The sequence below is a fragment of the Clostridium sp. UBA5988 genome (assembly GCF_002435615.1).
Classification (GTDB): domain Bacteria; phylum Bacillota; class Clostridia; order Clostridiales; family Clostridiaceae; genus Clostridium_J; species Clostridium_J sulfidigenes.
In genome coordinates this window covers 1-53148 of the sequence record NZ_DJBA01000021.1, presented here as the reverse complement: position 1 = coordinate 53148, position 53148 = coordinate 1, and the positions used below count along the sequence as shown (strand labels likewise).

Annotated in this window: 44 protein-coding genes, 1 pseudogene, 1 riboswitch and 1 other annotated feature; of the genes and pseudogenes, 17 read left to right on the top strand and 28 right to left on the bottom strand. The window is 28.9% G+C overall.

The genetic code is table 11. The features are described 5' to 3' along the window. The first annotated feature begins 222 nt into the window (after window positions 1–222). Window positions 223–999 carry an SDR family NAD(P)-dependent oxidoreductase gene (locus B3J31_RS04460; RefSeq protein ID WP_346867597.1) on the top strand — a complete coding sequence of 259 codons (777 nt, stop codon included), beginning with the start codon at window positions 223–225 and terminating at the stop codon, window positions 997–999. Window positions 1000–1112: 113 nt separating this feature from the next. Here B3J31_RS04460 and B3J31_RS04455 read toward each other — a convergent pair whose 3' ends face one another. The 5 genes from B3J31_RS04455 to B3J31_RS04435 all read right to left on the bottom strand — a co-directional run bounded on the left by B3J31_RS04455 (window position 1113) and on the right by B3J31_RS04435 (window position 7894). Continuing rightward, on the bottom strand, window positions 1113–2513 hold the full coding sequence (locus B3J31_RS04455) for an MATE family efflux transporter (RefSeq protein ID WP_150843995.1): 1401 nt from the start codon (window positions 2511–2513) through the stop codon (window positions 1113–1115). A gap of 326 nt (window positions 2514–2839) precedes the next feature. Next, the gene (locus tag B3J31_RS04450; protein ID WP_346867598.1) at window positions 2840–6151 is read right to left on the bottom strand and encodes a DEAD/DEAH box helicase; all 3312 of its coding nucleotides are present in this window, start codon (window positions 6149–6151) and stop codon (window positions 2840–2842) included. A gap of 216 nt (window positions 6152–6367) precedes the next feature. Then, window positions 6368–7009: a hypothetical protein gene (locus tag B3J31_RS04445; protein WP_346867599.1), complete on the bottom strand. Its 642-nt coding sequence runs from the start codon at window positions 7007–7009 to the stop codon at window positions 6368–6370. A 368-nt stretch (window positions 7010–7377) separates the two neighbouring features. Continuing rightward, complete coding sequence (locus tag B3J31_RS04440) at window positions 7378–7689, bottom strand: heavy metal-binding domain-containing protein (protein WP_150843998.1); 312 nt, start codon at window positions 7687–7689, stop codon at window positions 7378–7380. Further along, window positions 7670–7894 (bottom strand): hypothetical protein, encoded by a 225-nt coding sequence (locus B3J31_RS04435; RefSeq protein WP_035131633.1) that lies wholly within the window; start codon window positions 7892–7894, stop codon window positions 7670–7672. The genes B3J31_RS04440 and B3J31_RS04435 overlap by 20 nt, the downstream gene beginning before the upstream one ends. A 262-nt stretch (window positions 7895–8156) precedes the next feature. Here B3J31_RS04435 and B3J31_RS04430 point away from each other — a divergent pair, with 262 nt between their 5' ends. From B3J31_RS04430 to B3J31_RS04405, 6 genes and pseudogenes are all read left to right on the top strand, one after another. Next, window positions 8157–8828 carry a DUF969 domain-containing protein gene (locus B3J31_RS04430; RefSeq protein WP_346867609.1) on the top strand — a complete coding sequence of 224 codons (672 nt, stop codon included), beginning with the start codon at window positions 8157–8159 and terminating at the stop codon, window positions 8826–8828. A 14-nt stretch (window positions 8829–8842) separates the two neighbouring features. Then, window positions 8843–9578, top strand: a pseudogene (locus B3J31_RS04425) (5-oxoproline transporter, DUF979 family subunit). Between the two features lie 67 nt (window positions 9579–9645). Next, window positions 9646–10290, top strand: a complete 645-nt coding sequence (pcp, locus tag B3J31_RS04420; protein WP_150844007.1) for a pyroglutamyl-peptidase I — start codon at window positions 9646–9648, stop codon at window positions 10288–10290. Further along, entirely contained in the window at window positions 10290–10727 is a 438-nt protein-coding gene (locus B3J31_RS04415; protein WP_150843999.1) for a gamma-glutamylcyclotransferase, read from the top strand. The genes pcp and B3J31_RS04415 overlap by 1 nt, the downstream gene beginning before the upstream one ends. Window positions 10728–10972: 245 nt before the next feature. Then, complete coding sequence (locus B3J31_RS04410) at window positions 10973–11650, top strand: helix-turn-helix domain-containing protein (RefSeq protein WP_150844000.1); 678 nt, start codon at window positions 10973–10975, stop codon at window positions 11648–11650. Window positions 11651–11871: 221 nt separating this feature from the next. After that, the gene (locus B3J31_RS04405; protein WP_346867600.1) at window positions 11872–13575 is read left to right on the top strand and encodes a tetratricopeptide repeat-containing diguanylate cyclase; all 1704 of its coding nucleotides are present in this window, start codon (window positions 11872–11874) and stop codon (window positions 13573–13575) included. A gap of 151 nt (window positions 13576–13726) precedes the next feature. On the opposite strand, the gene thiC is transcribed toward B3J31_RS04405, so the two are convergent. After that, the gene (gene thiC, locus B3J31_RS04400; RefSeq protein ID WP_150845786.1) at window positions 13727–15040 is read right to left on the bottom strand and encodes a phosphomethylpyrimidine synthase ThiC; all 1314 of its coding nucleotides are present in this window, start codon (window positions 15038–15040) and stop codon (window positions 13727–13729) included. A gap of 198 nt (window positions 15041–15238) precedes the next feature. After that, a riboswitch (TPP riboswitch) is annotated at window positions 15239–15340 on the bottom strand. A gap of 244 nt (window positions 15341–15584) precedes the next feature. Here thiC and B3J31_RS04395 point away from each other — a divergent pair. Continuing rightward, entirely contained in the window at window positions 15585–15992 is a 408-nt protein-coding gene (locus B3J31_RS04395; RefSeq protein WP_150845785.1) for a hypothetical protein, read from the top strand. A 77-nt stretch (window positions 15993–16069) separates the two neighbouring features. On the opposite strand, the gene B3J31_RS04390 is transcribed toward B3J31_RS04395, so the two are convergent. From B3J31_RS04390 to B3J31_RS04375, 4 genes are all read right to left on the bottom strand, one after another. Further along, on the bottom strand, window positions 16070–16549 hold the full coding sequence (locus B3J31_RS04390) for a threonine/serine exporter family protein (RefSeq protein WP_346867610.1): 480 nt from the start codon (window positions 16547–16549) through the stop codon (window positions 16070–16072). Window positions 16550–16554: 5 nt separating this feature from the next. Beyond that, window positions 16555–17316 (bottom strand): threonine/serine exporter family protein, encoded by a 762-nt coding sequence (locus tag B3J31_RS04385; protein ID WP_150845783.1) that lies wholly within the window; start codon window positions 17314–17316, stop codon window positions 16555–16557. Between the two features lie 355 nt (window positions 17317–17671). Then, window positions 17672–19573, bottom strand: coding sequence for an ABC transporter ATP-binding protein (locus B3J31_RS04380; RefSeq protein ID WP_346873686.1), 1902 nt, complete (start codon window positions 19571–19573; stop codon window positions 17672–17674). After that, the gene (locus tag B3J31_RS04375) at window positions 19566–21827 is read right to left on the bottom strand and encodes an ABC transporter ATP-binding protein (RefSeq protein WP_346873685.1); all 2262 of its coding nucleotides are present in this window, start codon (window positions 21825–21827) and stop codon (window positions 19566–19568) included. Before B3J31_RS04375 ends, B3J31_RS04380 begins: the two co-directional genes overlap by 8 nt. Before the next feature lie 343 nt (window positions 21828–22170). Between B3J31_RS04375 and B3J31_RS04370 the strand changes: the two genes are divergently transcribed. Next, on the top strand, window positions 22171–22614 hold the full coding sequence (locus tag B3J31_RS04370) for a MarR family transcriptional regulator (RefSeq protein WP_150845781.1): 444 nt from the start codon (window positions 22171–22173) through the stop codon (window positions 22612–22614). Between the two features lie 57 nt (window positions 22615–22671). Here the strand turns inward: B3J31_RS04370 and B3J31_RS04365 are convergent, their stop codons facing one another. The 7 genes from B3J31_RS04365 to B3J31_RS04335 form a co-directional block, all read right to left on the bottom strand. Then, window positions 22672–23463: a hypothetical protein gene (locus B3J31_RS04365; RefSeq protein ID WP_346873684.1), complete on the bottom strand. Its 792-nt coding sequence runs from the start codon at window positions 23461–23463 to the stop codon at window positions 22672–22674. Between the two features lie 38 nt (window positions 23464–23501). Beyond that, entirely contained in the window at window positions 23502–23744 is a 243-nt protein-coding gene (locus B3J31_RS04360) for an HAD-IA family hydrolase (protein WP_346873688.1), read from the bottom strand. A gap of 26 nt (window positions 23745–23770) precedes the next feature. Continuing rightward, the gene (locus B3J31_RS04355) at window positions 23771–24739 is read right to left on the bottom strand and encodes an NAD-dependent epimerase/dehydratase family protein (RefSeq protein WP_346873683.1); all 969 of its coding nucleotides are present in this window, start codon (window positions 24737–24739) and stop codon (window positions 23771–23773) included. Between the two features lie 245 nt (window positions 24740–24984). Next, window positions 24985–26994 carry an ABC transporter permease gene (locus tag B3J31_RS04350; RefSeq protein WP_346873687.1) on the bottom strand — a complete coding sequence of 670 codons (2010 nt, stop codon included), beginning with the start codon at window positions 26992–26994 and terminating at the stop codon, window positions 24985–24987. Further along, window positions 26984–27751 (bottom strand): ABC transporter ATP-binding protein, encoded by a 768-nt coding sequence (locus B3J31_RS04345; RefSeq protein WP_035135328.1) that lies wholly within the window; start codon window positions 27749–27751, stop codon window positions 26984–26986. Before B3J31_RS04345 ends, B3J31_RS04350 begins: the two co-directional genes overlap by 11 nt. Before the next feature lie 279 nt (window positions 27752–28030). Beyond that, the gene (locus tag B3J31_RS04340; RefSeq protein ID WP_346873682.1) at window positions 28031–29041 is read right to left on the bottom strand and encodes a sensor histidine kinase; all 1011 of its coding nucleotides are present in this window, start codon (window positions 29039–29041) and stop codon (window positions 28031–28033) included. A 131-nt stretch (window positions 29042–29172) separates the two neighbouring features. After that, complete coding sequence (locus tag B3J31_RS04335) at window positions 29173–29847, bottom strand: response regulator transcription factor (protein ID WP_035135324.1); 675 nt, start codon at window positions 29845–29847, stop codon at window positions 29173–29175. Window positions 29848–30093: 246 nt separating this feature from the next. Between B3J31_RS04335 and B3J31_RS04330 the strand changes: the two genes are divergently transcribed. Beyond that, window positions 30094–31566 (top strand): S41 family peptidase, encoded by a 1473-nt coding sequence (locus B3J31_RS04330; RefSeq protein ID WP_346873681.1) that lies wholly within the window; start codon window positions 30094–30096, stop codon window positions 31564–31566. A gap of 47 nt (window positions 31567–31613) precedes the next feature. Here the strand turns inward: B3J31_RS04330 and B3J31_RS04325 are convergent, their stop codons facing one another. Then, complete coding sequence (locus B3J31_RS04325; RefSeq protein ID WP_346873680.1) at window positions 31614–32786, bottom strand: MalY/PatB family protein; 1173 nt, start codon at window positions 32784–32786, stop codon at window positions 31614–31616. Between the two features lie 235 nt (window positions 32787–33021). Between B3J31_RS04325 and B3J31_RS04320 the strand changes: the two genes are divergently transcribed. The 3 genes from B3J31_RS04320 (at window position 33022) to B3J31_RS04310 (ending at window position 38245) form a co-directional block, all read left to right on the top strand. After that, a complete protein-coding gene (locus B3J31_RS04320) occupies window positions 33022–34173 on the top strand; it encodes a double-cubane-cluster-containing anaerobic reductase (protein WP_346873679.1) in 1152 nt (383 codons plus the stop codon). A gap of 180 nt (window positions 34174–34353) precedes the next feature. Beyond that, a complete protein-coding gene (locus B3J31_RS04315; RefSeq protein ID WP_346873678.1) occupies window positions 34354–36522 on the top strand; it encodes a helix-turn-helix domain-containing protein in 2169 nt (722 codons plus the stop codon). A 346-nt stretch (window positions 36523–36868) separates the two neighbouring features. After that, the gene (locus tag B3J31_RS04310; RefSeq protein WP_150845771.1) at window positions 36869–38245 is read left to right on the top strand and encodes an MATE family efflux transporter; all 1377 of its coding nucleotides are present in this window, start codon (window positions 36869–36871) and stop codon (window positions 38243–38245) included. A gap of 99 nt (window positions 38246–38344) precedes the next feature. On the opposite strand, the gene B3J31_RS04305 is transcribed toward B3J31_RS04310, so the two are convergent. From B3J31_RS04305 to B3J31_RS04290, 4 genes are all read right to left on the bottom strand, one after another. Beyond that, complete coding sequence (locus B3J31_RS04305) at window positions 38345–38881, bottom strand: hypothetical protein (protein WP_346868341.1); 537 nt, start codon at window positions 38879–38881, stop codon at window positions 38345–38347. 278 nt (window positions 38882–39159) lie between these two features. Beyond that, on the bottom strand, window positions 39160–39759 hold the full coding sequence (locus B3J31_RS04300) for a hypothetical protein (RefSeq protein ID WP_346868342.1): 600 nt from the start codon (window positions 39757–39759) through the stop codon (window positions 39160–39162). 125 nt (window positions 39760–39884) lie between these two features. Next, a complete protein-coding gene (locus tag B3J31_RS04295; RefSeq protein ID WP_150845768.1) occupies window positions 39885–40511 on the bottom strand; it encodes a response regulator in 627 nt (208 codons plus the stop codon). Next, on the bottom strand, window positions 40508–41581 hold the full coding sequence (locus B3J31_RS04290; RefSeq protein ID WP_346868343.1) for a sensor histidine kinase: 1074 nt from the start codon (window positions 41579–41581) through the stop codon (window positions 40508–40510). The genes B3J31_RS04295 and B3J31_RS04290 overlap by 4 nt, the downstream gene beginning before the upstream one ends. Window positions 41582–41734: 153 nt before the next feature. On the opposite strand from B3J31_RS04290, the gene B3J31_RS04285 reads away from it, so the two are divergent. Genes B3J31_RS04285 through B3J31_RS04275 form a run of 3 tightly spaced genes read left to right on the top strand, consistent with a single transcriptional unit; the run spans window position 41735 to window position 44944 of the window. After that, a complete protein-coding gene (locus tag B3J31_RS04285) occupies window positions 41735–42667 on the top strand; it encodes an ATP-binding cassette domain-containing protein (RefSeq protein WP_207656788.1) in 933 nt (310 codons plus the stop codon). Window positions 42668–42681: 14 nt separating this feature from the next. Beyond that, a complete protein-coding gene (locus B3J31_RS04280) occupies window positions 42682–43797 on the top strand; it encodes an ABC transporter permease (protein WP_346868344.1) in 1116 nt (371 codons plus the stop codon). After that, window positions 43784–44944: an ABC transporter permease gene (locus tag B3J31_RS04275; protein ID WP_346868345.1), complete on the top strand. Its 1161-nt coding sequence runs from the start codon at window positions 43784–43786 to the stop codon at window positions 44942–44944. The genes B3J31_RS04280 and B3J31_RS04275 overlap by 14 nt, the downstream gene beginning before the upstream one ends. Window positions 44945–45052: 108 nt before the next feature. Here the strand turns inward: B3J31_RS04275 and B3J31_RS04270 are convergent, their stop codons facing one another. Further along, window positions 45053–46285: a PucR family transcriptional regulator gene (locus B3J31_RS04270; protein ID WP_346868346.1), complete on the bottom strand. Its 1233-nt coding sequence runs from the start codon at window positions 46283–46285 to the stop codon at window positions 45053–45055. 123 nt (window positions 46286–46408) lie between these two features. On the opposite strand from B3J31_RS04270, the gene B3J31_RS04265 reads away from it, so the two are divergent. Beyond that, window positions 46409–48352, top strand: coding sequence for an NAD(P)/FAD-dependent oxidoreductase (locus tag B3J31_RS04265; protein WP_346868347.1), 1944 nt, complete (start codon window positions 46409–46411; stop codon window positions 48350–48352). A gap of 124 nt (window positions 48353–48476) precedes the next feature. Here the strand turns inward: B3J31_RS04265 and B3J31_RS04260 are convergent, their stop codons facing one another. The 5 genes from B3J31_RS04260 to B3J31_RS04240 form a co-directional block, all read right to left on the bottom strand. Beyond that, window positions 48477–49289, bottom strand: coding sequence for an ABC transporter permease subunit (locus B3J31_RS04260; RefSeq protein ID WP_346868348.1), 813 nt, complete (start codon window positions 49287–49289; stop codon window positions 48477–48479). Between the two features lies 1 nt (window position 49290). Then, complete coding sequence (locus B3J31_RS04255; RefSeq protein WP_346868349.1) at window positions 49291–50178, bottom strand: ABC transporter ATP-binding protein; 888 nt, start codon at window positions 50176–50178, stop codon at window positions 49291–49293. A 10-nt stretch (window positions 50179–50188) separates the two neighbouring features. Continuing rightward, complete coding sequence (locus B3J31_RS04250; RefSeq protein WP_150845763.1) at window positions 50189–50635, bottom strand: DUF3021 family protein; 447 nt, start codon at window positions 50633–50635, stop codon at window positions 50189–50191. A 12-nt stretch (window positions 50636–50647) separates the two neighbouring features. Beyond that, the gene (locus B3J31_RS04245) at window positions 50648–51085 is read right to left on the bottom strand and encodes a LytTR family DNA-binding domain-containing protein (RefSeq protein ID WP_346868350.1); all 438 of its coding nucleotides are present in this window, start codon (window positions 51083–51085) and stop codon (window positions 50648–50650) included. A 268-nt stretch (window positions 51086–51353) separates the two neighbouring features. Then, the gene (locus B3J31_RS04240) at window positions 51354–52643 is read right to left on the bottom strand and encodes a dicarboxylate/amino acid:cation symporter (protein ID WP_346868351.1); all 1290 of its coding nucleotides are present in this window, start codon (window positions 52641–52643) and stop codon (window positions 51354–51356) included. A 174-nt stretch (window positions 52644–52817) separates the two neighbouring features. Then, window positions 52818–53052, bottom strand: a binding site (T-box leader). Between the last annotated feature and the right edge of the window lie 96 nt (window positions 53053–53148).

Genomic DNA, 53148 nt, shown 5'->3' with positions numbered 1-53148 from the left:
TGGACTTACCAGTCCTTTAATTAGCTTGAATAGATTACAATTAAAGTAAAAATAAAAATTTTACTGGAATTTTCATGCTAAAGCTCTGGTTAAATAATTAATTAATTTACAATATGTTGAAGGTATGCTACTATATTATTATAGCAAGTAAATATACATTAATAATATTTGTTTATTGATAATATTTACAATATATTTATATTTTAGAAAGGATTTGATGTTATGAACAATTTATTCAATCTTACTGGTAAAGTTGCTATAGTTACAGGTGCTTCTAGTGGACTAGGAGCTGATGCCGCTAGAGCTTATTCTGAATATGGAGCTAGTGTTGCACTACTTGCAAGAAGAAAAGATAAACTTGATAATGTAGTTAAAGAAATTGAAAATAATGGTGGAAAAGCTCTAGCTGTTCAATGTGATGTTGCTAATGAAGAAAGTGTTAAAGCAGCAATAGACGAAGTTATGAAGCACTTTGGACAAATTGATATCCTTCTTAATAACGCAGGAGTTGCAACTGCCGGTTCTGTTGAAAACATGTCTGTTGAAGCTTGGGATAAAGTTATGGACATTAACGTTAAAGGAATTTTCTTAATGAGTAAATATGTAGTTCCTCATATGAGAGACAGGAAATATGGTAAAATTGTTAACATAGCTTCTATAAATGCGGTTATTGCAGACAAAGATCCTTCTCTCTTCCGTCACTCCTACAATACTTCTAAAGCAGCTGTTAGAGGCTTAACTATGGGTATGGCTGCAAGCTATATGCAAGATAATATTACAGTTAATTCTATAGGTCCTGGCCTTTTTGAATCTGAGATGACAGAAAATACTCTATTTAAACATGAGCCTTTCCTTAGAGCTTACAATGCTATTTCTCCTGCTGGAAGACCAGGTAAAAAAGGTGAACTTAATGGAACAATTATCTATCTTTCATCAGATGCATCTAGCTATGTAACTTCTCAACATATCCTTGTTGAAGGTGGAACTGCTATAGTTTAAAATACATGAGGTGTAATTAAAACATGCTTTACAATATAAAGTCTTCTTAGTATAAAAAAACTGTTAACATACTATTATGATAACAGTTTTTTCATTTATCTAAATTAAGAAACTTAAATTGCCTCTCCCATAACTTCTCCATCTTCTAAGTTAGGATTATCTAACTTCTTTATTTCATGTTTAAAGATAAAGTTAGTGATTATAACAGATATAAAATCACTAGTTGGTCCTGCCAACCATACTCCTGTTAATCCAAGAGTTTCTCCATTAGGAAGTGGTATCAAAGGTAGAATTATAATACATGGTATTAAAAGTATTACTTGTCTTAATAAACTTAAGAACATGGATTTCTTAGCTTTTCCAATACAAGAAAAGTAATTAGTTCTTATAATCTGCGGCCCTACAAAAATAATCATAGAAAGGAAAATTCTCATTCCATACTTTGTTATTGAAAGTAGATGTGGATCTGAGTTAAATGACTTTACTAAAACTCCTGGAATAAGTTCTACCATTAAAAATCCTATGGTAGCAATAATTAAAGCTGCTATTTGAGGATACTTTATAGCCTCCTTAACTCTATCATATTTTTTAGCTCCATAATTATATCCAATAATAGGCTGTACTCCTTGATTTAATCCAAAAATCGGCATAAGAATTATCATAGTTATGCTACTTATTATAGTCATTGCTCCTATGGCTAAATCTCCACCATAACTCCTTAAAGCATTGTTTGATATTACCTGAACTATACTTGCAGCAATTTGCATACTAAATGGCGACATGCCTATAGCAAATATAGCTAGTATCAGCTTTTTTTCTAGCTTAAAGTTTTTAACTTTAACTCTAAGATTAGCATTTCCCCTTAAAAAGAAACTTACTCCCCATATAGCTGAAGCAATTTGGGCTATTACTGTGGCTATAGCTCCTCCTTTAACTCCCATTCCTAGTAAAAATATAAATATTGGGTCAAGAATTATATTTGTAATCGCACCTATGAGCATAGATGCCATAGCTATATTAGGACTACCACTAGCTCTTATGGTATGGTTAAGCCCAAAACTTAACATGTTAAATATAGTACCTATAAATATAATCTGCATGTAATCTTCAGCATATACTAGGGTGTTTGAACTAGCTCCAAACATTCTTAGTATATCCTTTCCCCAGATTAAGCCTATAGCTGTTATAGCTAAACTAATGATTATAATTAAAGTAAAAGCATTTCCTAGAATCTTCTCTGCTTCTTCTTTCTTATTTTGTCCTAATCTTATGGAAATAGTAGTAGCAGTACCTATTCCAACTAACATGCCAAACCCTAATATAATAGTTGATATTGGCATAGTTACTCCAATACCTGTAATTGCTAAATTTCCTACCTCTGGAATGTGTCCTATAAACATTCTATCTATAATATTGTATAATGCGTTAACCAGCATACCAATGATGGCTGGTATAGAAAACTTAAGTAATAATTTTGTGATTTTTTCTTCACCTAGTGCATTTTGTCTACCCATGTAGTATCTCCCTCCTAAATTAAATTGTCTATTTAAGTACTAATGCAAGGTTAGAAAATTCTTAACCTTGCAAAATACTTCTTAATATATTTATTACATAACATATAATTAAGGCTAAGATAATTCTTAACCTTTAAATTCTCCTGTTGTAAGTTTTAAGTACCTTATATCTAAACACTATTGTTCACAATACAATTATACTTCATATCTCTTGTATTTTCAATGACTTATTTCGACAAACTAAAAATTTCATTATCTAAATATAATTAATTGGTAATTAACTCTTATAAATACACTGTAGTAAATACTTTTTAGATAGAGTTTTATTATGAAAATAACTCTTCTAGTTCATTTTCATTCATAGAGGATAAGGCTAATTCCGTATGTTCTTCTCCATCTATTACTTTATCTATGATTTCTTTTTTCTTTTCTTGTATGTTGTAAATTTTTTCTTCGATAGTTCCCTTGGCTATAAGTTTTATTACCTCCACAGTGTTCTTTTGTCCAATTCTATGTGCTCTATCCTCAGCCTGTTCTTCCACTGCTGGATTCCACCAAGGATCAAAATGTATTACCATATCAGCTGATGTAAGATTAAGTCCTGTTCCCCCAGCCTTTAAAGAAATTAAAAATACTGATGGTTCCCCCTCATTAAACTCTTTAACTAAATTCATCCTATCTTTAGATGGAACAGAACCGTCTAAATACATAGTGTTTATTCCCTTTTTATTCAACTTTTCTCTTATACTCCCTAGAATTGTAGTAAACTGAGAAAATAATAGTACCTTATGATTATTCTCTAAAGCTTCTTCTAAAATGTCATAAAGAGCGTGATACTTTCCACTATCGCCTTTATAATTTTCTATAAAGGAAGCTGGATCACAACAAATTTGTCTAAGTCTAGTAATAAGTGATAATATCTTCATCCTACTTTTGTTAAAGCCTTTTTCCTTTATTTCTTGCTCCATCTCATCTTTATAGGCATCTACATAAGAATAGTATAGTTTTTTCTGCTCTGAAGTCATATCCACCACTATTTTATGTTCTATCTTTGGTGGTAGTTCAAGAGCTACATCCCTTTTAAATCTTCTTAAAATAAATGGTTTTATAAGCTTCAATAATTCCTCTAAAGCTTTATCATCCTTTTCTTTTACTATAGGCAATTCAAAGTTTTTATTAAACTTTCCATGGGTTTTTAAATATCCAGGCATTATAAAATCAAATATAGACCAAAGTTCTGTAAGTGAGTTCTCTATTGGGGTTCCTGTCATAGCAAATTTACTCTTAGCTTGAATTGACTTCACAGATTCTGCATTTAAAGAAGTTGGATTCTTAATATATTGTGCTTCATCAATAATACAAATATCAAATTTCATCTTCTCATAATATTCAAAATCCCTTCTTATTAATGCATAAGACGTAATTATTACATCGTACTCCTCAATATTTTCTATTAATATTTCTCGCTCTGCTTTACTTCCACTTACGGCTACAATCCTTAGGTCCTTAGAAAATTTTTCAAATTCCATAACCCAGTTATAAACTAATGAAGTAGGACATACTATTAGCGCCTTATTTTTCAAATTTCCTTCTAGTTTTTCCGAATTTATAAATGTTATAGCTTGAAGGGTTTTACCAAGTCCCATTTCATCTCCTAGAATTCCACCAAATCCGCATTGAGATAAGGTTTTAAACCACTTAAATCCAATTTCTTGATAAGTTCTTAATACTGCACCTTGTTCTCCTGGAACTCTATATTCATTACTTTTTACATCTTTTATATTATCTATAAGATTTTTAAAGCCTTTATTTCTTGTGATAAAATTCAATGCCCCCTTATTAATCTTTTCATCTATATATAAGGATGCATACTTAGGTATTTCTACACTTCCACTAGCTAACTTTGAAATTGATATGTCAAAGTTATCAATAACAGAATAAATATCTTTAAATTCACTGCCCTGAAGTGGAATTATAGAACCATTCTTTAGTTTATAATATTTTTTCTTCTGTTTAATTGAAGTTAAAGTTGCCTTCAATTCTTCTTTAGAAATTCCTTCAATATTGAAATTAAACTCCAAAAGATCTAAATCATTTAATCGAATGCTAGAATTAAAGGATTTAGGCGTTAATATTTTTATATCCTTAAAGCTATCAGAGTAGTAAACCTCTCCTACCTCAGCTAATTCCTCCACACCATAGGTTAAAAACTCTACTAATTCATCCTCATCTTCAATATAAAAACTTTTATCTATATTTTTAAATCCAAGTCCATAAAGCTTCTCTATAGTCTTTCTTTCCTTCACTAGATCTCTAATAACTATATCTTCAGATACTCCCACTTCTTTTTCATTTAATAATTGCTGATTTTCATCTTTGATATTTTTACTTTCATTTTCTAAATTATAATAAAAGCTTTCTTCTCCATAATTAAATTTCACATCACAAGTTACTCTATCTTTATCCTTATCTAAATAAAATTCTGTTACTAAAGGCTCCTCCTTTATAAGTTTCTTTACACTTTCATCTTTAATAACAATGGGGGTAATACTCTTTAATTTAGGTAAAAGAAAATTCGCCACATCATTAATACTATTTTTTTTAAAGGATATAGTATTATTTTTTGATTTTGTAAATGCTCTATGAAGTGGGATAAAATCACTTTTTTCCTTTTCAGACAATAGATATAAAGTATTATTTAAATAATAAAGTCCTGTATTCTCACAAATGGCCTGTGACATTTCACCATTCATATCTATATTTAGATTATCTCCCTTCATAAACATATAAAAACTAGTAGGCATGTTTCCTAATGAAACAGTTATATCTTTATAATGCTCTCCCTTATAATCTAAATTGATAGTCTTCCCATTTTTAATGGCTAGAATATTTTTAAGTTGACCTTCTGAAAGAAATACCCTTTTTCCACTAAAGAATATAGAACGATTAGTATATACCCTATTCATTACTTCTAAATTTAAATCATAAATTTCCTTTATAATATTCATGATTTCTTGATCCTTATCTTTAAACATATATTTAGTGTTGTTATACTGAAGCTCTTTTCCAAAATTAATAGTTCCACCACTTGTATACATGCACTCCATAAGTTCACGAATATTTTTTACCACATATAATCTACTAGTTCCTATCTTTAACTCTAAATAAAAACTTTTTTTCTTACTTCCGTAGTGCTCATCCTCTACCACTAAGGTAATATCCATATTTAGAGATTCCTTCTCAACTCCTCTAATAGCCTTGTCAAAGGTGCTTTTATAGGTTTCAAGAAGCTCTTCTTCTCCAGACTTAGGAATATTTATACCCCTGCCTCTTACACCTTCCTTATTTAACTTTATAAGTACAGCTCCTACATGCTTACACATATGATATTGTGTAAAAGCTTCACAACTACAGTTGGGATATAATTTAAAATTTCTATTATTTATAAGTACACTAGTTTTATAATTATTTACATCATAGGCTGACTGTACTATGGCTGTAACTGATAATATATTTATAGAGTTTTCATTGATCCTTATACTTCTAACTTTATTTCTAAGGTACATATCCATGGCTCTATTAAAAATAACATTTCCACATATATCCTTTATCTCTCTCAACTCTAAATCAAACTTCATTCTCACAATTCTCCTAATTAAAATTTCTTCCTTTTTCAATAAATTTACTCTACCTTTTATTATATACCTTTTTCCATCTTTATAGCGCATTTATTTTAAAGTAATTCACCTTTTCTATAATTTTCAACTATAAAAGAAATATTAACTATAAATAATTACATGAAAATAGTGAGCATGAATATTAATATAATTACATACTCACCATAAATTTAAAAACTATTTTAGACCTTTAATCAAACCAAGATTCACTATATCATTTTCATCTACATCTTCAGTATTTAACTCAATATATATATTCCATTCTGCCATGTCTGCAGTTCCAATTCCAGGAACCATTCTCTCAATTGCTATAGAAATTTCATTGCCCTCTTTAATTACCTTTTTTACTTTATGTCTCACAGATCCACTTGATTCATCTAGTGTTACAATAATTAAAGCTTTTTTAGAAAAAAACTCATCATCATATTTGCTTGCATCTACTTCACGGTTTTCATTTACACATGACAGCATACTTACAGTAAGTCCTTTTACTTTACCTTCATGCTCCTTTAAACATTCTTTTGATTTGCAAATAGTGCTAATAGGGTATTTTTTACTTGAATTATAATATGGAGATCTTTCATAACTATCCTTAAACTCAAGCTCCCTCGCAGAATCACTAGGTTTTTTAATAATCTCCCCTTTATCTTCTGTGCTTGCTGAAATTTCATCATTATCTTGATTTTCTGTATTTCCTACTTCAACAGTTTCCTCCTCTTTTTCACTTTCACCTGCATTTATATTATTACACCCTGAAAAAAGTACCACCGTAATTAAAACTAAAGTACCACATAACAATTTTAATTTATTCATTTTCATATATATACCTCCATATTTCATATAAATAGAGTTCTTTGCTTCAGATGGAGTTTTCTCCCACTGAAGATTACTAAGAAGTCGTTGTCCTTTAGGGAAGATTGTTATCTAAGAACGTAGTAACTCTCTACTCATACTTTAAATCTTAATATCTATATCTTAAGAAATATCCTTTATTTATATACGCTTATTTATACAAAAAGATATAAACTTTTTATTTCTAGGCTCTATTTAAAATTACATTAATATAATATACAAGCTATAGGAATATTAGTAGTCCTGCTTTAAAGGTGGTATTAAAACATTATTTTTACAATAAATAAAGACTGAGTCAAAACCTTTTATTTGACTCAGTCTATCTCAGATAAATTTTATTTAAATTTTACTGCGGTTCCATAACAAATAACTTCAGATGTACCATTCATTATTGAACTTGTTGCATACCTTATATTTACTATAGCATCAGCACCCATAGTTTCTGCTTCGTCAGCCATACGCTTTGTAGCTATTCCTCTAGCTTCATTCATCATTTCTGTATAGCCTTTTATCTCTCCGCCTACAACAGTTTTAAGCCCACTAAGAATGTCCTTACCAATATTTTTAGACCACACCACTGAGCCTTTAACCATCCCTAACATTTCTAATTCTTTTCCTGCAATGTAATTAGTATTTACTAATATCATTTTCGTCTCCTCCTTTTATTTCCTTTATTCTTTCTATCATATTATAAATAATTGCTCCTGCTATACCTATGGCAATTAAAAGCAAAATTATTGGCAATAACTTTATTCCTTCTGCAAAAGTAACAAATATGATACCTCCAAAATAGAAAATTGCAAATAGGAGCATCAATACTGTTATTACTATGGTAAGTATAATTTTTCCCATACTCTTATCATCTCCCTAAAAATATGCTATAAATATTAATTATTCCATTTTACTAGACTAATATTATCATACTACAAATACTAATACAATATGGATAAAAATAGTTATTCATGCTTAATAATTAAATTTTATTTTTATCCAATCAACCTCATCTATATCTAATATTTATCCTTTCTTTGTATACCTGTATACATATTTACTTTTCATAATAGTGTATAATTTTAAAAAATTATATAAATTCATGGGAGGAAGGATAATAATGATCAAATTAATCGGTATTATAATTGTTATCATTGGTTTTACGTTAAAACTCGATACTATTGCTGTAGTTCTTTCTGCGTGGGTTTTAACAGGACTCGTTGCTGGTTTGAGTATTAACGAAATATTGACTACTCTAGGACAAACTTTTGTATCTCAAAGAGCCATAACATTATTCATATTAACATTACCTGTAATTGGTATGTGTGAAAGATATGGACTTAAAGAAAGAGCTGCAACTCTTATAAGTAATGCTAAATCTCTTTCTGCTGGAAAGCTATTAAGTGTCTATGCCCTAGTTAGACAAGTGGCAGCTGCCCTTTCTATTAGAATGAGTGGACATCCTCAATTTGTTAGACCTCTTGTTAACCCTATGGCACAAGGTGCTGCCGTTAGTAACTTTGGAGAAATTGATAAGGAAGATGAGGATAGAATTAAGGCTTCTTCTGCAGCTATGGACAACTATGGTAACTTCTTTGGACAAAACTTATTTATGGCTAGCTCAGGAGTACTTCTAATAACCAGTACACTTCAGGAACAAGGCTATGTAGTAGATGCTCTTGATGTAGCTAAAGCTTCTATCCCAATAGCTGTAATACTATTTATAATGGTATTAGTACAAAATCATTTATTAGATAAATCATTAATTAAGAAATATTCTAAAAAAGATAATTAAAGGAGGAATCGATTATGGATATGGCAGCACTATCAAATTTTTTATTGGAAATCTTTTATGCCTTAGTGGGCTTCCTAATGATTTCCCTATCAGTTTATACATTTACAAATAAAGATCATAAAGCTAGAATTGGTACTTCAATATTTTGGTCAATTCTAGGTATTATATTCATAGCTGGACCTTATATCCCAGCTAATATAGTTGGGATTTTAATAATAGCCTTAGGTTGCTTGACCGTTTCTAAGCAAGTTAAAATGCTACCTACCAAACCCCTTGATGGAGAGTTTGCTAAAACTCAATCTGGAAAACTTAAAAAGTATCTTACCTCAACTTCTTACTGCATTAGGCTCACTATTTACAGCTGCTGGAGTTGGTACTGTTATTGCTAATGGTATATCAAGCTTCATACCTGAAGGAAATCTTTTAATTGGAGTAGCTGCTTACTGCATTGGTATGGCTATCTTTACAATGATTATGGGAAATGCCTTTGCTGCATTTGCAGTTATCACTGCTGGTATTGGAATTCCATTTGTATTTGCACAGGGGGCTAATCCAGTAGTTGCTGGTGCCTTAGCTCTTACTGCTGGATATTGTGGAACATTAATGTCACCAATGGGAGCTAATTTTAATATTATGCCTGCAGCTCTTCTAGAAATAGACGACAAAAATGCAATTATTAAACGTCAATTTCCTGTGGCTATGACATTACTAATAGCACACATAGTTTTAATGTATTTCTTAGCATTTTAAAAATTTATATAAGATATAACTAAAGGAGGTGAATTTTAATGAAGCTAATGCTTCATTAAATATATATATGAAAGTTTTAATAAGTGGTTTTGATCCCTTTGGAGGAGAACCTATAAATCCAGCTCTTGAAGCAGTAAAATTACTTCCTAATAATATTGCTGGCGTAGAAGTTATAAAGGTAGAAATTCCTACTGTCTTTAATAAATCAATAGAGGCCCTTGAAAGCTCTATCAAAAATCATAACCCCGATGCAGTTATTTGCATCGGACAAGCAGGTGGTAGATTTGCAGTTATGCCAGAGAGAGTTGCTATTAATATAGATGATGCTAGAATTAAAGATAACGAAGGAAATCAACCAATAGATATAAAAATTAAAGAAGATGGAGAAAATGCTTATTTCTCTAACTTACCTATAAAAGCAATGGTTAAAAACATGGTAGATAATGGCTATCCTTCTGCAATTTCTAATACTGCTGGAACCTTCGTTTGTAACCATATAATGTATGGATTACTTTATCTTATCGATAAAAAGTACTCTCATATGAAAGGTGGATTTATTCACGTTCCATATATACCAAATCAAGTTGTTACAAAGCCAAATACCCCTTATATGAATCTTCAAGATATTTCAAAATGTCTTGAGCTTTGTATAGAAGCCCTAGTTAATAATGGAGATGAAGACATTAAAACTATAGGAGGTACAATCTGCTAATGACATACCCAACAGAAGAAAAAAAAGTATTTGTATATGGAAGCTTAAGAGAAGGTTTCTTTAACTATGATAAATACTTAAAAAATAAAGTACCTCCAGCTTCTCTAGGAGAAATAAAAGGGAAACTCTTCCACCTTTCTCACAAGGGATACCCTGCTTTACTAGATGGAGACGATACTGTTATTGGAGAAATTATGGCACTAAAAGATTTTTATGAAGATATAGTTTCCTTAGATCAAATGGAGGGGTTCAGATCCTTTGAAGATATATCAATCAATGAATATATAAGAACTACTATAAATGTCAAAAATCTTGAAACAAAGGCCATTGAAAATTGTTATGTATATAAATACGTAGATGGCAATGATAAAAACTTTAATTCCCATGCAATCTATATTCATCATGGAGACTGGAAAAAGTATATGAATATCCTATAATAATACAAGTAGAAAAATCTATCATTTATTTGATAGATTTTTTATTGCAATAAACTAAAATTATATTTAAATTTATTGACATCTCTATTTCTATTGCATAATATATAAAATAATACTAATGGATAGAATTTAGTTTAAAAATAATTCCTATAATATGAGGAATTATATTATACTATGAACTTTTTTTAAGATTTAACATAAACATTACCTATTACCCTATCAAATTGGAAAGGATGATTTAATATATGTATGAAGAATACTTTAAACATATTCCACAAGAAAAAATGAGAAGCTTTTTTCTTGAAGAACTTGCTCCTTTAGGAATTATAAAACATTATAAAAAAAATGAACATATAGATTACTTTCCTGGGGGTAAGCTCTCAATAGTTACTAAAGGAAAAGTAAAAGTTTGTATCTATACTAAAAATGGTCTTGAAAAAATTTTATTTTTTTTAATACCAGGAGAAATATATGGGGAAGAAAGTTTATTTCATCACTCTCATATTGGCATTACTCCAGTTACATTAGAAGATACTTCAATCTCATTTATTGATAATGAAACTTTATATAATTATTTAAATGATAACCCTAAAAATTATGAGTATTTTCTTCAAAGTATATTAAGAAAATATCAAATTTCTTTATTTCAGATGGGAGACCTTTTAAAGAGATCACCACGAGCTCAAATTTGCTCTGCTCTTTGTAGAATTGTTGCTCAAACTATAAATAATTATTCTGAAAGTAATGATCCAATTGAATTAAGTCTTCCGCTTACCCATGAAGGATTAGGAAATTTAATCGGCTGCTCTAGAGTTACCGTTACTAGAGTTCTTAACGAGTTAAAATCCCAAGGAATATTAGCAAGCACATCTAAAAAAATAGTTATTCTAGATTTTGAAAGATTAAAAAAATATTGTGATTAATAACAAGTAAATTAAATGTAACACATAATTACTTTTTTAGGTTTATATTACTTAAATTCTCTAAGTAATTTTTATATATCATATAATTTTATATTATTTTTCATCTAATTTTATGTTATTATATTATTGTAACCATGAGGTTAAAAATGCATTGGTTACTCAGTTATAAGTTTAAATTCAAATTATAATTAAACTATTCTAAGAAAAGTAGGTTGTTTAGTATGGATAATAACTCAAAAGAACTTTTTAAACTTATTGATGATGGAAACACTATTGTACATAGCGATCCTAGAAAAGCTTATGAAATAACAAAAGAAGCATTTAAATTAGCTGAAGCGTTTAATAATAAATCTGCAATGGGGTATTGCTTTATTAATTTTGCTTTAATTTACAGATCATTATCAAACTTTGCCAACTGGGTAGAATATGGTTATCATGCTCTAGATATATTTATGGAATTAAATGAAGAGAAAGGCATTGTTGTAGCTTTAAATCTTTTAAGTTGCGCATATTTTCACGTTGGACTTTATGAGGATTCTTTAATAAATTGTCTTAGAGTTCTAGATATGTGCATTGATGATAAACATAGCTTTATTCACACCTGTTCCCTTAATAATATGGCAGAGATTCACAGGATAACTACTCAATATAATAAAGCCTTGAAATATTATGAGAAAGCTTTAGCTAAAGCTAAAAAGTTTAATTATACTTCACTCTCTGCATCTATTTTATTTAATATAGGACAAGTTCTTCTAGAGAAGAATAATTACCATAAAGCTTTAAAAATATTTTTTGAAAGCTATAATATAGCTATTGAATTTAATAACTTTATACTTCTAGGTGAAATAGAAAATAATATTGGTTTCATTCACTTTAAAAATAAAGAGTTTGATAAAGCCATGGAATACTATAATAAATCCTTAGAACACTTAGAAACCATTAGCAACAAATTCTATATCATAGACTTATACTTTAACATTGGTTTTTTAAAGCTTTCTACTTCTTCTTGTGATGCTATAGAATATATAAATAAAGCTATACATTGTGCTAAGGAACTTAATTCCAAAAATAAGCTTAGCAAAATGCATTTGCAACTTTCTAACTACTACGAATCATTAGGAGATTTTAAAACGGCATTAGAATATTACAGGCAGTATCACCTTTCAGAGGAAGAAGTTTCTTCATCTACCATGAAATCCAAACTAGAAATTATAAGAATTCAATGTAATCATGCTATAGAAGCTGATGAGTTAGAACAAATTAAAATAGTAAATCAAAAACTAGAAATGGAAATAGAATCCCAAAATAAAAGGCTACAATATATGAAAAATGAGAATAAGAATTTAAGGTTTAAAGCATTGAAAGATTCTCTTACTAAAATTTCAAATAGACATGCCATTGACCAAATGTTTAGTAGACTATGGAAATATTCTAAACTCAATAAAAATAATATGGTTTTATTTATGATCGATGTGGATAACTTTAAATTATATAATGATTATTGGGGACATATGCATGGTGATAAATGTCTTGCTAGTATTGCTCAATGTTTAAAGGGCATTTCTACCTCCCGTCACGATTTTTGTGGTAGATACGGTGGAGAAGAATTTATATATTTTGCTGAGGATTTAACCTATGATGAAGCTATTTATCTAGGTAATCTAATCAGTTGTAAAGTGAAGGACTTAAAAATAAAATCTACTCATGATAATGATAGTTCTGTAATTACTGTTAGTATTGGCGGGGTCTATGGAAACCTTTCCTCTCTTAGGTCAACTGACTATATGATTGAAATTGCAGACAAACAATTATATAGCTCTAAAGAATCTGGAAGAGATAAAGTTACATTGATAAATACCTTAGAAGATGAATTAACGCTAAATTCAATAGATTCAGTGAACTTAGTAGCTGCAGATATATATTAATAATTTAAACTTAAAACAGTTATTCCTTTATTATTAATTATATTATTCAGTTAATTAAACATAAAATTATATAAAGAAGGACACTCTTAAAATTACTAAGCTTAAACTACCAATGAAAGCTTAATAATTAATAGTGTCCTTTTATTAATTATTAATCATCTTCTCTTAAAAGGTTAATATCTTTTCCACTAAGAATCTTGTTCATATTTCTCATAGAACACATTTTACCACACATAGTGCAACTATCTTCATGATGAGGTGTAGATTCTTTTCTATATTTTCTTGGCTTTTCTTCATCTAAAGCTAAGGTAAACATCTGCTCCCAATCAAGTTCCTGTCTTGCCTTACTCATTTCATTATCCCACTGCGATGCACCTTTAATTCCTTTAGCAATATCCGCTGCATGAGCTGCAATTTTTACTGCTACTATACCTTCCTTCATATCATCTAAGTTTGGAAGTCTTAAATGTTCTGCTGGAGTTACATAACATAAAAAGTCTGCTCCATAACTTGCTGCAATAGCTCCACCAATGGCAGAAGTTATATGATCATAACCTGGAGCTACATCCGTAACTAAAGGTCCTAAAACATAAAATGGTGCTCCATGACAAAGTCTTTTTTGAAGTAACATATTAGCTTCTATTTCATTTATAGCCATGTGCCCTGGACCTTCAATTATAACTTGTACATTTCTCTCCCAAGCTCTCTTTGTAAGCTCACCTAATACCATAAGCTCCTTAATTTGTGAAGCATCTGTGGCATCAGCTATTGAACCTGGTCTACATGCATCTCCTAAGCTTAAAGTTAAATCATATTTTTCACATATATCTAATAATCTATCAAAATACTCATAGAATGGATTTTCTCTCTGATTTAATTCCATCCAAGCAAACAAAAGAGATCCTCCCCTTGAAACTATATTAGTAATCCTCTTATTTCTTTTAAAAGTATTTATAGTTTCCCTGTTTAGTCCTGCATGGATAGTTACAAAATCTACTCCATCCTGTGCATGCTTTTCTACGACTTTAAAGAATTCATCTACAGAGATATCCTTTAATTCCTTATCATAAAAGCCAACTACATCATACATTGGTACTGTTCCAATCATCGCTGTAGACATTTCTACTAACTTTTCTCTAAACTTTGCAGTTTTTCCATAATTAGAAAGATCCATAATAGCCTCTGCTTTCATATCTAAAGCAACTTTTACCTTTTCCATTTCTTTATCTATGTCATCACAATCTTTGGATATACCTAAATTTACATTTATTTTAGTTTTAAGACCTTGTCCTACTCCCTGTGGTACAAGAGATTTATGATTTTTATTAGCAGGTATAGCTATCTTCCCTTCCGCTACTAATGCCCTTAACTCTTGAACATCCATATTCTCTGACTTAGCTACAATCTCCATCTCTCTTGTTACAATGCCCTTCCTAGCGGCATCCATTTGTGTTGTAAAATTCATACTTTCTTCCTCCCTAAGTACAATAATTATTTAATTTAATAATTTAGCGCCTTTCTTTAGGAGAAAATAATTGCTTACATATTTTTTTACAAACCTTTATTAATTCTTATCTAAAAAAATAAAGGCTTACACAAGGTAAGCCTTTGGATGAATTCATAAAACAAATATTTATAAATATTTTTATAAATAAGCTATTATTAAAATCTTTTAAAGCTTTCCTTCGATGGCATTATCCACATCAGGTTCAAGGGTTAAAGCAATTATTGCTTCTCTCAGCATTAGGCACCCCTAGCTAAATAATTATTAAATTAACTTCATTATAACATAAAAACTATAATTTTCAAATTTACTTTTAATTTATTATTATCCACATTTTTAATGGAAAATTTTTAATAACATATTTTTTTCTTTCTAAGGATAAACTAAGGTCGAGTTTTCTTAAACCTTTTATTTTTCAATAGCTTATCCTTATTCTTGTTATTCTCATCAAATATACTCATACTTAAGAATTTAAGTAAATACTTTAAAAGGACGGTGTATTACAATGAAAAAATCTTTAATTATGCTAACATTAGTTGGTGCCATCATGACTTCTTCTACTGTAGCCTTTGGATATGATAATATAGCAATGGATTCTAATAGTGAAAAAATGACTACTATAGAGACTCCAGCAGAAAAAACTAAGGATGAAAAACCCACTGATGAAAAGAAACCAACTATGATTGAGGAAGAAGAAAAGACAAAAAAAACTGATGAAAAGAAGCAAACTATAAGTGAGTCTAAGCCTGAGAATGAAAAAGCTCCTAAAGAAGAGGAAAAGAAACCAACTCTAAACGAAACTGATGAGAAAAAACAAGATACAAAGACTCCTGGAAAGCATATGAGAAAACCAGAGTGTGATAATAAGTGTAACCCTGAAAATAACAAGGAAAGCGAAAAGAAGGCTCAATAATTAAGTATAAATTTTAACTTAATTTAAATATAGGCTATGTTTTAACAACAGTTTAAAACATAGCCTAATATTTTATTTTATGCTACTTTCTTTGTTTCTATATCTCTTTGAATTTTGCTAAAAAATTTATAAGTAGTTGAAGATAACATCATTCCAAAGGCAATAGCTCCACCTACTATAATAGTTTTCATTGCACTGCTATAAGCAAGGTCATAATTTTGAGCTACTATATATAATACTGTGTTATAGGCCATAACTCCTGGTACTAACGGGAATATTCCTGGTATTGAAAACTGCATACTTGGAGCCTTTAACCTTCTTGCCATTACTTCACTATAAACTCCTACTACAAATGCCCCCATAAAAGTAGCAATAATTACACTTCCTCCATAGGTGAACACTATTAAATAGCTTATCCATGCAAGAGTTCCTGAAATCCCAGCCCAAACTAATTTTTTTCTATCTATATTAAATAATATGGCCGGAAATACACTTCCAAAAAACGCTAAAACAATTTGTCTAATCATAACATAGCCTCTACTTTCACTTAAATATATTATATCTAAAAGATTCCTAGAAAATTTCTAAAGGCTAATGCAGTACCAATTCCTGAACCAATTGCTGTAATTATTAAAACTGCCTCACCCACCTTTGAAATTCCTGATGTAAAATCACCATAAATTATATCTTTTATTCCATTAGTAAGGGCTACACCAGGTAATAGTACCATTATAGACCCTAGTATAATCTTGTCCTTGTTCACTATAGTTATAATATTTTCAAATAAAATACTTATACTAGCTATAAGAAATCCTGAGAAAAAGAAGATAAAAAATTGAAAAAAGCCTACGTTGGATACCTTATCTACCATATAATAAATTATCATACCAATAATCGCAGATATAAAGGCTGCAAAAATTGTTCCGTTGAAAAATAATGAATAAATAAAACAAGTCATTCCACCAGCTAACACTCTAATGGGTAATTTAAAAATAGGCATTTTTCTTATATCTTCTAGTCTTTCCATTGCTTCCTCATAGGAAATCTTCTCCGACTCAATGCTTCGAGAAAAACTATTTACTAGCTCTATGCTATATAAATCAACACTCTTACTTCTAACCTTTTTTAGTGATGTAACCTTTTCTTGATCCTCATCTAAAATAGATATAAAAATTCCTTTTCCTGTAGTTATACATTCACTTTTATAATTATATGCTTTACATATCCTTTCAATAGTTTCCTCTACTCTATAGGATTCCGATCCATTACTAATAAGTAGTTCTCCTGCTGAAAGAGCTATATCTAAAACCTGTTTTGCTTTCATGATAAATCTCCTTCTAATCTTCCATATATTTAATAAACATGAATTTTATTCAGTTTACTATAATTATTTTTTAGCATATTTAATATTACACATTTATTAATGGTAATTATATCATCTTTTTCATATTTGTCTATTAATTATTTATATATTAAATGAACTTATATTTATTATATATTTAATTAATTACTCTATTATTATTTCCTAAATACTAAGTTATACTTATCTCTAAAATAAAAAGAACTAACTCAAATTAATTTACTTAATTTAAGCTAGTTCTTAAAAACTATGTCAATAAACTTCAGATGGAATAAATTCTATCCTAGTCAAAAAACTCTATTTACTTTTTATTTAGATATTAAACTACATCTTCTTTAATATCTTCAAATTGACTATTATATAAGTTTGCATAAAAGCCATTAGCTGCAAGTAACTCATTATGATTTCCTTGTTCTACTATATCTCCATCTTTCATTACAAGGATTAAATCTGCATCCCTTATAGTAGATAATCTATGAGCAATTACAAAACTAGTTCTACCCTTCATCAAATTATCCATTGCCTTTTGTATTAAAACCTCGGTACGAGTATCTACAGAACTAGTGGCTTCATCTAAAATTAGAATCTTAGGATCTGCAAGAATTGCACGAGCTATAGTAAGTAATTGCTTTTGCCCTGCAGACACGTTATTAGCTTCTTCATTTAAAATCATATCATATCCATCAGGTAAAGTTTTTACAAAGTGATCCACATTGGCAGCCTTAGCTGCAGCAATAACTTCATCATCATTGGCATTTAGTCTACCATATCTGATATTTTCCTTAATAGAACCATTAAATAACCAGGTATCTTGAAGTACCATACCAAATATACTACGTAAATCTTGACGGTTGAAATCTTGAATATTATGACCATCTATTAAGATAGCTCCACTATTCACATCGTAAAATCTCATAAGTAATTTAACCATGGTAGTTTTCCCTGCTCCAGTAGGTCCAACTATAGCAACCTTTTGTCCTGGTTTTACATGTGCTGAGAAATCATTGATAATAATCTTATCTTCTTTATATCCAAAGTGAACATTTTCAAAGTTTACTTCACCTTGAATTTCTTCTCCCTCATCTTCTGACAATAACAGATTTTTTATTTTAATAGGGTTTTCTGCAAATTGCACTTCCTCTTCTTCTGCTAAGAATTCAAAAACTCTTTCTGCAGCCGCTGCTGTAGATTGCATTAGATTTGCTATCTGAGCTGACTGAGCTATAGGTTGATTAAAAGATCTTACATACTGAATGAATGATTGAATATCTCCAACTTCAATAGTTTTCTTAATAGCCAGCCATCCACCTAAAATAGATACTACTACATAGCCTAAGTTTCCTACAAAGGTCATAATAGGCATCATCATTCCAGATAAAAATTGAGACTTCCAAGCCGAGTCGTATAATTTATCATTTAACTTATTAAATTCTCTAATTGCCTCTTCTTCTCCATTAAAGGCCTTAACTATATTATGACCTCCATAAACTTCTTCTACTTGACCATTAACATTCCCTAAATACTTCTGTTGATTTCTAAAGTGTTTTTGAGATTTCTTAACTACTACCGATAATAAAAACATAGATATTGGCAATATAAGAAGTGTTGCTACTGTCATAATACCGCTTATTGAAATCATCATTATTAGTACTCCAATTAATGTAGTAATTGAAGTTATAACTTGAGTCATACTTTGGTTTAAGTTTTGACTTACGGTATCTACATCATTTGTTACCCTAGATAAAACTTCACCATGAGTCTTATTATCAAAATATTTAAGAGGCATTCTATTAATTTTTTCAGAAATCTCTTTTCTAAGATTATATGAAACCTTTTGAGTAACTCCTGACATTATAAAACCTTGTACAAAAGAGAATAATGTACTAATTATATATAAAATCAAAAGTATTAATAAAATTCTTCCTATATATTCAAAGTCTATGCCTACTCCTGAACCTGTTATCTTACCTACAAGTCCCTTAAAAATGTTAGTGGTAGCTTTACCTAAAACCTTAGGTCCAATAATTGAAAAAGCAGCACTTCCAACGGCAAATATTATAACAATTATTATGGATGCAGTAAAAGGTTTAAGATAACTAATAAGCTTTTTCATGGTGCCCTTAAAGTTTTTAGCCTTTTCTCCAGGCCCCCCCATTGGTCCACGTCCCATAGGTCCTCCACCACCCATAGGTCCTTTTTTCATATTTTGCTCCTTACTCATTAGCTAACTCCTCCTTTGAAAGTTGAGATAGTGCTATTTGTTTATACACATCACAAGTTTTCATTAACTCATTGTGAGTTCCAATACCTGCAATTCTACCTTCCTCTAAAACTATTATCTGCTCTGCATGTAGAATCGTACTTATTCTTTGAGCTACAATTAGAACTGTACTATTTAATGTTTCTTTTTTAAGGGCTTTTCGTAATGCCGCATCAGTCTTAAAATCTAAAGCTGAGAAACTATCATCAAAAATATATACCTCTGGTTTTTTAGCAATAGCTCTTGCAATAGAAAGTCTTTGTTTTTGGCCCCCTGAAACATTAGTACCCCCTTGAGATATTTCAGTATTATAACTCTCCTTAGTACCTTTAATAAAGTCAGTGGCTTGTGCAATCTCTGCAGCCTTTATCATATCTTGGTCTGTAATACTTTTACATGAATATTTTAAGTTACTTTCAATGGTACCAGAGAATAACACTCCCTTTTGAGGTACATAACCTATCTTTTCTCTTAAATCATGTTGACTTACTTTCCTAATGTCAATTCCATCTAAAAATATTTCTCCCTCAGTCACATCATAAAATCTCGGTACAAGATTAATAAGGGTAGACTTACCACTTCCTGTACTACCAATAAATGCAGTAGTCTCTCCAGGCATAGCAGTAAAAGTTATATTACTTAGAACATTTTCTTCAGCATTTGGATATTTAAAGGAAACATTATTAAATTTAAGAACTCCCTTTTTATCTTCTTCAAGTTTTATTGGAGCTACAGGATCCTTAACTACATATTCAGTGGATAATACTTCATCTATACGCCCAGCTGAAACTGTAGCACGAGGTAACATCACTGAAACCATAGATATCATTAAAAATGCCATTATAATTTGCATTGTATATTGAATAAATGCCATCATATCTCCAACTTGCATGGTTCCTGCATCAATGCTATGTGATCCATTCCATACTATTAAAATTGTAATTCCATTCATAATCAACATCATAGTTGGCATCATTAAAGCCATAGTTCTATTTACAAATAAATTATTCTTAGTTAAATCATTATTTGCTTTATCAAATCTTTTTTCTTCATGTCTTTCTGTACTAAAGGCACGAATTACCATCATACCAGTCAAAATTTCTCGAGTTACAAGGTTAACCCTATCAACTAGTTTCTGAACCCTCTTGAATCTTGGCATAACTGCTGTAAATAAAACAATTACTACTACTGAAATAGCAACTACTGCAACAACAATAATCCAAGCCATTGAAGTTTCTGTATTTAAAACCTTTATTACTCCACCAATTCCTAAGATTGGTGCATAGAATACTACTCTTAAAAGCATTACCATAAGCATTTGAATTTGCTGAATATCGTTAGTACTACGAGTTATAAGTGACGCAGTAGAAAACTTATCTAATTCTGCATTAGAAAAACCTATAACTTTAGAAAATACTTTACTTCTAAGATTTTTACCAAGGTTTGCCGCCACTCTAGCCCCAATAAACCCAACAGTTACTGTAGCCACCATACTTAGTAGGGCTATAAGTATCATTAGTCCTCCTGTATAAAGAAGATAGTTAGTTTGCATTTTGTCTATATTCATACCGATATTATTATACTCATTTTTTACATAACTAATAGCTGCTTGGTCTATCATAGTATTAGGTAAGTTCTCAAAATTTTTATCTATATCTTTCATCATAGTATCTCGCTGTTCCTGCGGTAACTGTGATATCACTTCCAATATATCTGCATTTTCATCTATACCCATATTAGGAGGAAACTCCGCTATAATTGCTGCTTTCATTGCCTTACTTTCTTCACTGTCACTTTCAAAGCCTTGCACTACTAACATTGGCCTTGCAAATATTCCATTTAACTTTTCAATGGTTTCTTTATCCTTTTTCTTAGTTGTAAGCTTATATACACCTTCATTTTCTAAAGAAGGATACTTCTTCACATATTTATTGTATTCTTCATCACTAAGAGAATCTTTATCTAACAAAGTATAATTACTCTTAATTTCTATTTTATCCTCTTCACTAATAAATAGTTCTAACTTTTCTAATTGACTCTTTCTAATTACTTCTGGTGTAACTTTTTCTACTCCCCCCTGCTGAATTCCAACATTTACTATATTAGAAGTATAGTCAGGTAAAGAAAGATCACAGACTGCTTGAACAATTAGTAATCCAATTATGATGATAATTGGCACCACCGAGTTCTTTAAATATTTAATTAACTTGAACATATTCCTCCACTCCCTCTTACAATAATGAATTACTAAAAAATAAACTAAAAACAAAATACTTTATTACCTATACTCTATGAGCATAGTTAAAAATAGTATTTACGATTTATCAGTTTATTTGCAATTTAAAAAAATTTTATTTATAATATTCTTATAAAATACTTATTAATTTATATAAATTATGATATTATATTATTTATAAGTATATAACAGTTATAAACATATATTAATTATAGTTTCATAACTATTATAAGTCAATAACTATTTCATTGTGGATTTTTTAATTTTTAATTAACGATTTTAATATAGAGAAATTCAATACTACATACAAAGGAGATTTATTATGGATGAAAAAAATTTAACTAAACTATCTGAAGACTTTTTTCTTCTTATGATGTTACTTCATAAAAAGATTATAAAATTAGAAGACTTTATGAAAAATACAGTTGTTCCACCATCTCATGTAAAAGTGGTTTTTTACCTAGCTCAAAATGGACCTTCATCGGTGTCTAGTATAGCCAGAGACCTTTGTATATCTAAACCCAATATGACCCCAATAATAGATAAACTCCTTGAGTGTGGTTATGTTAATAGATATGAAGATCCAAAGGATAGAAGAGTTATTAGAATTGAAATAACAGAAAAAGCCAATGAAGTCTTTAAAATCAAAAAGGATTTAATGAAAAGCTTTCTTAAGGAAAAGTTATCTGTGCTACCAGATGAAGATTTAATTTCTCTTAGTGGTGCAATATCCGAATTTAAAAGAGTTATGTCTAAAATAAATTAAAATAAAAGGTATAAAGCTATCATAAAACTAGCTTTATACCTTATTAATACTATAAATCTATATATTAATTTTATCATATATACATTTAATATTCCCCTTAATCTCAGGATTTTCTTTTAATATAGCACTTATTGATCTACTACCTAGCTCATAAAAGATTACTCTACTAAAAGGTTTTTCTAATTTATTAGAGTTTAATTTTACTTGTAACTTTTCTCTAATAAGATTTTCAATATATCTAGCAAATCCTTCTATAAACTCTTGCCATACCATATATTCAAAGTCTATTTGATTTAAACGGTTCTTCATAACTCTATGATAATCTACCATATCTTTATATTGTAGTTTTTTATCCACAAATTCTAGTTTAGAAGTTTCATTTATGAACACCTTATCCTCATAAGGAAATGGATGATTTATCTCCCACATAAAATCTTTTTTCTCTTTAGCTATTTTAGCAATTTCTAGTTCTTCTTTAATTTCACTATCTCCTTGCTCCCATTGATAGCAGTGAACAAACTCATGAAATATAAATATATATCCCTCTAAGGTATTAAATGCATCCTTAGATACTACCGCTGCAGGTTTCATATCATAAAAATCTAGTGGAAAGGAGGCCAACACTTTTTCTGGTACAATCATAGGTGCTTTATATTCACCTTTAAATTCATAGCAAGTACCATTGTCAGATAAATCAAATATAAAAAAATACCCATCTTCTACTACAGCTACTGTATAAAGCTTTAATAAAGATGTATCTATATCCTTTATTTTTTCATGAATAGAGAATATCTTATTTACCTTAGCTATGGTATCTACTATAAACTGATTCTTTTCTTCTTTATTCATAACCACTTACCCCTTTTATTAATAAACTCTTCTAAACACTACTTTATGATCTCCTTTACTCCTAATAAATCCTTTGAGTAATATCTAACATTTTCTTCAGTATTAGATCTTACTAATACTGCTTTTATTCCAACATATTCTGGGCCTCTTACATCTGCCAAAATGCTATCTCCCACCATCCATATATCCTTATAACCACAATGCTTTTTTAATGCATAATAATATATTTTAGGATTAGGCTTCTCATATCCAACATTAGCAGATGATATACAATCGATTATATATGGGGATAATCCTAATTTTTCTACTACCTCAGGTAATTCAGATAAATTTCTTCTTCCTTTTCTACCACATGTTCTTTCATCATAACCATGGATCCATTATGAAGATACCATTGATAACACTTCTTTAAGCCTTCCTCCATAGAAGTTTCTTCTTTAAATACACTATGGACTTTTTTTACATCCAGCACATTGTCATAATTAAAAAATGAAAAGAAGTCTCTTTCATTATACCCCTTCTCCTCATAATAAAAATGATACTTTATTGCTTTTTTGCCAGCAGCCTTCTCACATAATTCTATCCATGTATTAAAGGTCACTGCCTCACTATTTCCAACATTATAAATAGATAGATTATCTTGATTTGTATCTAAAAATCCTTCTATTAAATTGCCTAGGTCCTTAGAGTAGATAAACTGAATTTTAGTTTCTCCATCATTAGGAATTAGAATAGGCCTATCATTGATAATATGATGGAAAATAAAACCTTCCCTTGCTGCATAATTATTTTCTCCATAAACATAAGGAGGGCGTAGTATTATAAGCTGAACATTACTGTAGTTATACTTATCCTCTAAAAACTCTTCACACTCTATTTTGTTTGTTCCATAATCTCCCCAATATTTATTTTTTCCTAGCATAAATGATTCTTTAAATGGAATTTTATAATTTTCTACATCATAGACAGCACTTGAACTAATAAAAATATATTTCTCTAACTTTTCATAATTTAAGGCTTCATGAAGAATTTCTAATTGATTTACATTAAGTCCAGATACATCAATTATATAATTAAATTCATGCTCACTAAGACATTTTTTCATTTCATTTAAATCTTCTCTGTCACAAATTATATTAGTAATTCTTTTATCTTCGGTTTTTCTGCTTCCTCTATTTAAGGTGTAAATTTCATAATCTTTCTGAGAACCTAATAAAGCTTCTACAATGGCTTTTCCTATAAAATAGCTTCCTCCAAGAACTAAGACTTTTTTCATTTTCTCCACCTCTACATCTATAAATTAAAAGCTTTTATAAAAACTTTCCAAAAACCGCCTTAACATTCTTTTTAAATAAATTTTTATATTTTCCATTTGTCTATCATAATATTATTTTACAGGATTAAATTGTATAAGTATATAATTAATGTAATATCAGTTAAATATAAATATAAAGGTAGCCATTATGGCTACCTTTACTACTAAAAAATATATTCATTTCATTCCCTGGAGTAACNNCCAAATCATAGATTTGGAGTGTTAGTTACATTCTTATAGCCTATATAGGTGGCGTAGAAATAGCCTCCATATATAGCTATTATCAGTAGTGCTGTTATAGTGGCTGAAGCTCCTATCTCTGCATTGCCGTAAAGAGATATAAATTCATTAGCTACACTAATTCCAACTATGGAGTGAATTATAGCTAATACTAATGGCATTGCAAAGTATATTAAAGTTTGAATAAATATGGTTTTATTTATCATCTTTCTTGAAGCTCCAATCTTTCTTAGAGCTTTATATCTATCAATGCTCTCACTAGCTTCTGATAACTGTTGAAGAGCAAGAACTGCTGCACTAGAAATTAAGAATACAATCCCTATATATATTCCTATATATAATATTGTTGTAGTAGCTCCTTTTGTCATACTGTATATGCCAGTCTTGGTATTACCTAAAATTATAAAGTCTTTACCCGAAGCATTTTCATCTCTGCTATTTTTGAACACTTCCCCTATTTCAGATTCTCGCTTTTCTCTATCCTCACCTTTAAAGTTACAATTTAATATAGATTCATAGGGCTTAAGGTTTCCTAAAGCTTTATCTGGAAGTATTACTGTAAAGAAATTATTAGCAAAGCCTGTGCTTTCATAAGCTTCTGTAATAAGCTCTTGATTTTTTATATTATAATTTATATTATTTATTTTAATTACTGTGTTTTCCTTCATATAGCTTTTAACTAAAGGCACTAATTTACTAAAGTTAGAGGTTATTAATACTTCATCTTCTTTTAAGTCTATGGAACTTTGTCCATTTAACTCTCTTAGTTTATTATATTCACTTATTTTTAGAGCTGACATGTTACTATAATCGTTATCAAGAAATTTATTTTCTTTACCATATCCTCTTAATATATCACCATAACTTTCTTCTAGTCTATACTCTTGTAATACTACATACTTTTCTTTATCTGTGAAATTGAACCCTAATTCTTTAATGGCCTGCTCTATAGTTTTGTTTTCCGAACCTTCAAAATTTATAATTCTAGCTGAGACATCAAAGGGTACTGTATCTTTAAGACTACTTTCTAAAGAATTTTTAAAACTCAATCCCGTAGATAATATAGAAATAGTTATAAAGAGCATTAAACATATAACTGTTATAGATACAAAATTTGTGTTAATTTTACTACTTATCTGTCTAGTAACAAATATATTTAGTTTTTTAAGGTATATATTTTTACTATTCTTGATTACATATAATATAAATCCAGCTAATCCATAATAAAATAATATAGTTCCTAGAATCCCCAGTATTATCGAAATAGTAAATCTAGAATCAGTTATGTCTAATCCCACTTCTATTATAAACTTATAAGCAGTTATAAGTATTCCTACTCCTAAAATAAATATAATAATTGATACTATAGGATTTTTAATCTTTATATTTTCACTTTTCTTACTAGCATTTATCATATCTATAAGTTTGTATTTTGAAATTACAAAGGTATTAAATATCATTATAAGTAAAAACATTATTCCAAAATAAGCTATAGTCTTTACAGCAGCATTTTGTGAAAATACAAATTTGTATTCACTCATGCCTACCTGAAATAACTTCGCTGTAAAAAGAGATAATCCCTGTGATAAAACTATACCAAAGATTAACCCTGCTACTAAAGACATAAGACCTATGAAAAAAGACTCAGACACTAAAATACTTGAGATTTTTCTTTTACTCATACCCAATGTCATATATACACCAAGTTCTTTTTTTCTTCGTTTTATCATAAAGTTATTTGCATAAACAATGAGTCCACCCAAAATTACTGACACAAATACAGATACCCAAGAAATAACTGTAGTTAACATATCTATAAAACTAGCTTCCTTCTTACTTATTTCAAACATTGCCTTTTGTGATTCTATAGAGTTAAAGCTATAAAATATACAAACGGCAAAGGTTAAAGTTAAAAAATATATGGTATAGTCTTTAAAACTTTTCTTTACATTATTTAATGCAATTTTAGAATACATCTCCACTGTCACCTCCAAGCAATGTCACTACCTCAATAATTCTATTGAAGAATTCTTTTCTACTATCATTTCCTCTAATTAATTCATTAAATACTTTTCCATCTTTTATGAATAAAATCCTGTGAGCATAACTAGCTGTAAAAGCATCATGTGTGACCATAAGTATAGTAGCTTCTAGTTCTTCGTTTAATTTCTCAAAGGAGTCTAGTAATAATCTAGAGGACTTAGAATCTAATGCTCCTGTTGGCTCATCAGCTAAAATTAGTGATGGATTAGTAACGATAGCTCTAGCTGAAGCAACCCTTTGTTTTTGACCACCAGACATTTCATAAGGATATTTATTTAAAATTTCACTTATACCTAATTTGTTTGCTACTGCTTTAATTCTTCCATCTATACTTTTAGGCTTTACATCTTGTATAGTAAGTGCCAATGCAATATTTTCATAAGCAGTTAATGTATCTAAAAGATTAAAATCTTGAAATATAAATCCAAGCTCATCTCTTCTAAATTTTTCAATATCATTATTCTTAAGACTAGTTATATCTTTATTATTTATAATAATATTTCCTGTAGTCACTGTGTCAATGGTAGATATACAATTTAAAAGTGTAGTTTTACCACTTCCAGAAGGTCCCATTATTCCAAGGAACTCCCCCTTCTCTACCTCAAAACTTATATTATCAATAGCTTTAGTAACATTTCCCTTTCCACCATAATATTTTTCTATATTTACAACCTTTAAGACATTTTCCATAATTCATCCTCCTAAAATACATTTTAAGTTTTGCCTTAACTTTATGAGCTTATTATATATTTTTCTAAAAGTATGTTGTATTTAATTTCATGTCATTAATCTTTCATTTTCGTAAGATAATAATGAAAGTTTAAAAATTAATCTATAAACTTAGGAGTAGCCCTGTTTTTTAGACTATTGAAGCCCTAGGTATAAGTACAAGGTAATCAAATAACTCTGTTTACCACAAAAAAACTGATTGAGATTAATTTTTATCCAATCAGTTTATTTTGGCTATTATTAGAAACTAGTAAATCTTCCTAGGGGAAAATTTATATACACCTTAGTTCCACATTCTAACTTTGACTCAATACTTATCCCCAATCCAAGTCTATTACAAAGTTTTTTACACAGATATAATCCCATTCCTGTGGATTTACCAAACTTTCTTCCATTATCACCAGTAAATCCTTTTTCAAAAACCCTAAAAATGTCTCTTTCTGAAATTCCAACACCATTATCTTCTATAGTTAAAGTTATTTTATTTTCTGTAGAAGTTGAATATATTTTTATTATCCCATTTGATTCCTTAGAGTACTTTATGGCGTTTCCTAAAACTTGATTTAAAATAAATTCCACCCATTTTATATCACTGAAAATTTTACCTCCCATATCTCCTATCTCTAAAGATATCTTTTTATTTATGAAATCTCTAGAATTCTTTCTCAAAACCTCCATAACAGCTTCTTCTAAATTAAATTCTCTTATAATATAGTCCTTACTTACATCGTTGCTCTTTGAGTAATAAAGGACTTGTTCTATGAAATCTTCTACCTTCTTCAATTCATGTCCAATTTTATTTGTTACCGTACTTTCGTTATTATCTATAATAAGTCTAGCAGAAGCAATAGGCGTCTTTACTTCATGAACCCACATTTCTATGTATTCTCTATATTCTTTTTGGGTACATTCATACTTTTTTACATTTTCATGCATATTTTTATTACATTCCTTAAGAACTTGATAAACTATTTCACCTTCTAAAAAATCTGGCTTTTCCATAACCTCTGGAAGCAAATACTTTTTATCCAAGCTATCTATAGTTCCTGTAATATTGTCTAGAAATTTCTTATGTTTAATAACTTCAAGGGTTAAATATGTACTTAATGGAGTAAACCATAATATGAAAGATAAAAATATTAGTCCACTCCCTACATTTAAAAATATTAAAATAGATACAAAAATCATAAATAGGACTCCATTAATTATTAAAAAGCCAATTCTTGATTTAAGATAATCCCTAACTTTCATTTTATCTATTCCTCTCTACTATTTATAGTAGAAAACTCCTTCAAACCCGCATAAACAGAACAACTATTTAAATAGTTATATATTTAAATAGTTTTCTATACAAATAGTTTTCTATATAAATATTTATATATTTATGGCATTATATATCCAAGTCCCCTTCTTGTTTCTATAACATCCTTAATTCCAATTTCCTCTAATTTTTTTCTAAGTCTTGTCACATTTACTGACAAAGTGTTATCATCTACAAACAAATTAGACTTCCATAGATAATCCATTAGATCCTCCCTAGATACAATGTTTCCTTTATTTTTTATAAGGTAATAAAGAACTTTTAATTCGTTTTTAGTGATTTCTAAAGCATTATCTCCACAGTTTATGGTTCCATTAGATAGATTTAACTTTAAATCATTATATACTAATATTTCTTGATTCCCTTCATTCCCTTGATTTACTCTCTTTAGTACTGAATTTATCCTTGCTAAAAGTATTTGTGTATTATAAGGCTTAGTTATAAAGTCATCTGCTCCTAAATTCATACTCATTAGCTCATCCATATCACTATCTCTACTTGTAACCACAATTATAGGTACTTGAGAAGTTTTCCTCACTTCTCTACAAATGTAGAATCCATCAAATACAGGTAAGTTTATATCTAAGAGTATGAGATTGGGCTCTTCTTTTTCAATAATAGATATTATATTTTCAAAATTAGTAGGGGCTATGACCTCATATCCATATCTATTTAAAAATGTTGCAAGCTCCTGCCTAATAGTTTCAGTATCCTCTATTATAATAATCTTTGCCACTTTATCACTCCCAAATTTATTTTTTCTATTATATATTTACATCAATGTAAAATTAAGATTTATCTATACTAAAACTAGCTGAAATTCTTTTCCAATTCTCATTAATAACATTATAACCAAAACATAGTGTAACTAAAAGGTAGTCAATTATAAATTTGTTTTATTTTTATTCATAAGGTCTTTATATTTTTACATTTTATGGTATAATAACCTTATTTAATAGAATTATAGGGGGTGGATTTTAATTTGAAAAAAACTTTTAAAATTCTTTTTATTATAATTTTAGGTTTAATTTTAATTTATTTACCTTATTATAAAAAAGATATTTCCTTTGAAAAAGCTTTAAAAAAGATAAATCATAAAAATTTAAATATTCCCATATCTAAATTAAATATTAGAGAATTTATATCTGAAATTCCAAATGAAGATATACTAACTGCTAAAGAACACGCTTTACTATTTTCAACACCTCACGTAATATCTCCTACTGCTATAACCAGAAAAGAAGCTATTTATGATGTAGAACTATATTTTAAAGCTTTAAAATCTAGCTACGCACCATATAATTATTATGGTAGTGATAAATTTTTTTTACAGGCTAAGGAATCAGTTTTAAGTTTTATTGGTAATAATGACGTAATTAATGTAGCTGAACTAACAAAAACCTTAAAAGATAATCTTGCTTTTATACCTGATAGGCATTTTTATATAGGGAACAATGGTTTTGATTTAGAAGATACTTCTAGATATTACACAAATTCAAACCTAGGAATTTTAAAAAACAAAATAGGCTATTATGTAGAATATGGAGGTGTTTTTTACTACATTAAATCTATAAACAAAGATGAAAACATTGAAAATTACTTATATCTTTCAATAAATACTGAAGGTAAGCTATTATACAATTTAGGTGTTTTAGAAAAATGTTCTGGACAAGCTTCAAGAAACTTAAATGTTGTATTTTATAGAGGTGAATCAGAATATACTAAAGATATTGAACTGAAATTATCAAATACTCTTTCAGATGAGTCTATTTCACCTTTAGACTACACAACTATAAATAATGTTCCTATAATATCTTCCAGAGAAGTTCCCTACAATATAGGTTTAGAAGGAATAGATTTCATTAATACTGCTTCTAAAGTAAAGAATTCCCCTGTAAGTATATTAGATTTACGTGGTAATAATGGTGGTGATATATTGACTGCTTTATACTGGATAAATGAATATTTTGGAGTTTCATCTCAAGGGAAGGGTCTTTTTCTACTTCTTTATGGAAGATCTAAGGATACCCCCTCCTACTACGATTTTAACACCTTTCATAAGGACCTAAAAACTTTACAACTTGAAAAAATTCATGCTTATTATTATGAACATATACCTAAATCTAAAAAAGAGCTTAATAAAAATTTAAATACTATCTTTGTTCTTACAGATAAAAAAACCTCCTCAGCTGCTGAATTCTTTGTAGAGCATCTAAAGGATTTTGAAAATATTGTAGTAGTAGGTACTAATACTCATGGTACTCTTGAAAGTTCTAATGTAGAACTGGGTTACCTTCCCAATTCCCATATTGAATTTTCCTATGGAAACTGGTTAAGGCTATATGATGAAAAGTTTTTTAAGGAAGGTGAAGGTATCAAACCTGACCTATGGGTAAATGGAGAAGATGCTTTAGAACTAACTCTAAAACTTATTGAAAATTATAATTTAAAGTAACTATTTAAGAGGTTGCCTTACTTTTTAGGCAACCTCCTATTATAAACCTATAACTTATTTACTTCTCTCTCAATTCTTTCTAAAGCTTCTTGAAGAACAACCCTACTAGTTCCTATATTCATTCTTTGGAACATAGCTCCATCATGTCCAAACATGCTACCATCATTTAACCATACTTTACACTTTTTAAGGAAGAACTTACTTAATTCTTCTGGCTTCATATTTAATCCTGAGCAATCAAGCCACAATAAATAGGTTCCTTCTGGTTTTCTAATCTTAATTTTAGGAATTCTTTTATCAAAGAATTCTAAAGTGAAGTCAATATTATCTGCTAAATATTCCATAAGGCCTTGATACCATTCTTCTCCACTAGCATAAGCTGCTTCTTGTGCTACTGCCCCTAATGTAGTCGCTCCTTCTATACAGTCTTTTTCCATTTGTAGTATATATTGAGTTCTTAATTTCTCATTTTTAATAATTATATTAGCAGTTTTAAACCCTGCAATATTAAATGTTTTATTTGGTGCTGTACAGATTATGGAATTATCAGCAAATTCTTCACTAATAGATGCAAATACAGTATGTATATTAGGTTTATAGACTATATCTGCATGAATTTCATCTACTACTACTAACACATTATTTTTTATACATATTTCTCCAACTCTTTTTAATTCTTCTTTAGTCCATACTCTTCCTACAGGATTATGGGGACTACAAAGGATTATCATCTTAGTTTTTTTAGTGATTATACTTTCTAAGTTATCAAAATCCATTTCATATCTACCATCTTTACAGATTAACGGATTTTCTACAACCTGACACCCATTATTTTTGATAATACTATAAAAAGGATGATATACCGGTGTTTGAATTATAATTTCATCTCCTGGTTTTGTATAAGCAGCAACTATTGTTTTTAGTCCTGGTACAACTCCCGGAGCAAACTTCATCCACGCCTTTTCAACTTTCCATTGAAACCTCTTATCAAACCAATTTATAGCAGCTTTGTAATATGATGGTGGCGTAAGGGAATATCCAAAAATAGGATGTTCTAACCTTTTTCTTATAGCATCTCCTATTTCTTCTGGCACTTTAAAATCCATATCTGCCACCCATAGAGGTATAATTTCACTATCATTATATGTTCTATTTATTAAGTCCCACTTTAAACAGTTACTGCCTATCCTGTCCACTTTTTCACTAAAACTGTATTTCATTTTCCTTACCTCCTATAAAATCATAATAAATTAATAATAATAATTGTTAGCTATTAACTTAAGATATACAATATAATTTTATCACTATTTTTATCAATGTAGTATTATAACATTCTATAGATAACCGTAAATGTATGAAATAAAACTATAATTCATATTATTCCATAATTTATATGTATAATCTTATTAGATAGATTATTTTTCAATAACCACGTAAAATGATAGGAGAATTAAAATGAAAATAAGAAAAGAACTACCTGAAATATTTGAAGACTTTGCAGAGGCTAGGAGAAACTCCTTTATTGCAGCCAAAAAACTTAAAGATGAAAATATACCTTTAGTAGGAGTATTTTGTACTTATATGCCACAGGAATTACCTCTTGCCATGGGTGCAAGTGTTGTATCTCTTTGTTCCATGTCTGATGAGACAATTGCAGAAGCTGAAAAAGAATTACCGCGTAATCTATGTCCACTTATCAAATCAAGTTATGGATTTGCAAAAACAGATAAATGTCCATTCTTTTACTTTTCTGATTTAGTTGTAGGTGAAACTACTTGTGATGGAAAGAAAAAAATGTATGAATATTTAAGTGAGTTTAAGCCTGTTCATGTTATGGAACTACCAAACTCTCAAAGTGAAGAGGGTTTAAAACTTTGGAAGAAAGAAATAATAAAATTTAAAGAGGTTCTAGAAAAAAGATTTGAAACCACTATAAGTGATAAAAATATTAAAAAGGCTATTAAATTAAAAAATGAAGAAAGAAAAGCTCTTAAAGCCTTCTACGGTCTTGGAAAACTTGATCCACCAGCGATATTAGGACAAGATATGTTTAAAGTTCTTTATGGTACTACATTTAAATTTGATAAAGCAGAGGTACCAAAAGAAATATATGCCCTAAGTGAGAAAATTAAGGGTGAATATGAAGTAGAAAAAAAATATGAAAAGAAACCTCGTATTCTTATAACTGGATGTCCTATTGGTGGAGCTACAGAAAAAGTTATAAAAGCAATAGAAGATAATGGAGCTCATGTCGTGGCTTTTGAAAACTGTACTGGTGCTAAAGCTATCGATGAATTAGTAGATGAAAATAATCCTGATATCTATGATGCTATTGCTCGTAAATATTTAAATATTGGATGTTCTTGTATGACACCTAATCCTAACCGTACAGATCTACTTAATAGAATGATAGATGAATATAAAGTTGATGCAGTGGTGGATGTAGTACTTCAAGCCTGTCATACTTATAGCGTAGAAACATTGCAAATTAAAAGATTTGTTAATAACACTAAAAAAATACCTTACATCAGTATAGAAACAGATTACTCTACTGCTGACATTGGACAACTTAACACTAGAATGGCAGCTTTTATAGAAATGTTATAGCACCTTAAACTACTGCTTAGGTAAAAATTAGCTATGCAAGTTCATAATAAATCCAAAAGCCTCAAGATAAATAATTTCTTGAGGTTTTCCCACTTTATCTCCTTTATTCCTCTAGCATGTTTTTTCTAATTGATGCTATAATACTATTAATACTAAAGAAACTGGCAAGGAGAGTTTATAATGCATAGACAATATATTAATTATTCTGCAAACATGCCTATATCTATTTCTTTTAATACCATTAAAAACTATCCAATCCATTGGCATTATTGCATCGAAATTCTTTATGTTATAAAAGGCACAATCAATCTATATATAAATACTGAAAAATATGTAATAAGTGAAAATCAAATTGAAATTATAAATATAGATGAAGTTCATAGCATTGAAAGTGATGATCCTGACAATAAAGTACTCATATTTCAAATAGATCCCTACTTTTTTCAAAAGTACTATAACGATATTGAGAATATGTTTTTTTATACAAATTCTTCTAGTAAGGCCTCTCAGCTTGGGGAAGAGTATGAAGATTTAAGAGTATTTCTTTGTCAAGTCCTTTGTGAAACAGTACAAAAACAAGATAATTATGATGAAGAAATTGAAGATATCCTTGTAAAACTCCTTTATCATCTAATAAACAACTTTAACTATTTAATTCATGAAAAACAAGAACTTAAAGAAAATAAAGATCAACTTCAAAGATATCATAGTATATCTAAATATATTTATAATAATTATCAAAACAATATAACCCTTAAAGATATATCTAGTAACGAATATCTAAGCACCCATTATTTATCAAGAGAAATAAAATATGCTACAGGATATTCCTTTACTGATTTTCTAAATCTTATTAGAGTTGAAGAATCTATAAAGTTAATTTTAGATACAGATATGACACTATCTGAAATTTCTGAAGAAATTGGTTTTTCTCATACTAGATACTTTAATAAGCACTTTAAGCTTCACTATAAGCTTACGCCTTTACAATTCAGAAAAAAATATAAATCTACTCCTGAAGTCCTAGAAAAGTTAACTAAATATATAACTCATCCTTTAGAAGAAAGTCTAGATGAAGTAATATATTATCTGGAGGACTACGACAGGTTTAATTATGAGGACAAAATTCATCAGTTAAATATTAATATGGAAAATTGTATAGGTGAATTTGATAAGAATTTTAATAGAATTATAACCATTGGTGATGCCTTTGACCTTTTAATTGAAGATAATAAAGATACACTAGAAGAACTTCAAAGGGAAATGGATTTTGAATATGGACGGATCCTAAATTTATTCAGTACTGATATGGCTATTTTCCCTGGCTCTAAATTTCATAACTGGAATAGAGCAAAGGATGTACTAGAGTTTATAGAATTTTTAGATATAGTGCCTATAATTGTTTTAGATATAGATAGCACTTATGAAGAACATATAAATGCCAATAACGATGAAAGCTATGAAGTTGCATCAAAAAATATATTACCTCTTAAAAATTCTATAGATATACATGAAGATTTTAAAAATATTCTTCTATCCTTCATGGAATATTTCAGTGCAATAGAAACCCTTAATTATAAAAATTTTAGATTTGAATTTTCCTCTACCTTTCCTGAAAATTTGAGGACTTCAATTAAAGAAATATTAATTTACAATAAATTAGATTTTGAAGAAGAACCTTTTATGATAAAAAATGAAGTAAATAACATATATGATACAGCCTATATGATTCCATTTATTATTGATAATGTAGTAAATCATAAGGGAGATTTAAGCTTTATAAGGGCCTTCGACGTCCTTGATAAGCAAGTAAATATAACTAATGAACTATTCTTTGGTTATCCTGGTCTTATCAATGATAAGGGAATAAAAAAACCTGCATTTTATGCCTATTCACTTTTAAATAAATTAGGTAATACATTAGTAGCAAAAGGTGACGGATATGTAGTTACTAAAACTAATAATCAATATGAGATTTTACTTTATACTTATCATGATAAAATTAATGATTTAATTTCTATGGCAAGTTTTTCAAAACTTAGAGGTATAAAAAATGCTACTTCGAAAAAACTTTCTCTTAATATAACTAATATTCATTCAGATATTAATGTAACTACCTATGAAATAAATGAAAAGATTGGTTCATCCTATAACTATTGGATTGATATGGGGAGACCAACTAGACTTAACAAAGATGAAAATGGTATTCTTCATAAAGCTTCTTATCCTAATATTAGATTTAAATACTTTAAGAAGAGTACAGTTATAAATATTTTAGTTACCCTAAAAACCTATGGAGCTGCATTAGTTATAATTAATGAAGTTCAGAAGCCTATTAAGATTAATTAATTTTACCTCAATTTATATGAAGATATATATACTTTCAGTTAAAATTTATTATGTTATGTATAAAATATATTGATTTTAAGTACAAAAACATCCTAATCAAGGTGCTTTTGTGCTTTTTCCTATTTTTAACCAATGACTATTTGGGCGGAATAGTACTTTTTGATGGACACTTAAGTGAATGTTTATTTAATTGTTTTCAACTATAATATTAATATAAGATAAAATATCTTAATAATAAATTAAACATGAAGACAAAACGTATTTTTCTATAAAAAACAAAGAGAACTTTTTATAAAATAAACCCAAGAAAAATATGCAGAATTTTCAAATAAATGAGGTGAAACTAATGGGAATTAACCCTAAAATATTTTCGGATGGAAGGACATATAGAGTATTATTTAAGTTTGCCATACCTGCAATTTTTTCTTTGCTAGTAGCGGAACTCTATAACATGGTAGACACAGTTTTTGTTGGTAGATATATTGGTCCTAATGCTATCGGTGCCTTAACAGTTGCATTTCCAATTCAACGCTTTCTTATAGCAATCGCTTTCTTAATTGGTGTAGGAGCTTCAACCTACGTTTCAAGATATTCCGGTGAAAAACAACCTGAAAAGATTAAATCTACAATAATTAATTCAATATCTGTTACAATAGTATCTTTAACAATAATCCCTCTATTTTTATTCTTATTTAGAGGTGGATTATTATATAAACTTGGTGCAAGTGACGTTACTTTTGGACTAACTAATGATTATATATCTATAATTTTTATAGGAGCAATATTTCAAGGATTAACTATAGTATGCTCTCAAGTAATGACAGCTTTAGGAAACTCTAAAATAGGTCTTTATGCTAACAGTATCGGTGCACTTCTAAATATTGTAGTTGACTACATATTAGTAACTCATTTAAATATAGGTATAGCTGGTGCAGCTATTGCTACTGTAGCTTCTCAATTTGTAGGCTTAATTTTTGTTCTATATAAGTTTAAAGATGTAACTAAACACTTTAAAATTAAACTTTCAATAAATAATATTCTTCCAAATATAGATATTACATTAATTAAAGGATTAATTGCTGTAGGATTTTCAACCTTTGTTATTGAAATATCAGATGCAATAGTTTCTGTAGTTTTAAATAACTTATTAATTTCTAGAGGTGGTAATGAAGCTATAATAATAGTAGGCGTTATTACTAAAATATCTATGTTTATGTTTATTGCAATAATTGGTATAAGTTCTGCTATGCAGCCAATTGTAGCCTTTAACTTTGGTGCAAGAAACTTTGATAGAGTTAAAAATACAGTTAAAGCATCTATAAAAACTGTGACAATAATCTCTTTAATATTTGGAGTATTTATTATGTATTTTGCTCCAAAAATGATAGGCTTGTTTTTAACTGATGCAAAGTTATTACCTGAGGCTGTTAAGGCCCTTAGAATATGTATATTCCTACTTCCTTTAGTTGGTTTATATTATATAGGTATATACTACTATCAAGCAATTGATGAAGCTAAAAAAGGATTTAGATTATCTTTATTTAGACAACTAATAGTATTCATTCCTTTAGCTATAGTTTTTGTAAATATTTTTGGTACCATAGGTGCATGGATTGCATATCCTGCTTCAGATTTAATTTCTGCAGTAACATCTTTTTATTTATTAAATAGTACTTGGAAAAAGGATGGAAAAGAAGAGACTACTAAAACCGTAATAGCTTAATAAAAAACTCCTTAGAAAATTATATTCTAAGGAGTTTTTGTATAATATTTACAATTTAAGCACTAGGATGTAAATCTTAGTGCCTTTTTCAATTAAAAGCTACTTTACCGTATTTTTAAATTGTAAGTTGCAAGGATCTATATAATTATCAATAACATCAATACCTATATATTGTCCAGAGCATAAAGGTTCTTTAATAGCTAATTGGAAATAAACTGTGTCTGTTCCACAACTTCCGCTTCCTGTATATTTAGCAATTTTAAAATCTTCTGCAATAGGAACTTTAACCCATTTACAAGGCCAAACCCAAACCCACTTATATAATATTACAGCAACTATATATTCTTTATTTCTACAAAGATTTTTAACTTTAATAGAAAACTTAACTATTCTACCTGTAGTTGTAGCATCTATTACTCCTAATTGTCCAAAATCTTGTGGACAATTACACGGTATTAGAATTGGTCCTATTCCACCCTTTGGAGCTTCACCTTTGGGACCTTTATCTTCTTGAGCTTCATATTTTGTAGGCATTTCTAAGTCTTTGCCTTCATCTGGCATTGAATACATATCTTTTGGTGTAGGATTAAAATTTTCATCTGTCATATATCTTAATTCTCTATCAATTGTATTCATATATTACACCTCATACACTAATATATTTTGTTTTAATTACAGTACTTCCTTTGTTTATATATTTAGTATCACCTGTACTTTTCGAATAATTTTTTATCCTTAATTTTATTCTGTTAATATATTATATGTATATAGAATTTCAATGTTACTCTATTTCTGTATAAATAGCATCTTAATATCATTAAACTAAAAAACTATCTCAAAATAAGCTAAACCTTAATATAAAGTTTAGTGATTCATTTTGAGACAGTTTATTTTTATTACCAATCTTATATATATTATTTATTAGTACCATTAGTAGTAGAATATACACCTCTATTTAAAGCATCATGTATAGCTGATGTTACCTTACCTACTTCAACTTTTTGATCCATATCCTTAACTATGGAAGAAGGGTTATATAAATCATTAAGACTTTGTCTTATATCTTTATCCTTTAAATAGTTTATCAAAGCTTCATAATGATTTCTCACATTCTTGAAATTACCATCTTCTAAATAATTCTCATCATTATTAGATAATGCTATAAATTTAATATCCTTAATTTGATTGTTAGCTAGAGTAAATTCAACTGTTAATTCATCCTCATCTATGTATGAACCACGATATATACCATTAGAATAATTATTTTTGGTTAAATCAATACCGAAGAGTGTATTGTCATTACTATTATTGTCATTAATGCCTAAAACTCCGCTATCATTAGTTCCATTCCCATCTAAGGTTGTATTTTCACTATTTGCTGTTCCATTTTCAGTTTGGTTCTGAGTAACCTCACTACCCGTATTTCCTGTATTACCTGCAGTATCATTATTAGTACATCCTACAAGTCCTGTGGTTAATGCTATTGTTGCAATTAAAAGCGCTATTCTTTTCATAATAAACCTCCTGTGCACATTTTTATGATTATAGTATAAGCATATACACAGTTATTATTCTTATATTGGTTTTCCTATTATTTCTTTTCTTTCTCCAACATACAAAAGTTAAATACAAAAATGCTTTACTTTATATTGTTAAAATAAAATATTGCAAGTTGGGTTCTATCTCTAAGATTTAATTTTTCTAAAATACTACTTATATAGTTTCTTATTGTACCTTCACTCAAAAATAATTTTGCTGATATTTCTTTATTGGAAAGTCCTTTAGAAACTAAAGTGATTATTTCAATGTCTCTATCAATTAAATCATACTTTGATATATCTTTTTTATTTTCAGTACTATTTAACATGGTAGGAATTTTAGATATAATTTCTTGTCCAAAAACACTTTGTCCAAGTTCTACTGCCTTTAAAGCAGGTACTATGCTTTCAAAATGTTGTTTTAAAATATATCCCTTAGCACCAACTTTTAATGCGGTTATAATATATTCCTCATCCTCAAAGGTAGTTAGAAATAATATTTTCCCCTCATTATGAGATTTTAAAATTTTTTGTGCAGCCTCTAACCCTGACATTCCTCCCATGCGAATATCCATAAGTAATATATCTGGAGCATACTTATTATACAGCTCTATAGCTTCTTCACCGCTATATCCAAGGGATATAACCTTTATATCCCTTGATGTCTCTATAATTGTCTTTAATGATGCTGCTATAAGCTTATCATCATCTATAATAATTATTCTCATAGTAACCCATCTCCCTTCATAATAGAAATAAATATTTTAAATCCTTTTGAACTATCAAAATTTACAATTCCATTTAAACTATTTACCCTCTTTTCAATGCTTTGTAATCCCATTCCACCATCTATACTTGCCTTCTTTTTACTTCCATCATCTAAAATAATAACTTGATATAATTTTGGATGTTCATATAAACTTACAGTTACTGTAGTGGCATTGGAATGCTTTATTATATTAGATAGTGCCTCTTTTACAATAGCAATAATAGCATATTTAACCTTAACATCTGGATTAGAAGAAAACTCATAATGTAACGTAGCCTTACAAAACTTAAATTCATTTATAAGCTTTGAAAGTTGTACATATAAGTCAATAGAATCTTCATGTAAATTATGAATACTACTTCTAATAGAATCCATACCTTGGTCCAAGGTAGATTTAATGTCCTCTAGAAGTCTTTTTGTTTGCTCCTCTTTAGTAATTGCCATAATAGCACCAATTTGCAATATAGAGCTAGTTAAAAGGTGTCCTACATTATCATGAATTTCTCTTGAAATACGATTTCTCTCCTTTAAAGTTGCAAAATTCACTTCAAAATCTTGTTTATATTGTAATTCCTTTACCTTCTCTTCCAATACTATAGATATCTCAGTTAAATCATCTCTTTGTTTTATAAATTTATCATGCAATTTTTCATATTTCACAGTATTAAACTTTAATATTGCTGATGTACTAAGAAGTCCAAGAATCATTATACTAATAATATGTGAATATTTATGTATATTCATAAGGTACGGAATTAAAGTTAAGATGCATATATATTTATACTTTGAAAAAATAGTATCATAAAATATTATAGGAATACCCATGAGAAATTCAGGATATACAATGCAAAGGATACTATATACTATTAATGCTATTACATTTAATTTATCCTTGCTAAAATATTCTAGAAAACAAGTTATTGCCACTGTAACTAAAATTGGTAATATTGATTTTTCTATACTATAATTTTCTATAAGTAATAATGCCGAACCTATAAGCAAAATAATTTTATTTAATATATTATTCATCTATACTCCCTCACTTTATATATCTATAATAACATATACAAATTTCTTAATGTGACAAATGTAATGTAATATTAATGACAAATAGCACTTACCTACAAAGAGATTCTCTAATAAACTATAAGTATAAACTAAATAAAGTAAGGAGTATTAACTATGATTGTAAAAATAGAAAACCTAGTAAAAAGATATGGTGAACTAATTGCTTTAGATCACTTAAATTTGGATATTAAAAAAGGTGAAATATTTGGTCTTTTAGGTCCAAATGGTTCTGGTAAAACTACTACCATAAACTGTATGCTATCTCTGCTTAAATATGATAAGGGAACTATTGAAATCCTAGGAGAGGAAATGACTCCAACAAATTATAAAGTAAAAAAAGATATTGGAATCGTCATGCAGAATGTGGCCGTCTTTGATGAATTAACAGTGTATGAAAATATTGATTATTTCTGTGGATTATATGTAACAAATAAGAAGGAACGAAAAGTACTTGTGGAGAGGGCCATTGATTTTGTTGGTCTTTCAGATTACAAAAAATTTATTCCTAAAAAATTAAGTGGAGGACTTCTTAGAAGATTAAACATTGCTTGTGGTATAGCTCATAATCCAAAACTAATCATTTTAGACGAGCCAACGGTAGCTGTTGACCCTCAGAGTAGAAATCACATTTTAGAGGGAATAAAAAAATTAAATGCCGAAGGAGCCACAATTATATATACCTCACACTACATGGAAGAAATTGAACAGCTTTGTACTTCAATCGCTATTATGGACAAGGGTAAAGTCATTGCTAAGGGCACAAAGGAAGAACTAAAGTCAATTATTGATTTAGGTGAGAAAATAACTATTGAGGCCTTTGATTTAAATGAAAATCATATAAAAAATATAAATGCTCTCCCTAATGTTATATCAGTAGGCTATAAAAATAATTTACTAAATATTAGAACAAAAAGTGGACATAGTTCTCTTGGGGACATTGTTAGTTATATTGGAGATAATAAAATAAGTTATGGGAAAATTTACTCAGAGCAACCTACCTTAAATGATGTATTCTTGGAAATTACAGGTAAAGAGCTTAGAGATTAAAGGAGGAATATAGAATGTTTTGGCATATTTTTAAGTATCAACTTAAATGTCGTTTTAGAGATAAATTAAGTGTCTTTTGGACCTTATTATTTCCAATTGCATTAGCTACCATTTTCAATTTAGCCTTTTCAAATATACTCACCGGTGAAGAGTTTGAGAAAGTTAATATTGCTCTTGTAAGTAATAGTAATATACCTGAAAGCTTTTCTACAGCTATGAAGGAAAGTGATTTATTTAATATAGAAAGTACTGATGAGAATAGTGCGAAAGAATTACTTTCTAAAGGTAAAATTTCAGGGTATATATCCTTTGTAAATAATATTGAAATAACTGTTGCAAAGTCTGGTATTAACGAGTCCATAATAAAAGCCTTTGTAGATAGTTATAGTCAAAAGTATTCCACCATATCAAATTTAGTATCCATAAACCCAAGTATTATGAATGAAGATTTTATGAGTAATATTGATCTTTATAGTAACTACACAAAAGATAAAGAATTGAATAGCTCTACAAACGTAGTTGTAATTTATTTCTATACCCTTTTAGCTATGACTTGTATTCTAGGTTCAACCCCTGGTTGTACTGATGTTATAAACATCCAAGGAAATCAATCTCAAAGAGCAGCAAGAATTAATATAGCTCCTGTGAATAAAATAAAAACCTTTTTAGCTGCTATAAGTGCTACTTTATTATTTTATTTTTCAACAGTTCTAATAGTTATACTATATATTTCTCAAATTTTAAAAATAGACTTTGGTAACTCCATAGGTTATGTAATTTTACTTTGCTTTGTAGGCTGCTTTAATGGAATAACTTTGGGTGCCATGGTAAGTTCTTTAATTAATAAAAAAGCTAGCGTAAAGGAAGGAATTTTACTGGCATTTACAATGGTCTGCTCTTTTTTGTCTGGAATGATGGCAGTTCAGATTAAATACTTCATTCAAGATAAATTTCCTATCTTATCTTATATAAATCCTGTTAACTTAATTACTGACGGATTTTATTCATTATACTATTATAGTACCTTTGATAGATATTTTCTTAATCTAGGTCTTCTATCCTTGTATGGAGTTATATTCTCAATAATTACTTATCTAGTTTTAAGGAGGCAAAAGTATGCAAGTATTTAAACAGTATTTTAGAATAGTAAAAAAAAGTGCCCTTTCCTCTTTACTGCTTTATATGGCTATATTTATATTTATGACAATTATTTTTAGTAATGTTGGGAATTCTACAGATTCAACCTCTTTTGAAACTGAAAAATGTAAAGTCGCAGTTTTAAATAATGATAATTCTCCTCTTTCAAATAATTTAGAAGCATACATTGAAGAAAATTCTAAATTGGTAAAAATTAAAACTACTGATGAAGGAATAAGAGATGCATTATTTTTTAGAGAAGCAGAAATTGTAATCACCATCCCAAAAGGATTTGAAGATAGTTTTCTTCAAGATAATTCCTATACTTTAGAAACTCAAAGTATACCTAACTCTTCCAGTAGTATTTTTATAAAATCAATGATAAATAATTATCTTAACACAACCAAAGTTTACATTGATAATACTAAGAACTTAAACTTTGAAAAAATAAGTGATCTAGTAAATAAAGATTTATCTATAGATACAGAAGTTACTTTAGCAAAGGATAATAAAGAAGATACTAAAAGTAGCGTTACCTATTACTTTAACTATTTAGCTTATCCTATGCTATGTATGTTAATACTTGGAATATCTATAGTATCAAATATTTTCAATTCTCCAGACTTAAAAAGGAGAAATTTATGCTCACCTATTAATTCCTATAACTTCAACATGCAGATATTTTTAGGAGATATGGTTTTAGCATTATCTACTTGGACTATATTCATGGCACTAGCAATAGTAATGTATCCTAAAGACATGTTTTCTTTTAGTGGAGTGTTACATGGTATAAATTCTCTAATCTTTACAATAACGTGTTTATGCCTTAGCTTTTTAATTAGCAATATATCTACTAAAAATTCCATAGGCCCAATTTCTAACCTTGTGTCTTTAGGTTGTTGCTTCTTAGGAGGAGCCTTTGTTCCTCAACAACTTCTCAGCGAAACAGTAAAAAGTACTGCTATATTTAATCCAGTATATTGGTTTATAAATATAAATGATAAACTTAACGCCCTATCAACATTTAATATGGATACTCTCACTCCACTCCTATTTGAAATGTTAATAATGTTAGCTTTTTCAGTAGCTTTCTTAGGAGTAGGTTTAGTTATCATGAAACAAAGAAGAACTAAATATTAAATGAAAATAAATACCTAGCTCTTTAATTATAGTGCTAGGTATTTATATATATAATTTTAAATATCATATTTATATTCCTTCCAAAATAGTAACTAAAACTTACTTTACTTAAAATGCACCATTACTTTTATTAACAAATTCATTAACTTTATAGGCTAAATATATATTGAAAATTTCCTCCACACTATTAAAATTAACATCAGTTAATTCAAATATTTTTTGTAATCTAATTCTCATAGTATTTCTATGAATAAATAGTTCTTCCGCTGAATGTTGTATACTCTTATTATTTTTTAAATATACCAATAAAGTTTTATATAAATCTGTGTTTTTTTCATAATCATAGGCTTTTAGTTTCTCTAGAGTTGTATTTTTAAAATCTTCAAAAGACATCTTAGGATTTGAATCAATAAGTTCATATATAAGTATACTATCGTAGCTTATGCTTAGAGCCTCTGGGTAAACTAGTTTACCTATATTCAAAGCCTTTACCCCTTGTTCATAATACTTTTTACAATCTAAAATGTCATGAAACACTTTGCTAAATCCTAATCTTATGCAACTATCCTTTAAAAATTTATCCATTTTATTTTTATACTCATTACTCATATCTTCAATATTCTTATCCCATATGAATATAATATTGTTATTATAATACACCGAATTATCTACATAAAAAAAAGACTGAAACATATCATGAAGGTAGCTAAAGGATTTTCCCTTTGAATCATAATTTGATATATCAAAAACTAAAACATAAATTTCCTTAGAGAATTGAACTTCAGAAGCTTGTAGTCTTTTTTTTAACTCTCTTTTAGTTAAGTTATTATCAAGAATATCATAAATTAATTCATCATATAAAGTATTATTTGTATTTCTATACATATCACTTTTCTTCATTTCTTCCCCAATAACTCTACTTGTTATTGACAATAGTTTTTCATCATAAGATGAAAATTCATTTTCGCACTGAAGTAATATTATATTCCCGACATGCTTATTATTAACTTTAATCTTACATATTAGTTTTTTGTTAGGACTCTCTGGACATTCTACCTCATAAACCTCATCTTTCTCTAACCCTTGTTGGACACTTGAAAGATTTCTTACTGATGTTATAAATTCATAGGAACAAAACCCTTGTTTTATATTACCTCTCCAAATTTCATCATTAACTTTCTCTTCATCCGAGTGAGCTAATATTTTATAACTGAAATTTATTACCACAACTGGATTCTTCAACATTTCTGAAGCAACTTTAACTATATTATTAAGACCTTTATTAGATAAATAAGAATCAAATAAAACAGATGTATAATGTTCAATCTCTGATATACTCATATCATCACACCCCTTAATTAAATTATAGTGCACTGTGCACAATAATGTCAATTATATTTGACTACCATATACATTATATATTTTTTAACAATCTAATATACTTAACTTAGAGGTGATTAATTAATGAAATATGAAGCTATTTTTTCTAAAGGACAAATAGGTAAATTAGAAATTAAAAACAGAATCGTTATGCCTGCTATGGGGACTTCTTTGGCTAGCTTTACTGGTGAAGCATCTGATGAAATCATTAGATATTATGAGGAGAGAGCTAAAGGTGGTTGTGGACTTATAATTACTGAAATTACTAGAGTTGATGATGAAAGTGGTATTGGTACTCCAAACCAACTTTGTGCAATGGACTTAAAGCATATTCCTAGACTGGAAAGGCTTGCTAATGCAGTTCATAGGTATGATACTAAAATATTCTTACAACTTCATCATCCTGGTAGAGAAAGCCATGGGAACATAATTGGTGGAAAACAAATAACTGCTCCAAGCCCAATAATGTCATCTGCCATAGGAGAAATGCCTAGAGAACTTTCTACAGAAGAGGTTGAAGGTTTAGTTGAAAAATTCGTTTTTGGAGCTTATATTGCCAAATCTGCTGGTATAGATGGTGTTGAGCTTCATGGTGCTCATGGATATTTAATTGGACAATTTATGAGTCCACTTACAAACCTTAGAACTGATAAATATGGTGGAAACTTTGAAGGACGTATGAAATTTATTACTGAAATAATTCTAGGTATAAAGAAAACTTGTGGCAAAGATTTTCCTATCTCTGTGAGAATTGACGGGGACGAATTTGTACCTGGTGGATTCACTCTAGAGGATGCCGCTATGGCAGCTAAATACTTAGAGAATTTAGGCATAAATGCTATAAATGTAAGTGCAGGTACCTATGAAAGTGTAAACACAATTATAGAGCCTATATCTTATCCTCAAGGATGGAAGAAACACCTTTCTGCAGCCATTAAAGAAGTGGTTAATATTCCTGTCATAGCCTGTGATGTTATAAGAAAACCTGATTTTGCAGAAAGTCTTTTAAAGTCAAATAACTTAGACTTTGTAGCTATTGGTAGAGGTCAATTAGCTGATGCTGAATGGGGAAAAAAAGCCTTTGAAGGAAGAGAATCTGAAATTAGACCTTGTATTTCTTGCTTATACTGCATTCAAGAACTTATGGACTGCAAAACTATAAAATGTGCTGTTAATCCTAGAATGGGTAGAGAACTAGAGTTTAATAATCTAAAGACTGATGGTAATAATCGTGTTGTAGCAATTCTAGGTGGTGGACCTGCTGGAATGGAGGCTGCAAGAACACTATCTCTAAGAGGTTTTAAACCTACAATTTTTGAAAAATCAAAAGTCCTAGGTGGAAGTGTTGTACCTGGAAGCACTCCTCCTCTTAAAGAAAAATTAGATTGGTATCTAGATTATCTTAGAAATGAAATGAAGAGATTAAATGTTGAAGTTAAACTTAATACAACTCCATCAATTGAAGATCTTCAAACTTTAAATCCATATCATATATTTGTAGCTATTGGTGCTAATCCAATAATTCCAAACCTTCCTGGAGCAAACATAGGAAATGTATGTAATGTTATGGATATCTTAAATAAAAATATAACTTTATCTAATAAACATGTAGTGGTGGTAGGTTCTGGTATGACTGGGCTTGAAACCGCTGAATACCTTGCTCATGTTGGAAATAAAGTCACCGTAATTGAGATGGCAGATAAAATTGGACCTGATGCATATCTTCCAAATCTAATAGATGTTACTACTAGACTTAAAAAATATGATGTGGTTATGTATCCTAATATGAAGCTTACTGAAATTAAAGATAAAGAAATTCTAGTAGAAAATATGAAAACTAAAACTATGGAAACCATCACAATGGATAATGTGGTACTATCCCTTGGTGTTAAGGCAGATAAAGATTTTATATCCATCCTAAAAACTGCCTTTAATAATAAAATTACTGTTATTGGCGATGCTGAAAAGCCTGGTAGAATAGGTCAAGCTACAAAGGCAGGATTTGAAAAAGCTTATTTCCTAGAATAAATTTATTTATAGATGGCGGCTACAGTAAATTTAAAATATACTCCTTAATAAAATTATAAATAAAGTGTGAAGCAGCTTAATTATAGCAGTTCCACACTTTATTTTATTGAGTTATTATATTTTATTAGGCTAAATCCTTTTTATTATAAATAACATAAGTAGTTACAATAGATATAGCAATTATTCCTAATCCTAAAAGTACATATTTCACTTCAAACCCATTATTTAACAGTTTGGCTGGAACTACATAATCAAAGGGTGATAAATATAAAAATCCTTCTAGTTCATCTTTCATCTTACCTATAATTCCAAATATATAAGTTGTAAAGAATACTCCTAGTGCAATGGATGTCCCTTGTTTGCTAGATTTTATTATAACCGATAATAAAAATCCTATGGCCATAAATATATATCCGAGAAAAGCCATTCCTATAAATAAAGTTTTTATATCCATTAATAGTGTCATAGTTTCAACCTCTTCTGGCTTTACAGCCATAGAAATTCCCATAGTTACAACTCCAACTATAACAATAAATAGGTAAAATATAATTGCTGAGGAAATTAATTTTGAAGTTACTATTTTATTTCTCGTAATTGGCTTAGAATATAAAAACTCAATGGTACCTTCACTTTCTTCTTTTACTAAAGCAGATATTCCAAGAATTATTCCATATATTCCAGCTGCCATAGATATATATTGAATTGCATAGGCTAAATAATCTGAAATGTTTCCAAAATCTACAGCATCTTCGAGATTAAAAGCCTCTAATAGTGCAGGTGGCAAAGCATCTAATTTTGTAGCAACAATTTCCTGCATTCCACTATCCTTCATGCTAGGGAATAATGCCATAAACATTATTACTAGTACTACACATACTACAGACCAAATAATAGCAGATTTTAATAGTCTTCTAAATTCAAACTTGAATATATTCATCCTAATTCTCCCCTTCTCTCTTATAATAATCCATAAATGTATCCTCTAAAGTATGCTCACCTATAAGTAACTTCTCCACATTAAACTTAGCAATTTCTTTAATTAATTCATCAATATCTCCTATAAAACTAAAAGTTATTTCACCTTTATTATTTTCTATAACCTCTCCCTTAAACTCTTCAACCTTCTTGTTATCTATCCCCTCAGCTTTTAAGGTAATTTTTACTCCTATTTTTCTAGCAAGCTTATCTATTTCAATTACATCAATAATCTTTCCATCTTTTATTACTGCAACTCTATCACATAGATTTTCAACTTCAACTAAATTATGAGAAGATAAGAATATTGTAGTTCCCTTAGCTCTCTGTTTTTCTAGTATATTGAAAAGTTTTTTTTGTATAAGTGGATCTAGTCCATTAGTAGGTTCATCAAGAATTAAAAGCTTAGGATTATGAATAAGCGCTTGTACTATAGCTACCTTTTTCTTGTTTCCAAGACTCAATTCACTCATTTTTTTCTCTAACTCTACCTCTAGTTCTTTGCATAGTTCATCAGTATCTTCCTTATTAGTATTTTCGTAAAAACTCTCAGCATATCTTATAATATCTTTAACCTTCGATTCATCATAAAACTTTACTTCACTAGGTACATACCCAATATACTTTTTTATTTCACTACTTTCTTTAACTATATCCTTTCCAAGAATTGTTCCATACCCAGAAGTCGGAAAATTAAAATTTAAAAGAGTTCTAATAGTAGTAGATTTTCCTGCTCCATTTGGACCTACAAATCCAAAAATTTCTCCTTCTTTAACCTGCAAGTTCACATCTACTATTCCTCGATTTTTTCCATAACTCTTTGTTAATTTGTTAGTTTCAATTATATTCATTACTATCCCCCTATTTATCATCAAATTTTGAACTTTTATACAGTTTCAATTTTTCATTAAATCTTTCTCCTGAAACCTTATTATATAATGCAATAGACCCAGTAAAGGAAATAAAACATACAGTAAATATACTTAATGCAATAGTAAAATTATTACCGCTACTTAAGTCAAACCAATTAAAGATTATAGCTAATATATAACCTATAAAAACAAGCAACAAATAATGAATAATTATCTTAATCCAAGTCTTTACCTTCATAAATATATTAGATGCATATATAATATATTGGAGAAGAGTTAAAATTATAGATATAAATATCATCTGCCATATTAAACTTAAATGAATACTTTTTTCTCCTAAAAAAGGAGCAATAAGAGTATAAATAACAACCTGAGATGTAAAGAACATACATGTTATTATCTTTATTTCTAATGTGTTCTTAAAAAATTCTTTCATACAATACTCCTCCTATAAATCTAATTTATTTTTTAAAATAGGTACATACTGTCTTGAAACTACTAATTTTTCATCATTATCTAGAAGTATCTCTATTCGTCCTCCAAACATAGGGACTATATTTTTTACCTTCCGCAGATTTATAATAGTAGATTTAGAAGCTCTAAAAAAATCTGTATTTTTAAGTCTTTCTTCTAATTCATAGAGTCTTAAATGTGTCTGAAAAACCTCCTTATCCATATAAATAAAGGTTTTCTTATCAACTGACTCAAAGTAAAATATCTCATTTGTATCTAGAATAAATATCTTTCCATCCTTATTCCCTGTTATTTTTTCTTCTAAGGCTTTAAGTTTAGATATAATTCTTGTCACATTTTCATCTATTGTTTTGCAGTTAATTACTATTTCTACATCTTCAATATCTTTAACTTCATTTATTATAATCTTCATTTAACGCCTTCCTTTCTATTCAATTTCTTTAACCATTTAAAAAATTCAAATTATCTATAATCTATAGTTTAAGTATATTCTTTAAAATTTATTAAGACAATCATATCCTTCTAAGCTGCATAAATCCTATCCTAAGTTGCATATAAAAAACTTCATCCTAAAGCTAATTATCTTTAGGATGAAGTTATTTTGAATTTATTATTATTTGTTTTCAGAATTTAACTCACTGTTAAAATGTATTTAAATATTGTTATAATATATTCATTTATTATTTGTTCTTCTTGGCAGCTTTTCTCTTTTCTGTTTCATCTACTACTAAAGCTGCAACTGCAGAGCCTGTAACATTAGTTGCTGTTCTCATCATATCAATTATAGAATCAACGGCAATTATCATTGCCATACCTTCTATGGGTAATCCTAATGTTGCTAATACTACTGTTGTAGACATAGTTGCTGAACCTGGAACTCCTGCAATACCTATTGATGATACTATAGTAGTTAAGACTATTAAAGCGTATGAGTAAATTGTCATATCCACGTTAAATACGTTAGCAACAAATATAGCTACTATAGCTGGATACAATCCTCCACAAGCATTCATTCCTATAGTTGATCCAAGAGGTGCTACAAAGCTAGCAATATTTTCAGATACTCCAGCTCCTTCAACTAAAGATTTTATAGTTACTGGTAGTGTTCCATAGCTACTTTGACTTGTAAAAGCCATTGTTTGAGCTGGGAAGATTCCCTTGAAGAATTTTAAAGGATTTTTCTTCGTTACAAAGGCGATAAGTGGAGTATAAACCACTATAAACTGAAGTATAGCTGCTATATAAACTGCCGCAATAACCCATATTAAGGATTTAATAGTCTCTAATCCGTTGCTTGCTACAGCCTTTGCAATTAAAGCAAAAACTCCATAAGGTATAAATTTTAATACAATTTGAGTTATTCTCGATACTATAGTATGAGCTGATAACACAAAATCTTTAAAAGGTTTCGCTTTAGTTGGATTTATATTATCTTCTGTAACTAAAGCTATCGCTACAAATAGTGAGAATATAACTATGGGAATTATTCTATTATCTACTATAGATGCTATTGGATTTGATGGTAGCATGTCCACTAGTACTTGAGTAAATGTAGGTATTTCTCTAGCTACAAATTCTTCTGCTCCCGGAAAAGTTAATCCTTGTCCTAAGTTAAATACCTTAGCAACTACAATTCCTATAGCTGCTGCTATACCTGTAGTTCCTAATAAAATTCCTAGCGTTTTAATTCCTATAGATTTTAATGTATCTAAATTCTTAAGTCTAACTATACTTGTAATTAGTGAAACCATAACTAAAGGTACAACTATCATTTTAATTAAAGACATATAACCTTTTCCAACTATATCTAAAAACAAAATGTTTTCTTTAAATATTGCTCCTAAAATAACTCCTAAAGTCAGTGCTGTTAATGTAGTATAAGTAAATTTATTAGTCTTTTCTTCAACTGCATATATGGTAAACACTGCTAGTAATGATAGTATTACTGCTAATATTAAATTTATATTCATTTTAAAATCTCCTTTTATTTTTTATTTTATTTTATTTAGTAATTTTGAATTTACTTATAAGCATTTTAGTAGAGCTTCCTTATTTTATTTGTTCTTTGCTGGCCAGCAAAATTCTATAAGCTACTAATTTTACCCATAAACTTATAGAACAAAAAACCTTCTGCCCCTGTAATATACAGAGGCAGAAGGTATACTTCCGCGGTTCCACTCTTATTAGATATAAAAATATCTATCTCATTTTAGGTACTACATACCCTAACTCTGTAATGGGAGTTCCCATAAAAACCTACTTGCTTCGGCTTTTCTGCTCCAAGGGGCACTTCACTAATACTTATTATAGGTTATCTCAGCAAATTAACCCTCTCTGTAATAACTTATACTAATTACTTTCCCTTTTCGTTGCATTTGTAAATTCATATTTAACTGTTATCATAGTATCCTATTTTAATTTAATAGTCAACACCTTTTATTCATGAAATTTTTTCTCTGATCGATTTATGATAAT

What these genes read in the sequence shown, in the direction of transcription:
- pcp (WP_150844007.1), top strand. Translation starts at nt 9,646, where the DNA reads ATGAAAGTTTTAATAAGTGGTTTTGATCCCTTTGGAGGAGAACCTATA.
- B3J31_RS04375 (WP_346873685.1), bottom strand. Translation starts at nt 21,827, where the DNA reads ATGTTCAAGTTAATTAAATATTTAAAGAACTCGGTGGTGCCAATTATC.
- B3J31_RS04325 (WP_346873680.1), bottom strand. Translation starts at nt 32,786, where the DNA reads ATGAAATACAGTTTTAGTGAAAAAGTGGACAGGATAGGCAGTAACTGT.
- B3J31_RS04460 (WP_346867597.1), top strand. Translation starts at nt 223, where the DNA reads ATGAACAATTTATTCAATCTTACTGGTAAAGTTGCTATAGTTACAGGT.
- B3J31_RS04245 (WP_346868350.1), bottom strand. Translation starts at nt 51,085, where the DNA reads ATGAAGATTATAATAAATGAAGTTAAAGATATTGAAGATGTAGAAATA.
- B3J31_RS04240 (WP_346868351.1), bottom strand. Translation starts at nt 52,643, where the DNA reads ATGAATATAAATTTAATATTAGCAGTAATACTATCATTACTAGCAGTG.
- B3J31_RS04340 (WP_346873682.1), bottom strand. Translation starts at nt 29,041, where the DNA reads ATGAAAGTTAGGGATTATCTTAAATCAAGAATTGGCTTTTTAATAATT.
- B3J31_RS04350 (WP_346873687.1), bottom strand. Translation starts at nt 26,994, where the DNA reads ATGTATTCTAAAATTGCATTAAATAATGTAAAGAAAAGTTTTAAAGAC.
- B3J31_RS04270 (WP_346868346.1), bottom strand. Translation starts at nt 46,285, where the DNA reads ATGAGTATATCAGAGATTGAACATTATACATCTGTTTTATTTGATTCT.
- B3J31_RS04445 (WP_346867599.1), bottom strand. Translation starts at nt 7,009, where the DNA reads ATGAAAATGAATAAATTAAAATTGTTATGTGGTACTTTAGTTTTAATT.
- B3J31_RS04450 (WP_346867598.1), bottom strand. Translation starts at nt 6,151, where the DNA reads ATGAAGTTTGATTTAGAGTTGAGAGAGATAAAGGATATATGTGGAAAT.
- B3J31_RS04305 (WP_346868341.1), bottom strand. Translation starts at nt 38,881, where the DNA reads ATGAATACAATTGATAGAGAATTAAGATATATGACAGATGAAAATTTT.
- B3J31_RS04255 (WP_346868349.1), bottom strand. Translation starts at nt 50,178, where the DNA reads ATGAATATAATTGAAACTAACAAATTAACAAAGAGTTATGGAAAAAAT.
- B3J31_RS04395 (WP_150845785.1), top strand. Translation starts at nt 15,585, where the DNA reads ATGAAAAAATCTTTAATTATGCTAACATTAGTTGGTGCCATCATGACT.
- B3J31_RS04440 (WP_150843998.1), bottom strand. Translation starts at nt 7,689, where the DNA reads ATGATATTAGTAAATACTAATTACATTGCAGGAAAAGAATTAGAAATG.
- B3J31_RS04295 (WP_150845768.1), bottom strand. Translation starts at nt 40,511, where the DNA reads ATGAGAATAATTATTATAGATGATGATAAGCTTATAGCAGCATCATTA.
- B3J31_RS04275 (WP_346868345.1), top strand. Translation starts at nt 43,784, where the DNA reads ATGCAAGTATTTAAACAGTATTTTAGAATAGTAAAAAAAAGTGCCCTT.
- B3J31_RS04315 (WP_346873678.1), top strand. Translation starts at nt 34,354, where the DNA reads ATGCATAGACAATATATTAATTATTCTGCAAACATGCCTATATCTATT.
- B3J31_RS04365 (WP_346873684.1), bottom strand. Translation starts at nt 23,463, where the DNA reads ATGAATAAAGAAGAAAAGAATCAGTTTATAGTAGATACCATAGCTAAG.
- B3J31_RS04415 (WP_150843999.1), top strand. Translation starts at nt 10,290, where the DNA reads ATGACATACCCAACAGAAGAAAAAAAAGTATTTGTATATGGAAGCTTA.
- B3J31_RS04285 (WP_207656788.1), top strand. Translation starts at nt 41,735, where the DNA reads ATGATTGTAAAAATAGAAAACCTAGTAAAAAGATATGGTGAACTAATT.
- B3J31_RS04265 (WP_346868347.1), top strand. Translation starts at nt 46,409, where the DNA reads ATGAAATATGAAGCTATTTTTTCTAAAGGACAAATAGGTAAATTAGAA.
- B3J31_RS04435 (WP_035131633.1), bottom strand. Translation starts at nt 7,894, where the DNA reads ATGGGAAAAATTATACTTACCATAGTAATAACAGTATTGATGCTCCTA.
- B3J31_RS04355 (WP_346873683.1), bottom strand. Translation starts at nt 24,739, where the DNA reads ATGAAAAAAGTCTTAGTTCTTGGAGGAAGCTATTTTATAGGAAAAGCC.
- thiC (WP_150845786.1), bottom strand. Translation starts at nt 15,040, where the DNA reads ATGAATTTTACAACACAAATGGATGCCGCTAGGAAGGGCATTGTAACA.
- B3J31_RS04250 (WP_150845763.1), bottom strand. Translation starts at nt 50,635, where the DNA reads ATGAAAGAATTTTTTAAGAACACATTAGAAATAAAGATAATAACATGT.
- B3J31_RS04310 (WP_150845771.1), top strand. Translation starts at nt 36,869, where the DNA reads ATGGGAATTAACCCTAAAATATTTTCGGATGGAAGGACATATAGAGTA.
- B3J31_RS04320 (WP_346873679.1), top strand. Translation starts at nt 33,022, where the DNA reads ATGAAAATAAGAAAAGAACTACCTGAAATATTTGAAGACTTTGCAGAG.
- B3J31_RS04405 (WP_346867600.1), top strand. Translation starts at nt 11,872, where the DNA reads ATGGATAATAACTCAAAAGAACTTTTTAAACTTATTGATGATGGAAAC.
- B3J31_RS04455 (WP_150843995.1), bottom strand. Translation starts at nt 2,513, where the DNA reads ATGGGTAGACAAAATGCACTAGGTGAAGAAAAAATCACAAAATTATTA.
- B3J31_RS04290 (WP_346868343.1), bottom strand. Translation starts at nt 41,581, where the DNA reads ATGAATAATATATTAAATAAAATTATTTTGCTTATAGGTTCGGCATTA.
- B3J31_RS04345 (WP_035135328.1), bottom strand. Translation starts at nt 27,751, where the DNA reads ATGGAAAATGTCTTAAAGGTTGTAAATATAGAAAAATATTATGGTGGA.
- B3J31_RS04280 (WP_346868344.1), top strand. Translation starts at nt 42,682, where the DNA reads ATGTTTTGGCATATTTTTAAGTATCAACTTAAATGTCGTTTTAGAGAT.
- B3J31_RS04380 (WP_346873686.1), bottom strand. Translation starts at nt 19,573, where the DNA reads ATGAGTAAGGAGCAAAATATGAAAAAAGGACCTATGGGTGGTGGAGGA.
- B3J31_RS04370 (WP_150845781.1), top strand. Translation starts at nt 22,171, where the DNA reads ATGGATGAAAAAAATTTAACTAAACTATCTGAAGACTTTTTTCTTCTT.
- B3J31_RS04385 (WP_150845783.1), bottom strand. Translation starts at nt 17,316, where the DNA reads ATGAAAGCAAAACAGGTTTTAGATATAGCTCTTTCAGCAGGAGAACTA.
- B3J31_RS04300 (WP_346868342.1), bottom strand. Translation starts at nt 39,759, where the DNA reads ATGAAAAGAATAGCGCTTTTAATTGCAACAATAGCATTAACCACAGGA.
- B3J31_RS04260 (WP_346868348.1), bottom strand. Translation starts at nt 49,289, where the DNA reads ATGAATATATTCAAGTTTGAATTTAGAAGACTATTAAAATCTGCTATT.
- B3J31_RS04410 (WP_150844000.1), top strand. Translation starts at nt 10,973, where the DNA reads ATGTATGAAGAATACTTTAAACATATTCCACAAGAAAAAATGAGAAGC.